The organism is Actinosynnema pretiosum, from assembly GCF_024171695.1.
Classification (GTDB): Bacteria; Actinomycetota; Actinomycetes; order Mycobacteriales; family Pseudonocardiaceae; genus Actinosynnema; species Actinosynnema pretiosum.
In genome coordinates this window covers 1-46,946 of sequence record NZ_JAMTCF010000011.1, presented here as the reverse complement: position 1 = coordinate 46,946, position 46,946 = coordinate 1, and the positions used below count along the sequence as shown (strand labels likewise).

Sequence of the window (46,946 nt, the reverse complement as noted above, 5' to 3'; positions counted from 1 at the left end):
ACGCATCTGGAACGCCACCACCGGAGAACAAACCGGCCTCACCTTCGCCCACATGCCCGACGGCGAATTCGCCGTCTACCGCTCCACCACCAACGAAATCATCAGCTGCACCGAAGAAGCCTGGCGCTGGCTCGCCTGGAGCGGCATGGTCGACGGGCGGATGGACTGCCTGCCCGCCGAGACCTTCGGTCGCCTCCCCGTCGTGCCGAAGACCCCCACCCGTCAGATGAAAACGCCCTCATGAACGGTTCACCTGCCGCTCAGCCACAGCTCGCAGGCTGTTCCCCGTGGACACCTTCACCTACACGACCCGCCCCGAGCAGGCGACCGTCCCACTCGCCCGCCCCGAACCGCCGCGCAAGCGCCCGCGCGCCCACCTCGCCCTCGCGCTCGCCGCCCTCGGGGTGCTCGCCGCCGCCCTCCCGGCGGACGGGTTGCACTGGCGCGGCGCGGTCGTGCTCGCGGTGTTCACCGGTGCGGTCGGGGCCTGGGTGTTCACCAAGGTCGACGACACCTGGATCGCGCTCGTCGCCGTCTCGCTCCTCGCCGCCTCCGGCGTCGTCGAGGCCGACGAGGTGTTCGCCACGCTCGGCGCCGACCTGGTCTGGCTGCTGATCGCCGCGTTCGTGCTCGCCGCCGGGCTCACCCGGTCGGGCCTGGTCGAGCGGTTCACCGCCGCGCTGCTCAACCGGGCCCGCACCCCGCGCCAGCTCGCGCACCTCACCACCCTGGCGCTCATCGGCTCCTCCCTCGCCGTCCCGTCCACCTCGGGCCGGGCCGCGCTCGCGCTGCCGGTGTTCACCTCGCTGGCGAAGGCCGTGCCCCCGCGCCTGGCCCACGCGCTCTCCCTGCTGTTCCCGACCGTCGTGCTGCTCTCCGCCGTGTCCACCCTGATCGGCGCGGGCGCGCACCTCATCGCCGACCAGCTCCTCGCCGACGCCACCGGCGGCGGCATCGGGTTCCTGCACTGGCTGCTGCTCGGGCTCCCCCTCGCGGTCCTCTCCTGCCACCTGGCCGCCGAGCTGACCCTGCTGCTGTTCACCCGCCGCCAGGACCGCAGGACCCGCCTGAGCCTCGACCTCCCCACCCCGCCGAAGGCCTGGACCGCCCCCGAGAAGCACGCCGCCGCCACCACGGCCGCCGTCCTGCTCCTCTGGTGCACCGAGCCCCTCCACGGCACCCCGCCCGCGCTCGTCGGCCTCCTCGGCGCCCTGGTCATCACCGTCCCCCCGCACGGCGAGCACCGCGTCTCCCCCGGCGCCGCCCTCAAGACCGTCCCCTGGTCGCTGCTGCTGTTCACCGCCGCGACCGCCGCGCTCGGCGACGCCCTGGTCACCACCGGCGCCGCCCAGTGGCTGGCCGACCACGCCCTCGCGCCGCTCAAGCACGCCTCCCCCGAGCACTTCCTGATCGCCGTCGTGCTGGTCAGCACCGCCGCGCACCTGGCCGTCCAGTCCCGCTCGGCCCGCTCGTCGGTGCTGGTCCCGGTGGTGATCCCGCTGGCGCTGGCCGCCGGGGTGAACCCCGCGCTGGCCGTGTTCGCCTCGACCGCCGCCGCCGGGTTCTGCCACACCCTGACCTCCTCGGCGAAGCCGGTCGCGCTGTTCGCCGACGTCGAGGGCGTCCCCACCTACTCGGCGCGCGACCTGCTGCGCCTGACCGCCGCGCTGGCCCCGCTGCACGTCGCCGTCGTCAGCGCGTTCGCGCTGCTCGTGTGGCCCGCGACCGGCCTCCCCCTCTCCCGCTAACCCCAAGGAGCACCAGAAATGCGGATCGTCGTAGCACCCAGCGGTTTCAAGGAGAGCCTCGGCGCGGAAGCCGCCGCCGACGCCATCGCCACCGGCGTGCGCCGGGTCGTGCCCGACGCGGACGTGGACCGGGTGCCCCTGGTCGACGGCGGCGAGGGCTCGGCCGCCGCGCTCGCGAGCGCCACCGGCGGGCACCTGGTCGACACCACCGTCACCGGCCCGGTCGGGCTGCCGGTGCACTCGCACTTCGCGGTGCTCGGCGACGGCCGCACCGCCGTCGTGGAGATGGCCGCCGCCGCGGGCCTGCGGCTGGTGCCCCCGCACCGCCGCGACCCCGGCCTGACCACCAGCCGGGGCGTCGGCGAGCTGATCTCGGCCGCGCTGGACTCGGGCTGCGACTCGGTGCTGGTGGGCTGCGGCGACTCCGGCACCTCGGACGGCGGCGCGGGCGCGCTCCAGGCGCTGGGCGTGCGCGTCCTGGACCGGCACGGCCGCGAGGTCGCGCCGGGCGCGGTGGCGCTGGCGCACGCGCGCTCGGTGGACGTCTCCGGGCTCGCCCCCCGGCTCGCCGCGACCACGACCCGGCTGGCGGTGAACCCGCACAACGTGCTGTGCGGACCGCGCGGCGTGGCCAGGGTGTTCGGGCCGCAGAAGGGCGCGTCGCCCGAGCAGGTGGAGGTGCTGGCGCACGCGCTCGACAACTGGGCCGACGTGCTGCGCCGCGACCTGGGCGCGGACGTGGCGCTGCTGCCCGGCTCCGGCGCGTCCGGCGGGCTCGGGGCCGGGCTGAACGCGGTGCTGGGCGCGCCGCTGCTGCCCCGGTTCGACGTGCTGCTGGACCACGTCGACCTGGACGCCCGGCTGGCCGCCGCCGACCTGGTGATCACGGCGGAGGGCGCGATCGACGCCCAGACCCCGCACGGCAAGGTGCCAGCCGAGGTGGCGCGCCGGGCCAAGGCGCACGGCAAGCCGGTGATCGCGCTGGCGGGCACGATCGGCCCGCGCGCGGACGCGGCCTACGCGGCGGGCATCGACGCGTTCCAGGCGATCCTGCCGCGCCCGGTGTCGCTGGACGAGGCGATCCTGCGCGGCGGCGAGTTCCTGGCCGACGCGGCCGAGCGGGTGCTGCGGCTGCTGCTGGTGGGCGCGCGGCTCGCGCCGACCGGGTGAGCGGCGCGGGAGCAGGAAGATGAAGATTTCTTCATCCCGCTCTCATGCGGGCTTCGCCCCGGCCGGAGAGGGTGGGCGGGTGCGAGCCTCCCGGATCGTCCTGCTGACCGCCGCGCTGGCGCTGCCCCTCGGGGCGGCGGTGGCGACCTGGGCGCTGCCCGGTGAACCCCCGCCGTCCGCTCCGACGCAGGTCAAGCTGCGGGACAACACCGGGCTGCTGCCCACGTCGAGCGCGGCGCCGCCGCCGAGCGCCGAACCGGGCGCCGGGCAGAGCGCCGACCCTGGCGCCGGGCAGGGCACCGGGCAGGGCACCGGGCAGGGCACCGGGCAGGGCACCGGGCAGGGCACCGACCCAGGCGCCGGGCAGAGCGCCGCGCCGACCGCCCCTCCCCCGGACTCCCCGGTGGTCATCCCCCCGCCGCCCCCGGTCCCGCCGGACGATGACGACGACGATGACGACGACCTCGACGACTGACCCCGCACCCCACCGGACTGGACGACCGACCTGAGATGGCCGACTCCGACACACCCACCCTCACCCTGGACACCACCCTCGCCACCCGACCGGCGCCCCGCCGCAAGCGGGCCGTCCCCGCGCGGGTGCGGATCATGGGCTGGTTGCTGCTCCTGGTCGCCGTGGTCTCCCTCTCGACCACCCTGGTGACCCGCAACCTGCTGCTGCGCGAGGTCGACCGGGACGTCCGCTCCGCGCTGGAGCAGGAGGCCGCCGAGCTGGACCAGGTGCTCGCCGAGGGCGTCGACCGGGCGACCGGGCAGCCGTTCGCCGACGTCCGGCACGCCCTGTCCGCGCACCTGCGCCGCCAGTACATGGACGACGACGAGGTCATCGTCGCCTGGACCCCGCAGTCCGGCCCGATGCTCCAGGACCGCGCCGAGCCGTTCCGCCTCGGCGCGCACCCCGAGGTCCTGGACCCGATCCTGGCCTCCCCCGACCACAGCGGCACGGCCGTCACCCCGGCCGGTGAGCTGCGCTGGATCAGGGTGGACGCCACGGGCACCGCAGGCGACCGGGGCGCGCTGGTCGTGGGCTACCTGGTGGACCGGGACCGGGCCGAGGTGGCGTCGACGGTGCGGGTGCTGCTCGGCGTCGGCCTGCTGGGGGTGGTGCTGGCGGGCGCGTCGGCGTGGTTCGTGGCGGGGCAGATCCTGAGCCCGGTGCGGCTGGTGCGCCGGGCCGCCGCCGAGATCACCGAGCACGACCTGACCCGGCGGATCACCGTGGAGGGGCGCGACGACGTCGCCGCGCTGGCCGAGCAGTTCAACGCGATGCTGGACCGGCTGGAGCGGGCGTTCGCCACCCAGCGGCGGTTCCTGGACGACGCGGGCCACGAGCTGCGCACGCCGATCACGATCGTGTCCGGCCACCTGGAGCTGCTGGGCGACGACCCGGTGGAGCGGGCCGAGGCGGTGCGGTTGTGCCTGGACGAGCTGGACCGGATGAACCGGATGGTGAACGACCTGCTGCTGCTGGCCAAGGCCGAGCAGCCGGACTTCATCGACGCGCGACCGGTGGAGGTGGCCGAGCTGACCGGTGACGTGTACGCGAAGGTGCGGGCCATCGGGGACCGGCGGTGGCGGCTGGAGTCGATCGGGGAGGGCGTGGCGCTGCTGGACGAGCAGCGGGTCACCCAGGCCGTGGTGCAGCTGGCGCAGAACGCGGTGCAGCACAGCCCGGAGGGCTCGGAGGTGCTGATCGGGTCGCTGGTGCGGCCCGCGCCCGGTGGCGGCTCGGTGTCGTTCTGGGTGGCCGACCGGGGTCCCGGCGTGCGGCCGGAGGACGCGGCGGCGATCTTCGAGCGGTTCAGCCGGGGGTCGACGGGCGGCGCGCCGGGGCACCGGGCGGGCGCCGGGCTGGGGCTGGCGATCGTGCGGGCCATCGCCGAGGCGCACGGCGGGTTCGTGCGGCTCACGTCCGCGCCGGGCGCGGGGGCGCGGTTCGCGGTGGAGGTGCCGCTGCGGGTTCCGGAGGGCGGGGGGACGACGGTGCGGCTGCCGGTCGGCGGGACTCGGGGAGGTGGGTCGTGGCGCGAATCCTGATCGCCGAGGACGAGGAGCGGATCGCCTCGTTCGTGCGCAAGGGGCTGACCGCGAACGGGTTCGCCACGACCGTGGTGGGCGACGGCGAGGCCGCGCTCGGGTACGCGCTCAGCGGCGGGTTCGACCTGGTGCTGCTGGACATCGGGCTGCCGGTGCTGGACGGGTTCGCGGTGCTGGCGCGGTTGCGGGAGCGCGGGTGCGCGACGCCGGTGATCATCCTGACCGCGCAGGACTCGGTGCGGGCGACCGTGGCCGGGCTGGAGGGCGGCGCGGACGACTACATGACCAAGCCGTTCCGGTTCGAGGAGCTGCTGGCGCGGGTGCGGCTGCGGTTGCGCTCGCCGGAGGCGGTGGTCGAGCGGACGGTGCTGCGGGCCGGTGGGCTGGCGCTGGACCTGCGGACGCGGCGGGTGGACGTGGACGGGGTGGCGGTGGACCTGACGGCGCGCGAGTTCGCGCTGCTGGAGCTGCTGCTGCGGCACCACCGGCGGGTGCTGTCGCGGGAGCAGATCCTGTCGCACGTGTGGGGCTACGACTTCGACCCCGGTTCGAACATCGTGGACGTGTACGTGCGGGCGCTGCGGCGCAAGATCGGGGCCGGGCGGATCAGGACGGCTCGGGGGATGGGCTACTCGTTCGACGCGTGACCTCACGCGCGCACGCGTGCGCGCGTATTCGTTCTTGGTGCGGCGCGCGGGGCGACCTGCGCGCCGCCCGGTGGCATCGGGGTGACGCCGTGCGCCAATCGAGACGGTCCGGGCGCGGTCCGGGCGACGCCCCGGCGGCGCTTCGGGAGTGCCTCGGGGGCGCCCCGCACCCGACCCGCAACCGTCCCCGCACCGCCCCCGCAACCCCGTCCACCCACGGTGGAATCACATCGGGGGTTCGGGGATCGGTTGGGGGATGCCCCGCCGATCCGGAGGACCCTCCGGACCGCGTTCACCCTGATCAGGACACTTCCCGCGATCGGATGAGGGGTAATCAACACACAGTTGCATCGGTTCCCACCAAACGTGACACAAGTCACCGATTTCGGAGGGAACCTTGCCCATTCGTAGTACTCCCGGTTACGTTTCCGGCCGCAGATCACGGTTCGGTCACGTGCGAAGCTCAACGCGGGAGGCAGTTCTTTGGCTCGGCACAGGAGACCCCAGGGGGAACCGACCACGCTGGTGTTCCCAGTGGTCGTCACCGCCCCCGGCGTCGTTCCCGGAGCGCACCGCGCCGAGTCCGACAAGGCCCCGCTGGCCCACCGGGTGTCCGCCGTCGCGATGGCGGTCGGCGTGGTCACCGGAGCGGGCGGCGCAGCCGCCTACGCGGTCACCGGCGGCACCTTCAGCCCCAGCGCGGGCGCCATGAACTTCGGCGGGTTCGGCGACCCGGACGCCCCGGCGGTCTCGCCGACGGCGCAGACCATCGCCGAGATCCAGACCGTCCACTCGGTCGACGTCGGCGGCGAGGCCTCGCGGCTGCTCCAGCAGGAGCAGATGACCGCGGCCATGGCCGTCAACCAGATCAGCGACGCGGCGGCGAACGACTACGCCGCGCGGGTCAAGGCCGAGCAGGAGCGCAAGGAGCGCGAGGCCGAGGCGCGCAAGCCCGCCAAGCAGCGCGAGGTCGAGGCCTGGATCAAGGAGGCCATCAAGGTCCTCCAGGCCAACGGCACCTCGATCGACAACAGCAGCGTGGGCGCCATCTGGACGGTGATCCAGAAGGAGTCCGGCGGCAACGTCAACGCCATCAACAACTGGGACTCGAACGCGGTGCGCGGCACCCCGTCGAAGGGCCTGATGCAGGTCATCGACCCGACGTTCCAGGCGTACAAGCTCGCGGGCTACGACGACATCTACCGCCCGGTGGACAACATCATCGCCGGTGTCCGGTACGTGTACGCCCGCTACGGCGGCTTCCACAACCACCCCGGCCTGATCGGCATCAACGCCGGAACCGGGTACCAGGGCTACTGATCCGCGACCCCGCCCCTCTTCCGACCCCGAGCGGGGGCGGTGGAGGGGCGGACGCGTGCGCGCGTCGCGGCGAGCGGGCGGCGCTGAGCGGGCCGTGAGCGCCCCGCAGGGCCCTCGCGGCACCCGCTTGTCCACAAACGTGCGTCGAGGCCGTGACGGGCGCCGTGGGCACCCGCAACGGCGACGTCCCGCAGCCGCTCCCGGCAGGGGTACCCCGGACCGGCCCGGTTTGAACCGCCCGCTCGCGGGCGACTCCCTCCCGTCCACCGAGACGGGAGGCAAGACCCCATGGGCGACTCGCACGCGCTGATCGTGCTCGTGTCCGTCGGCGCGGCCGTGGTCGCGCTGCACCTGCTCGCCCGCCGCCTGCGCCTGTCGCCGCCGATCGTGCTACTGGTCGGCGGGGCGCTGGCCGCGCTGATCCCCTGGCTGGACCCGATCAGGCTGCCGCCCGAGGTGGTGCTGCTGCTGTTCCTGCCCGCGCTGCTGCACTGGGAGGCGCTCAACACCTCGCTGCGCGAGATCAGGGCGAACCTGCGCAGCATCGCGCTCAGCTCGGTGGTGCTGGTGCTGGTGACCGCCGCGTCGGTCGCGGCGGTCGGGCACGCGCTGGGCCTGAGCTGGCCGGTGGCGTTCGTGCTCGGCGCGGTCGTCGCGCCCACCGACGCCACCGCCGTCGGCGCGGTCGCGGGCCGGATGCCGCACCGGCAGCTGACCCTGCTGCGCGCCGAGAGCCTGGTCAACGACGGCACCGCGCTGGTGCTGTTCGCGATCGCGGTCGCGGTGGCCACCGGTCGGGAGGAGTTCTCCTGGCCGTCCGCGCTGGGCGACTTCGGGCTGTCCTACGCGGGTGGCGTCGTGGTGGGACTGCTGGTCGGGCTGCTGGTGACCTGGCTGCGCAAGGTGGTGGTGGAACCGCTGCCGGAGGCCGGGATCAGCGTGCTCACCCCGTTCACCGCCTTCCTGCTGGCGGAGGAGATCCACGCGTCGGGCGTGCTGGCGACCGTGGTGTGCGGGCTGCTGGTGAGCCAGACCGGTCCGCGCTGGTTCTCGGCCAGGACCCGGTTGCAGTCGCGCGGTTTCTGGCAGCTGGGGGCGTTCCTGCTCAACGGGGCGCTGTTCGTGCTGGTGGGCCTGCAACTGCGGGACGCGGTCGCGGACGCGCACACCTGGCGGGCGCTGCTGGCGGTCGTGCTGGTGTCGGCGACCGTGATCGGGGTGCGGCTGCTGTTCTTCAACACCGTGCCGTACCTGGTGCGGCTGGTCGACCGGCGGGAGGCGCAGCGGGCGAGGCGGATGGGGTTCCGGGAGCGGCTCCCGGTGGCGTGGGCGGGTTTCCGGGGCGGGGTGTCGCTGGCGGCGGCGCTGGCCGTGCCGCTGACCGCGCAGGACGGCGGGGCGTTCCCGGAGCGGGAGCTGCTGGTGGTGGTGACGTTCGGGGTGATCGTGGCGACCACGCTCGGCCAGGGCCTCACCCTGCCGCTGGTGCTGCGGTGGGCGAGGCTGGGCGAGGACGAGGCGCGGCCCGCCGAGCTGCTGCTGGCGGAGCGCACCGCCTGCGAGGCCGGGCTCGCGGCGCTGGACGAGGCGGCGCGGGGGTTGGCCGCGCCGGGGGACGTGGTGGAGCGGGTGCGCGGGGAGATCCGGCGGCGGCTGGAGTCGTTGCGGGACATGGGGGTGGACGGGGCGCCGGTGGAGAACCCGCTGCTGGGCGACGACTACGCGGCGCTGCACCTGGCGCTGCTGGAGCACAAGCGGGCGGCGGTGGTGCGGTTGCGCGACGAGCGGTTGGTGGACGACCTGGTGCTGCTGCGGATGCAGACCCGGTTGGACGTGGAGGAGGTGCGGTTGTCGGCGGCGCTGGAGGAGGAGCTGGAGTGAGGTCCTTCAGCGGGTGACGGGTGTGGCGGGTTTTCTCACGCCGAGCCGGGACGCACCCGCCGCCGCGAGCGCGAACACCAGCGCTTCGTAGGCCATCGCCGCCGGGAAGCCCCCGGCGGTGTGGGCGGCCCCGGCGAGCGCGACGCCGACCGTGCCGCCGAGCTGCTGGGCGGTGGGCAGCAGCCCGGCGACGGAGGCCGCCGCCGGTTCCGGGGCGCGGGAGAGCACCAGCGCGAAGACGGTCGAGGTGAACAGCCCGAACGCGGCCCCGCCGAGCGCGAGCGGCACGGGGCCGAGCGGGAGCGCGGTGAGCGCGGCGGTGACCAGGGCCAGCGCGGCGGCGGCCGAGGGGGTGGCGCGGCGGTTCCCCGACAGGGCGGGCGCGAGGGCGCTGCCGAGCACGGCGGCGAGCGCGTACGGGGTGTTGACCAGCGCGGCCTGCAGCGGGGTGCGGCCCTGCTCCTGCAGGTGCAGCAGCACCAGGTAGGTCAGCGAGGGCACGCCCGCGTTGAACACCAGCACCACCAGCACGCCGGTCCGGGTGGCGCGGTGACGCAGGGCCTCGGGGTGCACCAGCGGGTCGGGGCGGAGGCGTTGGGAGAGCGCGAAAGCCGCGCCCAGCGCGACGGCCGCGCCGAGCGAGAGCAGCGCCCAGGGCGGCCACCCGGCGTCCGGGCCGAGCGCGAGCGGCAGCACGAGCGCGGCGCAACACGCGGCGACCAGCGCGGCGCCGAGCGCGTCGACCCGTTGCGGCGCGGCGGTTCCGCCGGTTCGCGGCAGCAGGGCCGAGCCCGCGAGGGCGGCGAGCGCGACCGGGAGCTGCGCCAGGAACAGGGCGCGCCAGCCGAGGCCGAGCGGGTCGGCGGCCAGCAGCGCGCCGCCCAGCACCGGGCCGATCGCCGACGCCGCGCCCATCACCGCGCCGAACGCGGCCAGCGCGCGGCCGTGCCGGTGGGCGGGCAGGGCGGTGCGGATGAGCGAGAACACCTGCGGCGCGGCGATTCCGCTGCCCGCGCCCTGCAGGAGCCGGGCCACCACCAGCGCGCCCGCCGACGGCGCGAGCGCGCAGGCCGCCGTGGCCAGCGCGAACAGGGCGGCGCCGAGGGCGAACAGCGCGCGGTGGCCGACCCGGTCGCCGAGCCTGGCCGAGGCGATGAGCGGGCAGGCGTGGCCGAGGGTGAACGCGGCCAGCACCAGGTGCGCGGCGCCCGGAACCGCGCCCAGGTCGGCGCGCAGGGCGGGCGCGGCGACCTGGACGAGGGTGACGTTGAGCAGCTGGGCGAACGTGGCCGACAGGACGATCGGCAGCAGCAGCGCCCGGCGCCACCGCTCCCGGTCCGCGCCGGGCGCGCGGTTCGAACCGGTTCCGCCGCTCAGGCCAGGTCCGCCGCTCGGACCGGTTCCGCCGCTCACGCCAGGTCCGCCGCTCACATCAGGTCCGCTGCTCACGCCAGGTCCACCAGGTGGCGGGCCAGCTCCTCGGGGCGGGTGGCGAACGGGCTGTGCCCGCCGGGCAGGGTGCGCACGGCGAACGGGTGCTCGGGGAACGCCTCGTCGGCCTCGCGGATCATCAGGTCCTGCGCGGCGGCGGTGAGGGCGCGGTCGTCGGCGCAGCGCAGGAACGCCCTGGGCACGCTCCCCCACCGCCGCGCGGTGACCGGCACGGGGGCGCCCAGGGAGGCGAGCTGCTCGTCCGGGGTCAGGGCGAGCCGCCAGGTGTCGAACTCGCGCTCGTCCAGCTCGCCGTAGAAGGCCTCGCGCAACGTGTCCACATAGGACTTGTTGGTGGACAGCGGGTTGATGCGGAACGCGCCGACCTCGTCGGGGTCGGCGACGCGCAGCGCCCCGGAGAGCGCGGCGGCGTTCTCCGGCGTCGAGGTGTAGTCGGTGAAGCGGGGGCGGGCGGGGACGAACGCGGTGAGGTAGACGACGCGGTCCACCAGCGCGGGGGCGCGCTCGACGGCGAGCGAGGCCGGTCCGCCGCCCGCGCTGTGCGCGACGAGCACGACCCGGCCGTGGCGGCGCGCGGCGGCCAGCGCGTCGAGCACCGCGTCGGCCGAGTCGGCGGCGGAGAACCCTGCGACACCCGAGGGTTCGGTGGTCAGACCGGGCTGCCCCGGCAGCAGGTACCCGGAGGGCAGCGGCGCGCCGAGGCCGTGGCCGGGCAGGTCGACGGCGGTGCTGTGCGCGCCGAGGCGGGCGAGCGCGCGGCGGGTCGGGCCCCAGTGGGCCGCGCCGTGCCAGGCGCCGTGGACGAGGACGAAGGTGGTCGGTTCGGTCACGGGCCCAGCCCACCAGCCGGGAATGCCCCGGTGCCGCGCCATGTCTGAACCGGTGTCCGGTGATACCCGAGGAGTATCGGGGGTTGTGCGTGGAGGCGAGGCACCTGAGGTACGCGCTGGCGCTGGCGGAGCACCAGCACTTCGGTCGCGCGGCGGAGGCGCTGGGCATCGCGCAACCGCCGCTGTCGCGCCAGATCGCCCGGCTGGAGGGGGAGGTCGGCGCGCGTTTGTTCGACCGCACGGCGCGCGGGGTGTTCCCGACGGCGGCGGGCGAGGCGTTCCTGGCGCGGGCCGGGCGGGCGCTGGCGGAGATGGGGGCCGCGGCGGTGGACGCGGGGCGGGCGGACCGGGGCGAGACGGGCCGGTTGCGCCTGGGGTTCGTGGCGTCGGCGCTGCTGGAGCCGCTGCCGGGGGTGCTGGGGCCGTTCGGGCGGCGGCACGCGGACGTGCGGCTGGAGCTGCGGGAGACGGCGAGCGCGCGGGGCGTGGCCGAGCTGGTCGACGGCGAGCTGGACGTGGTGTTCGGGCTGGGGCGGCCGAGGGGGCGCGGGGTCGAGGACCTGGTGTCGGTGGTGGTGGGGCGGGACGCGCTGGTGGCCGTGGTGGGGGCGGGGCACCCGTGGGCCGGTGAGGCGTCGGTCGGGCTGGAGCAGTTGCGGCGTCAGCGGTTGATCGTGTCGCCGGGGTCGGAGGAGCCCGCGGTGGGCGCGTGGTTGCGCGGGCTGCTCGGCGAGGAGGCGCTGGCCGGGGCGGTGCGGGCGCGGGACGTGCACACGATCATCGGCATGGCGGCGTGCGGCGTCGGGGTGGGGCTGGGCCCGGCGCGGATGCGGGTGGCGGAGCGGGCGGGGGTGTGGTTCTGCGCGGTGGAGCCGGTGGTGGAGCTGCCGGAGCTGGTGCTGTCGTTCCGCGCCGGGGACGACTCCCCCGTGCTGGCCGCGTTCCTGGCGGTGGTGCGCGAGCGCTGTCCCGGCGTGGCGGCGCGGTTGGCGGAGGTGGAGCGGCGCCGGTGAAATTCGGTGTACTCCGCGTGGTGGTCCCGACTACGTTTCGGCGCCATCGACACAGGAGGTGTGATGGTTCAGAAGACGAACAGGCCGCCGAGGCGCACGCCGCAGGAGAAGAAGCGGCTGAGCTACGCCAAGGACCGCCGGAACGCCTACGGCCAGAACGACAAGGCGTCGCGGCGCGGCGTCCAGCGCCGCAAGAGCGCCCTGCACCGGGCGGGCAGGCACAGCGCGGACCAGGTGCTGCGCGGCGCCCTCGGCCCCGTGGACGCCGACCGCGCCGACCGGGTCGGCCAGAACGTGCTGGCGCTGCACCGGAAGGCGTTCGCCAAGGCCCCGGACACCCCGCTGGGCGAGTTCGTGGAGTCCCGCCTGCGCCGCCGGGTGGCGCTGGGCGTCGACGACGAGGTGACGGCGCTGACCCGCATCGCCCGCGTCCGAGGCCGTCAGGGCCTGGCGGCCTGACGACACCGCAGGGGGCGCTCACGTGCCCCCTCGATCATCTTCCGGGCCCTTCCGCCCGGCGCTTGTTCCCCGAACCCCGCTGGTAGAGCTCCCGCTCCCGGTGGGGTTCTCCTTTTCCCCGGTCGAGCGCGCGGGCGCGCGGGGCGGGATGATCCGTGGCATGTCGTGGCAGAGGTTCGTCGACACCGCGCTGGACCGCTCGCTGCTGGGCTACACCCGCGTGGGGTGCGCGGTCCGGCGGGCGTGGTGGCCCGCGGACGCGCCCGCCGGGGCGCTGGCGGGCAAGGTCGTCGTGGTGACCGGCGCCAAGGCCGGGCTCGGCTTCGCCGCCGCGCTGGGGCTGGCGCGGTTGGGGGCGTCGCTGCGGCTGGTGGTGCGCGGTGACGGCGGGCGGGCGCGCGAGCTGGTCAGGCGGGCCGTGCCGGGGGCCGACGTGACCGTGGACCGGTGCGACGTGAGCCTGCTGGCCGAGGTGCGCGACCTCGCGGCGGGCCTGGGCCGGGTGGACGTGCTGGTGCACAACGCGGGCGTGATGCCGCCGGTCCGGACCGAGACGGCGGAGGGCAACGAGGTGATGCTGGCCACCCACGTGCTCGGCCCGCACCTGCTGACGTCCCTGCTGCGCGACCGGTTGCCGGTGGGCGCGCGGGTGATCTGGGTGGCGTCGGGCGGGATGTACGCGCAGCCGCTGGTGGTGGACGACCTGCAGTACGGGCGCGGGGAGTACCGGCCGACCACGGGGTACGCGCGCACCAAGCGGATGCAGGTGGTGCTGGCGCGGTTGTGGTCGCAGCGGTTGGACGGGGTGGCGGTGCACTCGACGCACCCCGGTTGGGCGAACACGGGCGGGGTGGCGACGTCGCTGCCGAGGTTCCACGCGGTGACCAGGCCGTTGTTGCGGTCGCCGGAGCGCGGGGCGGACACGATCGTGTGGCTGGCGGCGGCGAAGGAGCCGGGGTGGAGCACGGGGTTGCTGTGGCACGACCGGGAGGTCCGGCCGCTGCACTACCTGCGGTCGACGTACGAGCGGTCGCAGCGGCCGGGCTCGTTGTGGGACGAGGTGGAGCGGTTGACCCGATAACCGCAATAGTGCGCTGACCGTCGATCGCATTACCGCCATCCTGGTGAACACCCCTTGAGCGGGGTGTGGACCAACTGGGGAGAAGGCCGGGTGGCTGTGCGGCGTGCGCTGATCGTCGGCGTGACGGAGTTCGACGACCACGAGCGACTGGACTTCGCACCGGCCAGGGTGTGGGACCTGGAAAAAGCCCTTCACGCGCTGGGTTACACCGTGGAAGCCCAGTGCGCTGACCGGATGACCAGCGCCGAACTCGGTGCGGCGATCGCCGAGGCGGTGGCTCGGGCCGCCGCCGACGACCTGATGCTGGTGCACGTGCTGTCGCACGGCCACCAGGCTGATGGGAACGCCACGGTGTTCGCGCTGGGCAGCGATGGGAAACCGCACGCGAGCACGAGCGTGGCGCACTGGTTGACCATGCAGCAGAACGCGCCGGAACGGCCGCGGGTGCTGTTCCTGCTGGATCTGTGCTCGGCGGGAACAGCGACCAGGTTGCAGTGGCAGGGCGAACTTGAGAACGCGCCGAGGTCGTGGGTGATCGCGGCGTGCCCTGGCGGGCAGGCGGCGTACGACGGCCGGTTCACCGAGGCCGTGGTGGCGGTGCTGCGCGGGCTGCACGAGGGCGAGCTGGACGTGGACCGCAGCAGCCCGCACGTGCCCCTGCCGTCGGTGGCGCGGGCGATCCGCCAGGAGGTGAACCGGCTGGCGGACGCGGACGACGCACTCCCCCAGCAGGTCAAGGCGACGGTGGTGGACATCAGCGAGGGGGACTACCCGCCGTTCTTCCCCAACCGGGATCACGACCCGTCGCCTCGGCCTGCGCTGCGGGCGAGCGTGGACCCCGGAGTGCTGCCGTTCCTGGACGACCTGGACGAGGGCTTGGACGCACGGCACTTCCTGGAGCGGGCCACCGGAACCGGGCGGTTGACCAGCGTCGAGCACGACCTCGCAGGGTGCTTCACCGGGCGGGGCAAGGAGCTGCGGGAGCTGTCGCCGTGGGTGAACGGGGTCGGGGACGCGGTGCTGCGGGTGGTGACGGGGAGTCCGGGATCGGGCAAGTCGGCGCTGCTCGGGGTGCTGGTGTGCGCGGCGCACCCGCAGTTGCGGGAGCGGACCCAGGCGGTGTGGAACAACATCGTCCAAGCGCCGACGCCGGTCGCCGGGTTGGCAGCCGTGCACGCGCGGCAACGAGGGTTGGCGGCGGTGACGACGTCGCTGGCCAGGCAGCTGGGTCTGCCGGAAGCGATCACCGTCGGGAATCTGGTGGCTGAACTGCGTCAACGGCAGGCGGTGATCGTGGTGGACGCCTTGGACGAGGCGGACAACCCGGTGACGCTGATGACCGAGCTGCTGCTGCCGCTGGCGGCCGCAGGGGCTCGGGTGCGGCTTCTGGTGGGCGTGCGCGACTACCCGGAGTACCGGTCGCTGCTGGACCTAGCCGTGGTCGTGAACCTGGACGACGTGGACCGGGGCGTGCTGGAGGACGACCTCTACAACTACGTGTCGAACCTGATGCGCACGGTGGTCGAGTACCGCAGGCTGCCCAGCGTGACCGGGGAGTTCGCGCACGCGGTCGCCGAGACGCTGGCTTTTGCCGACAGCGCGTGGGGGCCGTTCCTGGTGGCGGGGCTGTACACGAGGCACTTCCTGAGCGCGTACGCCGAGGTGCCGCTCAAAGATCCTGAAGTGGCGAAGCGACTGGGCAGCAGGGCGCCCGCCGAGCTGCAGGGCGTGCTGGAACTGGACCTGGAGCTGGCGGGGAACGGCATCTGGCTGAACGCCATGCTCACGGCGCTCGCCCACGCCAAGGGGTCCGGGATGCCGGTGTCGGTGCTGGCCAGGGTGACGTCGGGACTCGTCCCGAAGCAGCAGAACCGCACTCCGGGCCAGATCCGCTCGATGCTCGAGGTGATCCGCTTCTACCTGCGGCAGAGCATGGATCCCGACCACAGCAACCTCTACCGGCTGTTCCACCAGGGATTGGCCGAAACACTCGCCGGACGAACGCCGAACGCCGAGCACCAGGTGTTGGACGCGCTGCTGCACCCCTTGGGACAGCAGGACAATCGGGACTGGAACGCGGCCGAGCCGTACCTGTTCCGACACGTCGCCTCGCACGCCGAAGCAGCGGATCGCCTGGAAGAGCTCAGCTCCGACCCTGGACTGCTGCTGCACCCAGGAGCGCTGGAAGCGCTGACGGAAGCGGCGGGGAACTCAGACGCGGCAGCGTCCATCACGAGCACGTTCAGCCGTTACACCGGCATCAAAACCCCCGAGGCGCTGGCGCTGGAAGCGACCCGAGCCGGGGACCACGTCCTGGCACGACGGGCGGCGAACATGGCAGGCAGGCAACCGCTGATCTGGCAGCCGCGCTGGGCCGCCGGAGGTTCCAAGCCGAAGAAGACCGTTCCTTGGCGCTTCTTCTCCATCGCGATGTCCGAGGACGGCACAAAAGCTGCGGCGCTGAGCGACACCAGCTTGATCACTTGGATACTCGGGGATGACTGGGTGGTCATGGACAAGGTCTTCACAGGGGTCGTGGGCGACTTGGTCCTGCTGTCGGAGAGGAACGAGGCCGTCGTGTTCAGCGCGGAAGGCGCATGGCGGGAGGACGGCGCACGCGTGGCTTCACCGGGCAAGCATGCCATCGCCGCCGCCGTCCAGTCCGAACCGAACACCTACTTCTGCGTCAGCGAAATCGGAGAGATCATCTCCTACCACTTCACGAGCAGAAGATCACGCATTCAAAAAAGACTCAAACACCGCAGCAGAACATGGACTATGGGGGTATCAAAAAGAAACCCAATCGCATTTTCGACGACTTCCGACGGCACACTCTTCACTTCAGGAAAAGAATTACCTGAACCACCCCATAAGCTCACCGGTCCAGTAGTCGTAAAAAAGCAGGGTTCTCACGTTGTCGCCGCGTTCGACGCAGGTTTCACCATGTTGGAACTGAACGAGCAGAACGCAGAGTGGCGCACCATCCACACCCGCACGGATCTACCGACGACTGCACTGGCCATCGCCAACGGTTCAAATAGGGTGCTTACCGGTCGCGCCGACGGCTCCGTGCGCACTCTGCCCTCAGGCTGGTTCCCACTGTCGAATAAACCGATCACCAGGTTGACGGGAAGCGCAAGGGCTGCTCAGGTCATCGGACTGGACAGTGCAGGCGGAATACACTGCTACGACCACATGCAAGACAGGATGCAGGCACTCCCCCTGCCTCCCCGAACACTCGCGTCTTCAGTTTCCGCTTTCACCCTATTCAACGAAAAGGTTATCCTGGCGAGAGCGGACCTGCAACTTGTCGAGGTATCCACCAAAAACTGGCAGGAGATAAAACTGGGACACCTCCCGGCCACAGCAACGAAGCTCTCGGTAGAAAAAGCCGGCGACACTGACCTACTGATAGCAAAAACGGGTTCCAGGACTTTTTCCATGCACCGCGACTCAGGGGAGCGGCTGAACAGCGCCGGCTGGTTCGCCGCTCGGTTCCGTCCAGAGGGGGTAGACCACGGCTTGGTGGACGGTTGGCTGGTCGAGTTGGCGATCGTCGCAGGACACCTGGTGATCCGGCACTCGAACGACTTCCAGAACGTGAAGATCGAGATCGGTGCGCACGAGAGCGCCCGCGCGGTGCGCTGCGCAACCCTGGAGGGCAGGTCCATAGCGTTCAGCGGATGCGACACGGGTCTGGTCCGCTGGTGGGACCTCGAAGCCCGCGCCCTGCTGGGCGAGTTCTCCGTGGGCGCCCCGATCTGGCAGATCGACACCATGCACGACGGCCGCACCCTGCTCATCGGCGCGGGCGGCGAACTGCTGGTCTTCGAGCACCACGGGAGCAAGTCATGACCAAGGTCCAAGGCGTCCACGGAATCGGCAACTACGGCCTCCTCCGCGCCGAGGGGTCCTCGGAAGCAGCCGCCAAGGCTCTCGCGCGAACCTGGTCCACCGCCTTGGCCCTCCCCGACATCGATCTGGCCATCGGCTACTACGCCCACCACCTGCACCGAGGCACTGCTCAAGGCCCCTTGGACGACCCAGCAGCCCTCACCCCGGAGGAGCAACTCCTCCTCGTCGACTGGGTCGACGCCCTCGCCCCCGTCTCAACCTCCCAAGGCCCCCGCACCATCCGCGCCCGCCAAGCAGCCGACTGGATCACCCGCCGCTTCGGCAAAGCCGCCCGCCTGTTCGCCATCGCCTTCTGCCGCGAGGTCCACACCTACCTGTCGTCCCCGGACTCCTCGCGCCGCGCGAAAACCCGCCAAGCCATCGCCGATTCCCTCGCAGCCCACCGCCCCGACGTGGTCATCGCCCACTCGCTCGGCTCCGTGGTCGCCTACGAGACCCTCTGGGCCCACCCCGACCACGACGTCGAACTCCTCATCACCCTCGGCAGCCCTCTGGCCATGCCCGGTGTCGTCGCCCCGCGCCTGCGCCCCGGCACCAACGCCAAACCCCCCAGGGTCAACCGCTGGATCAACGTCGCCGACGTCGGCGACCTGGTCGCCCTCCCCCGCACCGGCCTCACCCCGCACTTCACCGGCGTCGAGCAGGACATCCCGGTGACGGTGGGGAACTGGGACTTCCACACCGCCACCGGTTACCTCGCCACCCGCGAGGTCCGCGCCCTGCTCACCAGTTGAGCTCCGTGTCCTCCCCCACCGACCGCAGCGGCGTCACCGTGGCCCTACCGGCCACCAGCAGGGCCGCGTCGCTGCCCGCGGGCAGGTCCCCCGGCACGAGCACCGAGTTCACGTCGATCATCCCCTCGTCCGCCCGCTTCACCCGCGTCTGCACCGACCCGAACTCCGCCAGCGTCGCCCGCACCGGCTCGCCCGGCTCGGGCACGTTCGGCGCGTTCACGTTCAGCACCGCACCCTCCGGCAGCCCCGCCAGCACGTCGAACAGCCCCCGCGCCACCGTCACCGCCGAGTCCCACAGGTACTCGACCTCGCCTTCGAGCGGCACGTCCAGCGACACCGCCATGCCGCGCAGGTCGTTCACCGACGCCGTCAGCACCGCGCCGACCGTCCCGGAGTGCAGCACCGCCCGACCGGTGTTGGCGCCCCGGTTGACCCCGGACAGCACCACGTCCGGCACCTCGCCGAACGCGCCCCGCGACGCCACCAGCGCGATCAGGCCGGGGTGCCCCGCGACCGCGTAGGCCTCGAAGCCGTCGAGCTCGCGGCGCTCCACGTGGATGCTGCGGTGGTCACCCGCCGCCGTCAGGCCCGCGCTGGTGCCGCTGGCCTCGCGCTCCGGCGCGGCGACCACCACCTCCCACCCGTGGTCGCGCGCACCCCGCGCCAGCGCCAGCAACCCCGGCGAGTCGATGCCGTCGTCGTTGGTGACCAGTGCCCTCATTCGCCCTCCACGGCTCGCAGGTCCACCCGCGCGGCGAGCTCCTGCACCGCCTCGCCACCGCCGGTGCCCAGACCGTGCCTGGTGACGTTCAGCGAACCGGCCGCCGCGCCCAGCCTCAAAGCCTCCTCCAGGTCGATCCCGAGCGCCAACCCGGCGGCCAGGCCCGCGGTCATCGAGTCGCCGCCGCCCTTGGTGTCCACAGTGGACAGACCGGGGGCGGAGACCCGCCACAGCTTCGAGCCGATCAGCGCCAGCGTGGGCTCGGCCGCGCGCGACACGACCACGGCGCGCGCGCCGCACTCGGCGATGTCCCGCATCGCCGCCACCAGGTCCTCCTCCGCGTCCGACTTCGCCCGGCCGTCCTCGACGAGCTCGTCGTGGCTGACCTTGACCACGGTCGGCCCGCCCTCCAGCGCGGCGGCGAGCCTGCCGCCGGACAGGTCGACCACCACGTCCCGCCCCTGACCGCGCAGGTCGGCGGTGAGCCTGCGGTAGACCTCGTCCGGCACCACGTCGTCGTTCGGCCCGCTGAGCACCGCCACCTTGGCGCGCAGGCACTCCACCAGCGCCAGCTCGTACAGGTCGTCCAGCTCGTGCCGCGAGAGGTGGTCGGCGGGCATCTCGACCAGCGACTCCCGCTCGCCCTCCCGCCGGTCGTGCACGTACGCGCCGTTGCGCGCGGTCACGTCCAGCACCTTCAGCTCCACGCCCACCAGGTGCCGCAGCACCTCGCCGGTCTCCCCGCCGAGCGCCGCGACCAGCACGACCTCCGCGCCCAGCGAGGTGATCATCCTGGACTGCCACACGCCCTGCCCGCCCGCGTGCAGGTGGATGTCCGGGGCGCCGTCCAGGTCTTCCACGGTCACCGTCAACTGGGGAGAGGGCGCGAACACCGCCACGAGTTCCGTCACATCGGGCGGTTTACCCCGAAACGGACGTACTACACGCGCGATTTTCCCAAAGATCCGGTACGGCCGCGAGCGGGTGGGCCGGACCTTCAGCGAGCGCTCAGGGTTCCGGGGGGCCGGGGGGGTGAGGGCGCGCGGGATCGGGGGTCAGCCGAGCCGGAAGTCCGCGACCCGGATCGGCGACGGCGCCGAGCGCGCCGAGACCCGCTGGTACAGCACCGAGAGCACCCCCTCCGACCGCACCCGCCCGACGTCCGCGCACACCTCGCCGAACGCGCCGGGCAGCCCGTCGTGCACCTGCGCCCAGTCCGACCAGCCGCTCGCCGCCGACGCGGACGCGATCCGGCCGCGCGGCATCAGCAGGTACGCGTTGTCCGCCCGGTCCAGCACGAGCTTGGTGCGCTGGGTGTGCCCCGGCACGACCGGCACCTCCCGCTTGACCCACGCCCCGCCGCGCAGCGCCAGGTGGAACACCCGCCCGTGCTGGGCGCGCCGCCTCGGGTAGTCCTCGACGCACCCGGCGAACCGCTCCGGCACGTAGCTGATCACCACGTGCGGCGCGCCCGACGAGTCGACCGCCTGCGACTCCTGGTTCATCAGCCCCCGGTCCGGCCCGACCAGGTCGACCAGCGCGCCCGGCGAGCCGACGCCCACCGGCGCGCCGCCGGTCGTGCCGATGACCGCTCCCCCGGTGCTGCGCCACGTGCGGCCCCGGTCGTCGCTGTAGGCGTAACCGGTGTCGTGGTTGGCCAGGCCGCCGGGCGCGCCCGCGACGCCGATGACGCCCTCGCGCCAGGTGAACGCCACGTGCAGCCTGCCGCGCAGGTCGTAGGTCAGGCCGTGCGGGTACATGTTGCGACTGCCGGAGACCACGCCGTTCGGGGCGGTGTACTCGCCGGTCGCGGACGTCCACGCGCCCAGCGCCCGCCACCGGCCGTCGCGCAGCTCGGCCAGCTCCTGCACGCCGTCGCCGGAGCAGCCGGTGCGGTAGGAGAACTGGAGCGCGCCGTCCGGGGCGGTCAGGAACGCCGGGTAGGTCATCGGGCCCAGATCGAGGCCGCCGAGGGTGCGGCGGACCGGGCCGAACAGCCCCGCGGACCACTCGTAGTTGCCCGGTCTGGCGGTCAGGCCGGGCACGGACTCGGTGTGGTGCAGGCGGGTGTTGTGGCAGTCCATGGCCACGTGCAGCGCGCCGGTCGCGCGCGAGACGCCCAGCGAGATCACGTTGTGCGAGTCGTCGGCGGTGAGCCGGTGCGGCAGGACGGCGGCGCGCCACGGGCCGCCGAGCGCGCGGCGGGCGACGACGGCCTCGCGCGAGGCGGTGTACCAGGCCGCGTACTGGTGGCCGTGCGCGGTGAGGATCGCGTCCTGCTGGAACGAGTTGTTGTTGACCAGCCCGTCGTAGGTCACCGAGTACAGGGCGGTGGGGTCCAGCTCGGTGTCCGACAGCAGCGCGACGCCGGGGGCGGCGGGGACTGCCGGCGCGAGGGTCAGTGGAGCGTGAAAGCGTTTTCCCATCGGGACTTCCTTGTCCTAGGCCAACTTCACCATCCTGCCGCCACGCGGGCGGATCGGGTACGGGCCGTCCGGCCGCATCCGGGGTGCTCGGGGGGCAGTCGGGTGCGGCCATCCGGTGGAAGCGGGCGCGCGCCGCTAGAGTTGCCGATCACCGCCGCACACCGGTCGGCGGCGCCCCGCGCGGTGCCCTGAGCGGTGCCGGGCCGGGACACCGCGAGGCCGGGAGGAGCCCCGATGCCCACGCCCTTCGAGGCGGCCGAGGACGAGACCGGAGCGGCGCGCCGGAGCGAGCCGCCAGGCGGCGAGCGATCTGGCCGTGAGCTGCCCGGAGGGGAGCTGTCAGGGCGCGACCGGTCCGGCGGCGAGCTGTCCGGCGGCGAGCTGTCCGGCGGCGAGCTGTCCGGTGCTGACCTGCCCGTTGGCGAGCTGCCCGCGCACCCGCCGCTCCAGGCCGGGCCGGAGGGGTGGGCCGACGACCCGGCCGTGCCGCCGGGTGGACCGGTGGCCGTCCCGCCGCCACCACCGCCCCCTCCAGGGGAGCTCGCGCTGCCGGGGACCGGGGTCGGGTCGTCCGCGAACTGGGCCGGGTACGTGCTCAGGGGCGCGCCGGGCACGTTCCGGTCCGTCAGCGCGACCTGGACCGTGCCGCACCCGCACTCGCGGCCCGGCGTCGGCGACTACTACACGCAGTGCGCGGTGTGGGTGGGCCTGGACGGCGCGCACCCCGGCGCTGGGCACCTGGCGCAGGTCGGGGTGGACGTGAACGACCTGGGCGGCGACCGCGAGTACCAGCTGTGGTGGGAGCTGGAGACCGGCGGCGTCGGCGCGACCCCGATCCCGCACCCGGTGCGCGCGGGCGACGAGCTGCGGGCCGGGGTGGCGCACCTGTTCGGCGGGACGTTCGCGATCACCGTGGAGTGCCGGACCGCCGGGTGGCTCTACCAGCAGCGGCACAGCTACCCGCCGGGCACGCCGCCGCCTCCGCTGGGCAGCGCGGAGGTGATCGTGGAGGCGCCGATGTTCCGGGGCGTCACGGGGATGCTGACCGACTTCGGGTCGGTGGACTTCCTGGACGTGGTGGTGAACGACCTGCCGCTGTCCGGGTTCGCGGGCGCGGCGACGCGCTACGACATGGTGGACGGGGTCGAGCTGCTCGCCGAGACCGGGCCGATCGGGGACGGGTTCGAGGTGCGCTGGCGCGGGTACGGGCGGCCGAGGCGCGCGCTCAGCGGGCAGGTGTGGGAGGGGTGAGCGGGGCGGGTGAGCGGTCCGCCCACCCGCCCCCGAGCGCCCGCTAGCGCACCTTCGGCGCCCGAGCCGCCGCCTTGCGCAGCAGCGGCGAGCGCCCCCGGTTCGGGACCGACCACAGGTCGTGCCCCTGCACGCCCCAGTGCCCGAGCAGGGCGTTCGCGGCCAGGAAACCGCTGGTCGCGGCGCGCTCCATCAGCGCGACCGGCAGGTCCACCCGCACCAGGTCGCCCGCGACGACGACGGTCGGGTCGGTGGTGGTCACGGTCGGCCGGTCGCTGAACGTCCCCGGCGCGAACAGCGGGCAGTCCTCCCCCACCACGTGCTCCACGTGCTCGACCCGCGCCCCCGCCAGCTCGGGGAACACGCCCTCGGCCTCGGCGAGCAGCCGCGCCGCCACCTCCGCCCGACCGGCCTCGGTCGCCACCTCGGCCTCGTCGACGGCGTACGCGTGCAGCTCCACCACGGACCCGCCGGTCCGCTCCCGCCACGCCCGCGCGGGCTCCTCGAACAGGTCCAGCACGCTGATGTTGTCCAGCAGCCGGAACCCGCTGGTGCCCAGGAACGGCGGCCGGTCCACGCGGGCCGGGCGGTCGAGCCAGTAGCGGGACACCAGGAACGGCGGGGCCGTGCGCAGCGAGCCGACCTTCGTGCGCCAGGCCGCGTCGGCCAGCTCCGGAGACGCGCCGACCAGCGAGCGCAGGCCGGGCACGTCCGCCGCCAGCACCACGGCGTCGACCTCGTCCGCCGCCCCGCCCGCCACGACCCGGTGGCCCGACCCGGTCCGGTCCACCCGCTCCACCGCGCTGCCGGTGCGCACCTCGGCACCGAGCGCCTCCAGGTGGCGCCGCAGCGGCTCCCACAGGGTCTCCGGGTACGGCGCGTCCGGCACGTCGAACAGCAGGCCCTCGCTGGAGCCGAGGAAGTAGATGTGGAACATCGTCACCAGCTCGGCCGCCGACAGCCGCGACGGGTGCGCGAAGAAGCTGCGCGAGAACACCTCGAACGCCAGGTGCCTGGCCGCGTCCGGGAAGCCGATGCGGCGCAGGAAGGTGTCCGCGTCGACCCCGTCCAGGTCGGCGTACGTGCCGGGCACGCTCACGTCGAACAGCGCGGACGCGGCGGCGCCGTTCATCCTGACCAGGTCGCGCAGGCCGAACGCGGGGCTGCGCAGCACGAACCCGGCGACGTTCCACGGCGGGGTCAGCGGCAGGCCCTCGAAGCTCTCGCGGGTGCCGTTGGCGTGCACCAGCGGGTAGTCGGCGACCGGGCGCAGCCTGCCCAGGCCGGGGTCGACGCGGCGCAGCAGGGCGCGCAGGTTGTAGTACTGGCGGAAGAACGCGTGGAACCCCCTGGTCATCACCTCGCCGTTGCCGCTCTCCCAGCCGCGCAGCCTGCCGCCGAGGTCGTCGCGCGCCTCGTGCAGCACCACCCGCGCGCCCCGCTCGGCCAGGGCGACCGCCGCCGCGACGCCCGCGATGCCGCCGCCGACGACGGCGACCTTCGGCCCGTCGCCCTCGGCGCGCGGCCGACCGGGCCGGGCGGGCAGCCGGACCGCCTCCCGGTCGCGACCGGGCAGTGACGGGGCGTGCTCGGGTGACGGCGAGACGGAGGACCTCGGGGTGCTGACGACCATGCCGGTGATCGTGGCACCGCGATCACCGGTCCGCTTGCTGAGCAGGGCGGGGGTCTTGAGCAGCAAGGGTTTCGGGAGTGCGGCGCGGGGTGCTCCGGGTGGCTCGCGCCACGTGCGGCAGATACCGGACGCACTCGTCAAGCGCGATCGGGGTACCGCTTTTAGGGTCCCTTTTGTGCCATCTTCGCTGCTCTCCCGATCTTCCGCGCGCGTGCTCCCCCTGGCGGCCTGGCTGTGCGGTTCGGGCGTCGTGCTGGCCCAGATCCTCTACGCGGTCACCGACCCGGCCGACCGGTTGACGCTGACGATCACGTCGGTGGCGCTGTTCTGCGCGGCGTCGCTGCTGGACGCGGCGTCCCGGTTCGGCGCGCGCGCGGCGTGGCTGCTGGCGGTGGTCGCGGGCGGGGGCGGGCTGGTCGCGGAGGCGGTGGGGCTGCGCACGGGGGTGCCGTTCGGGGAGTACGGGTACACCGGGACGCTCGGGGTCGAGGTGCTGGACGTGCCGGTGGTGGTGCCGATGGCCTGGGTGATGATGGCGTGGCCGTCGGTGCTGGTCGGACGGGCGCTCGCGGAGCGGGTCCGGGAGCGGCGGGGTGGTGGGGCGGCGGGCTGGTCCGCCGCCGCCGGGTGGTCTGCGGCGCCGCTGGCCGCGTGGGCGCTGGCGTCGTGGGACGTGTTCCTCGACCCGCAGATGGTCGACGCCGGGCACTGGCGGTGGGCCGACCCGGAGCCCGCGCTGCCCGGCGTGGAGGGCATCCCGCTGACGAACTTCGCCGGGTGGCTGCTGGTGTCGCTGCTGATCACCGGGGCGCTGCACCGGCTGCTCGGACCGCGCGCGGAGCGCGAGACCGACCTGGTCCTCGGGCCCGCGCCGGTGCTGTACCTGTGGACGTACGGCTCGTCGGTGTGGGCGCACGCGGCGTTCTTCGGCAGGCCGTGGGTGTCGCTGGTGGGCGGGGTGCTGATGGGCCTGGTGGCCGTGCCGTTCGCCCGCGAGCTGTGGCGGGGGCGGCGGTGAGCCGGGTGCTGGGGAGCCGGGCTGCGGTGGGTCGGGTGCTGGGGAGCCGGGCTGCGGTGAGCCGGATGACGGGGGGCCGGGTGCTGCGGGCGGCGGTGGCGGCGGCGAGCGCGGTGTCGGCGCTGGGGGCGGTGCACGCGGCGGTGAACGCGCGCCTGCTGCGCACGCCCCGCGCGGACCCGCCGCCGTGCGCGGAGCCGGTGTCGGTGCTGGTGCCCGCGCGCGACGAGGCGCACCAGGTCGCGGCGACGATCCGGTCGCTGCTGGCCCAGCGCGGGGTGCCGGACCTGGAGGTCCTGGTGCTGGACGACGGTTCCACCGACGGCACCGCCGACGTGGTGCGCGAGGCTGCGGGTGGGGACGCGCGGCTGCGGGTGCTGACCGGGGCGCCGCCGGTGTTCGGGGTTCCGGGGAAGGCGAACGCGTGCGCGCAGCTGGCGGAGGTGGCGCGCGGGCGGGTGCTGGTGCTGGTGGACGCGGACGTGGTGCTGGCGCCGGACGCCGTGGCCGGGGCGGTGGACCTGCTGCGGTCGACCGGGCTGGACCTGGTGTCGCCGTTCCCCCGGCAGGTCGCGGACGACGTGGCGACGCGGTTGGTGCAGCCGCTGCTCCAGTGGTCGTGGCTGGTGTTCCTGCCGCTGCGGGTGGCGGAGCGGTCGGCGCGGGGGTCGTTGAGCGCGGCGTGCGGGCAGTTCCTGGTGGTGGACGCGGGGGCGTTGGCGCGGTGCGGCGGGTTCGCGGCGGTGGGCGGGGAGGTGCTGGACGACATCGCGCTGGTGCGGGCGGTGAAGCGGTCCGGTGGGCGCGGGGTGGTCGTGGACGGGAGCCGGGTCGCCGAGTGCCGGATGTACCGGGGGTGGGGCAAGGTGGCTGCCGGGTACGGGAAGTCGCTGTGGGCGATGGGCGGCTCCTCGGGCGGGTCGGTGGCGCTGGCGGGGGTGCTGGCGTGGTTGTTCCTGCTGCCGCCGGTGGCTGCGGTGCTGGGGTCGCGGGTGGGGGCGGTCGGGTACCTGGCGGGGGTTCTCGGGCGGGTGGTGGCGGCCAGGCGGACCGGCGGGCGGGTGTGGCCGGACGCGCTGGCGCACCCGGTGTCGGTGGGGGCGCTGGTGGTGCTGATCGGGCGGTCGGTGCGGGGGCGGGCGCGGGGGACGTTGACGTGGAAGGGGCGGGCGCTACTGGCTGAGGGCGCGGCGGAGGGCGATCGCGAGGTGCGCGGCGCCGATCGTTGAGATCGCGGCCCAGAGCCAGAGGCAGAGGGCGCCCCAGGACCAGCCGAACCAGGGGGCGCCTTCGGGCCAGATGCCTGCGCCGAGGCAGGCGACGGCGGCGAGGATGACGCGGGTGGGGCGTTCGGCGATGGTGATGGCGGCGGCGCCTTGGAGGCCTGCGCCTTGGGCTCGGGCTCGGGCGTACTCGTGGAGGAGGACGGTCGCGCCCACTGCGGTGGCCAGGGGGTGGGGGGCGCCCAGGAGGACCAGGACTGCCAGGAGGCAGAGGTCGGAGAGGCGGTCGGCCACGGCGTCGACGACTGCGCCGAGGGGGCGGACCTTGCCGGTGCGCAGGGCTACGGCGCCGTCGAGGCCGTCGAGGAGGCCGGCGGTGACGATGAGGAGGAGGGCGAGGAGGGGCCAGCGGTTGTTCGCTGCGGCTGCTGGGAGGGCGGCGGCTGCGGTGAGGACGCCTGCGGCGGAGAGGACGTCCGGGGGGATTCGGTCGAGGTGGGGGGCTAGGCGGTGGACGAGGGTGATCCAGGCTGTGGCCAGGCGGCTGTGGGAGACGTCTTGGGCGTGGACTTGGGACCAGGCTTGTACCGGGGATGGGGGGTTGGTGGGAGTGGGGAGGTCGCTGGGGGATGGGGAGTTGGTGGGGGCGGGGGGTGTTGCCGGGGATGGGGGCGTTGCCGGAGGCGGGGACGCGTTCACGGGGCAACGTTATTCGGCACACGGCGGGCAGGCAGAACGGCGGAGGACGGGGTGGTGAGCGGGGTGGTGAGTTGGATGGCGAGTGGGGACGAGGCGGGACGGCAGGCGGTTGAACGGACCGTTCAACCGGAGATGAACGGACCGTTCACTCGCCACCGGGCACAACGAACCACAAGCACGCGCGACGAATAGGACCGGTTCCGGTTGAACGGTCCGTTCAACCGGAACAGGCCACACGAACGGACCGTTCACCTGACATCGACACTGGGCACAGACCACTCGTCGGTATCGGCACACGCGACGAACAGACCTAATAGCCGGTTGAACGGACCGTTCAACCGGCAGCGAACGGGCCATTCACCTGGTACCGGGCACGCGAACGGACCGTTCACCCGGCACCGGGCACGCGAACGGACCGTTCACCCGGCACCGAGCACATGAACGGACCGTTCACCCGGCACCAGGCACGCGAACGGACCGTTCACCCGGCACCGAGCACATGAACGGACCGTTCACCCGGCCCTGGACACATGAACGGACCGTTCGCTTGGCGATAGGCGCAGCAGAGTTCAAGCAGGCCTGGCAAGTCGGAGCAGTGGACGGTTGAAGGGCCGTTCAACCGGTAGCAAACGGACTGTTCAACCGGGAGTGAACGGGCCGTTCAACCTGGTATTGGGCAGGACGAGGCGCAGGCAGGCATGGCGGGTAGAGCCGGTGGGAGTTGAACGGGCCGTTCAACCGGAGATGTGCGGACCGTTCGCCTGGCACTGGCCAAGACGAGTGCATGTAAGCCTGGCGGGTACGAGTGGCGGGCGGTTGAACGGACCGTTCAACCGCCCAGTGAACGGACCGTTCAACCGGGAATGAACGGACCGTTCGCTCCTCTCAGGGGAAAGGGAGTGACAGGGGCATCGCTTGTTGGTGGGTTGTGCGGGATCTGCGCGGCAGGTTTTGCCGTGTGGCAGTGGTCAGGACTGTGCGTGCGGCGGGCGGGCAGGCTCCAGCAGGTGGTCGGGTTTCGGCGGGTAGGCAGGCTCCGGGGACGGCCAGGCTCCGGGGGGTGGGCAGGGTTCGACGGGCGGGCAGGTTCCAGTGGGCGGGCAGGTTTCGGGCGGTAGAGCGTGACCAGTACTCGCTGTCTGGCGAGACCAACGGGTTGCAGGCGGTCAGCTAGTGGTGACGGCGGCTAGCAGCAATGGGAGCGAACGACACGCGGGCCGTTAGGTCGGCGAGTAGCCAGCCAGTAGCAGGTGGTGGGCGCGCAGCCAGCGGAACCAGCGCAGCCAGCCGATAACCGGCAGTCAACGTGACCGGCGTTCAGGAAGACAGGTGGCCCTGGTGGCTCTGGTGGCAAGGTTCTGGCGGTTCGGCGTGGCTGTCGTCCGGCACGCCCTTCGGGCTTTGCGCGGACGTGACCTCGCGCTTTGGGGAGCCGGGGTTGCGTTCTTCACCGCCCTGGGAATCGTTCCCGCCCTCCTGCTGGGGTTGCGCGGGGTTGCCGTGCTCTTCGGGGGTGAACTGGTCACCAGCGGGATCAGGCTGCTCGGGGAGGCGTTGCCCGAGGCACAGCCCGCCGCACCCGCGCTCCAAGCGCTGGCCGACGCCGCCCTGACCGCCTCCTGGCCCGCCCTGCTCTCCTCGCTCCTGGCCGCCTGCCTGTGCGGCGAAGGGCTCCGGCGGGGGTTCATCCAGGTCGCGGGACTGCCCTCCAGCGGGAAGACCGGGTGGTTGGGGCGGCTCGGGTTCCTGCCCGCGCTGGCCGTCTCCCCCCTCCTGCTGGCGCTCGGCCTGGCGCTCGCCCCGCAGATCGCGCCCGACTACGGGACCGGCGGGTGGAACGTCGTGCGCGGGGTGCTCGTCTCGTTCCACCTGGTCTGGGTGCTGCTGTCGGTCGTGCTGTTCCTGGTCTTCGTCTCCACCGGGCCGAACGCGCTCGACGCCCCCACCGCCGCCACCGGCGCGATCTCGACCGCCGCCGTGCTCTCCGGGTTCCTGCACGGGTTCGTGCTCTTCCTCGCCATCCCCGTCGACTGGGCGTTCCCGTTCGCCGGCCTGCGCGGACCCGCTGTCGCCAGCGCGCTGGGGCTCTGGCTCTACCTGCTGCACGTCGTCCTGCTGCTCTGCTACCGCGTCCTGCTCAGCGCCCGCTCCCTGCGCTCCCCCACCACCGGGTGACCCTCGTTCCGGCGACAGCCCGTCACGCTCCCCGCCTTCGGAACGACCGACCTGTGGACACACCCGCAGGACGGAGGCCGAACCGTGGAACAGGTCGTGGCGCACGAGCGGTGGACCGGTGGGCAGGCCCCGCCGACGCCCTCCGACGTGGCGGTGATCGCCGGGCTCGCCGATCCGGTGCTGCGCAACCTCATGATCACCCACTGCTACCACCGGCTCGCGGTGGCGCTCGCCGAGCTGACCGGGGGTTCGGCGAACTGGTGCGCGTTCGCCGTGTGAGCGTCCAAGCAGGTCGGGCAGACCATCCGCAAGGAGGACCCCGAGCGCGCGCTCGAACGGCTGCTGTCCGCACCTCAGGCCAGGATCGCGGTCGGCGCGGTCGCGACGGCGCTGCGGGCCGCGTTCCCCCGCAAGTCGCTGGACGACGCCGAACGGCTGGTGCGGGAGGTCGTCGTGGCCACCGCGCGGTTGGACGCGGCGAGCGCAGCCGCCGCGCGCGGCAACCTGAAGGTGTTCGCCGAGATCGGCCACGAGTTCGCCCGGTTCCTGGCGAGGTTCGGCACCCCCTCCGACCTGCCGGACGAGCAGCGGATCGCCGCCTTCCGCGCGGCGCTGCGGCCCGGTGAGCCGCCCGAGGGGCAGTACTACCTGCGGCAGGCCTTCACCCACTACCTGCGGGCGATGCGCGCCACCGACCCGAAGGCGCGCGCCGAGTCGCTGCTGCTGGCCAACGTCGAGGTGGGCCTGCACGAGCAGACCCGGTTGCAACCGGAGATCGCCGCCGCCCTGGAGGCCCCGTTCGGGGGCGCGGCCGAGCTGGAGCGCCGACTGCTGGAGGCGCTGCTGCCGGGGAACCGGCTGGTGCGGTGGGCGCGGGTGGCGCTCGCGGCGCTGCTCGGCAGGCGCGGACCGCTGCGCGCCGCGACGGCCCGCCTCGCCGACACCGCGCGCGCCGCGACCCGGCGGGTGGTCACCGCGCGGCTGATGCGCCTGGCGCTGCCCGACGGGACCGCGCTGGACCTGGGCGAGGACCTGCGCGGCGGGTTCCCGGCCGACCTGGAGCGGCTCACCGACCCGGAGCTGCTGGCGCTGCTGCGCGTGGTGGACCCGACCGAGGACAGCCTGGTGGGCACGGGCGCGCGCGACTGGGCGGACCTGGCCGACCGGTTGCACTGCATCACCGACCTGTTCCGCTGCCAGGCGCAGCGGCCGGACCTGCTGTCGCCGCCGTTCACCGACGCGCAGGTCGCCTCGGTCGAGAGCGGGGTGCTGCCCTAGGGCAGGCTCTGACCCATCACATTCAGCCAACACTGAAGGAATAGTTGGAATAACGCCCCGCAGGGCACCCGTGGAAACCCCTGGTCCCACGCCGCGCCGAGAAGGATCCGGTGCAGCCGCGCTGCCCCGAACGTGCCACGACGAACGTCGCTGGCGCCCACCGACGCGCAGCCACCACGCTGGGTCACGGCCATCCCCAACCCTGCGGAGGAGCCCGTGCCCTTCACCAAGACCGCGCTCGCGGCGACCACCCTGCTCGCCGTCGCGCTCGTGCCCGCCCAGGCGGTCGCGTCCCCCACGGCGTTAGCCGCGCCCGACATCTCGCTCGCGAACGTCCAGTCGCACCTGACCACCCTGCAGTCCATCGCCACCGCCAACGGCGGCAACCGCGCCCACGGCCGCGCGGGCTACAAGGCGTCGGTCGACCACCTGAAGTCCCGCCTCGACGCGGCCGGCTACACCACGGCCGTGCAGCAGTTCACCTCGAACGGCGCCGTCGGCTACAACCTCACCGCCGACTGGCCCGGCGGCGACGTCAACAACACCGTGATGCTCGGCGGCCACCTGGACAGCGTCACCGCCGGTCCCGGCATCAACGACAACGGCTCCGGCTCGGCCGGTCTGCTGGAGGTCGCGCTGACCGTGGCGCGCACGAACTTCGCGCCCACCAAGCACATCCGGTTCGCCTGGTGGGGCGCGGAGGAGCTCGGCCTGATCGGCTCCACCTACTACGTCAACAACCTGCCGTCCGCCGAGCGCTCGCGCATCAAGGCGTACCTGAACTTCGACATGATCGGGTCGCCGAACCCCGGCTACTTCGTGTACAGCGCGAGCGGCCAGCCCTCGGGTTCCCTTGCGCTGCAACAACTCCTGCAGTCGGCGTTCAGCGGCGTGGTGGCGACCGAGCTGACCTCGGTCGGCGGGCGCAGCGACCACGCGGCGTTCGCCCGCTCGGGCATCCCGGTGGGCGGGCTGTTCACCGGCGCCGAGGTCACCAAGACCGCCGCGCAGGCGCAGAAGTGGGGCGGCACGGCGGGTGTGGCGTTCGACCGCTGCTACCACCGCTCCTGCGACACCACCGCGAACATCAACGCCACCGCGCTGGACCGCAACGCGGACGCGATCGCGTTCGCGCTGTGGGGCCTGGCGGCCTGATCCTCACGGCGCACCCTGCCGCGCCACCCGCCCCCGGAACCTCCCCCGGTTCCGGGGGCGGGCCTCGTCCGGGGCCGCGAGCAGCACCACCGCCACGCCGCTGACCAGCAGGCCCAGCACGGTCGCCGGGCGGATCTCCTGGCCGAGCACCGCGAGCGCCCACAGCGCCGTGGTGGCCGGGGTGAGGTAGAGCAGGGCGCTGGCGCGGGCCGCGCCGTCGCGGGCGGTGACCAGGTAGTACAGGGCGTAGCTGCCGATGCCGGACGCCACCGACCAGGCCACCGCGACCCAGAACCCGGTGGACGCCGGGGGTGTCGGGTCGCCGGTCGCGGCGGTCCACGCGGTGGTGGCGATGGCGGCGAACAGGGCTTGCGCGGCGAGGGTGCGCGAGAGCGGCTGGGCGCCTGCCCAGCGCTGCTGGAGCAGGGTCCCGGCGGTCAGGGACAGCATCGCGAGCAGCGGCAGGGCGAGCGCGGCGAGCGCCACCCCGGCGCCGAGGTCGCCCAGCGCGGTCAGCGCGACGCCGGTGGTGCCCAGGGCCAGGCCGAGCAGGTGCGCGGGACGCGGGCGGCGGCCGTCGAGCAGGACGGCGGCGGTGAGCACCAGCGCGGGTTGCAGCGCGGCGATCAGGGCCGAGGTGCCCGCCGGGACGCCCTGCGCCGCAGCGAGGAAGACGCCGCCGAGGTAGAGGCACTGGCAGAGCAGGGCGAGCACGGCTTGGCGCGCCCACTCGCGGCGGTCGAAGGTCGCGAGCGCGCGCAGCGCCCACGGCGCGAGCAGCGCGGCGGTCAGCAGGAAGCGCCAGGTCAGGAGGGTGTCCGGGGACGCGTGGGCGGCGCCCAGCTCCGCTCCGACGAAACCGGAGCTCCACGCCACGACCAGCGCGATCGCGCGCGGCCAGGACCTGTTGTCGGTGCTCATCCCGCGAGGTAACCATACCGGTCGGTATACTCGCAGTGCACCGACCGGGGAGGCGCGCCGTGGCCAGGACGACCAGTGGACCGATGACGAGCGGCGGACGCGGGACGAGCAGCGGGCCAGAGGCGAGCGCCGGACCGGAGGTGACCGGTGGGCGCGGGACGAGCGCCGCGCCCGTGACGGCCACCGGGCCGGAGGCGAGCGGTGGAGCGAAGACGGCCACCGGTCCGGAGGCGAGCGCAGGATCGGAGGCGGCCACCGGGCCGGAGATCGGCGCCGGGCTGGAGGCGATCACCAGGCTGGGCGCGGGCACGCCCGACGCGCTGCGGCCCGTGCTGGCGCCGCTGCCCGAGCTGACCCCGGCGGGTGTGCGGCTGCTGGACGCGGCGAGCGGGCTGTTCCACGCGCGGGGCGTGCGGGCGGTCGGGGTGGACCTGATCGCGGAGACCGCCGGGACGACGAAGAAGACGCTGTACGACCGGTTCGGGTCCAAGGACGCGCTCGTCGCGCTGTACCTGCTGCACCGGGCGCACCGGTGGCGCGAGCACGTGCTGGCGGCGGTGGGCGAGGGGTCGGCGCAGGAGCGGGTGCTGCGGGTGTTCGACGCGCTGGGGACGTGGGTGGACGAGTGGTCGCGCGGGTGCGCGTTCGTGGGCGCGTACGCCGAGATCGGCGACGGCGACCACCCGGCGGTGCCCGTGGTGCGGGCGGAGAAGGCGTGGATGCGGGCGCTGTTCGTCGCGCTCACGGGTGACACCGGGCTGGGCGCCCACCTGCACCTGGTCTACGAGGGCGCGCTGGTCGCGCTGACGGCGGGCGGGGACCCCGAGGCGCTGGAGCTCGCGCGGTGCGCGGCGCGGTCCGCGCTGGCCGCCCGCCGTTCTGCGTAAAAGATCGCCGCACTTTTCGGATTGACGCTTTCCGCATTCACCAGAAGTAGCGGGAATACATTCCCCACTTGATGTTCGTTACCGAAAGCTACACATCACACTTTCGTGTGAGAACTGCCCCTTCACTCCAGGTGTAAAAGATTTTTGCGCACACACTTGGTAACGTCCCTCAGGGCCTGCTCCGATGTGCGGAAGTGACGGCCGAGAACGCCCTGCACCCTTTTCTCCCCGCGACGTTCCCCCTATTCCTGCGGCGGACGAGCGCGCCCGGAGAAGTTCAGCGACTGCTTCGGAGGAAAGCCCACCATGAGGTCAAGCCTGAGCCGCGTCGAGGACGCGGTTGAGCTTGAGATCGTTGTTCCCGCCTTCAACGAGGCGGACCGGTTAGCGGGCTCGTTGAAGCGCGCCGCGGCCTTCCTGGAGACCCAGCCGTGGACGTCCCGGCTGGTGGTCGTGGACAACGGCAGTTCCGACGACAGCGCGGCGGTGGCCGCGAGCGTGCCGACCGGGCGGGTCGGCATCGAGGTGATCGGCTGCGCCGAACCCGGCAAGGGCGCCGCGGTCCGGCGGGGCCTGTCCGCCTGCACCGCGCCCTACGCCGGGTTCTTCGACGCGGACCTGTCCACCCCCGTCGAGACCCTGACCAGGACGATGTCCGAGCTGCGCGCGGGCGCCGCCGCCGTCATCGCGTCCAGGCACGCGCCAGGCGCGCGGTTCGTGACCAGGCAACCGCTGGGCAGGCGGGTCGGCGGGCACGTGTTCCGCACCCTGACCAGACCGCTGGTGCCGTGCGTGCGCGACACCCAGTGCGGCTTCAAGTTCTTCCGCAGGACCGCGCTGGGCGCCGCGCTGGAGCGGTGCCGGGTGGACGGGTTCGCGTTCGACGTCGAGCTGCTGCGGCGGGTGCGCGAGGCGGGCGGGGCGATCGTCGAGGTGCCGGTGGACTGGACCGACGACCGGCGCTCCACGTTCCACCCGGTGCGCGACGGGATCGCGTCCCTCGCGTCCGTGGTGAGCCTCTACCGGACGGCGGTGGCGCGGTGAGCGCGGCGGACCTGTTCGGCAAGCACGTGCTCGTGCTGAATTGGCGGGACGTCCGGCACGGCCTGGCCGGTGGCGCCGAGCAGTACATGCACGAAATCGGCAGGCGGTGGGTCGCGGCGGGCGCGGAGGTGACCTGGTTCACGGCGCGCGAGAAAGGCGCGGCGAAGTCCGAGGTGATCGACGGGATGCGATTTCTGCGGGCGGGCGGGACGCTCGGCGTTTACGGGCGGGCGGCGCTGCGGATGACGCGGCACGGGCACCGGTTCGACGCCGTCGTGGACTGCCAGAACGGCATCCCGTTCTTCTCGCCGCTGTTCCTGCCGCGCACCACCCCGGTGGTGCAGCTGGTGCACCACGTGCACCAGGACCAGTTCGCGCTGCGCTTCCCCCAGCCGCTGGCGGCGGTGGGGCGGTGGCTGGAGGGCCCGGTGGCGCGGCGGGTGTACGGCGGGCGGGCGCACGTGGCGGTGTCGCCGTCGACCCGGCGGGAGATGCGGGGGCGGCTGAAGCTGCGCGCGCCGGTGTTCATCGTGCCCAACGGGACCGCGCGGGTGTTCCCGGAGGTCGGGCGGACCGCCGCGCCGACGATCGTGGTGGTGGGCAGGCTGGTGCCGCACAAGCGGGTCGACCTGCTGCTGGAGCGGTTGCCCGAGGTGCTGGCGCGGTTCCCGGACCTGGTGGTGCACTTCGTCGGCGACGGGCCGGAGCGGGAGCGGTTGCGGGAGCTGGCCGCGCCGCTGGGGCGGGCGGTGCTGTTCCACGGGCGGCAGCCCGACGCGGTGCGGGACGAGCTGCTCGGGCGGGCGTGGCTGACCGCGTCGGCCTCGTCGGCCGAGGGGTGGGGCTGCTCGGTCGTGGAGGCGGCGGCGGCCGGGGTGCCGTGCGTGGGCAGGCGGGTGCCGGGGATCAGGGACTCGGTGGTCGACGGGGTCACCGGGTGGCTGGTCGACGACGAGCGGGACCTGGGCAAGGCGGTCGTGCGGGCGCTGCGGGCGGTGACCTCGCCGGAGGACGCGGCGGTGGTCGCGGCGCGGTGCCGGGCGTGGGCGGCGCGGTTCGACTGGGACCGGAGCGCGGACCTGCTGGCGGGGGTGCTGCGGCAGGAGGGCGGTGCGGTGCGGTCCGGGGCTCGGCGGGCGCGGTCGGACATCGCGGCCGTGGTGGAGGTCCCCGGCCGGGTGCCGACCGCCGGGCTGGTGCGGTCGACGGACCAGGTGGTGGTGGCGGACGGGGTGACCCGGCTGCTGCTGGGCGGGTGCGACGAGGTCGGCGCGGCGAAGGTGGTGCGGCGGCTGGGGGTCGGGGAGGCGCGCATCCGGTTGGCCACCCGGTACGACCTGCTGGCCGGACCGGTGGAGGTCGGGGGCGCGGGGAGCGCGGCGGCGTGGGAGCGGGTCGCGGCGGGAAGCGGCTCGGGTGAGGTTGTCGGTGGGGAGGGGGCCGAGGTCGGGGCGTTCGAGGTCGGGGCGATCGGTGCCGGGACGGTCGGTGGCGGGACGGTCGGCGGCGGGACGGTCGGCGGCGAGGGGGTTGGCGCTGGGGCGGGCGGCACCGGAGCGAGCGGTGTCGGGACGGGGGACCTGGCCTGCGCCGCTGAGATCGACGCAGCTGAGATCAGTGCTGCGGAGATGGGCGCTCGGGCCGGGGAAGCGGTCCGGTGAGCGGGGCGGGGCGGGGTGAGCGGCCGGGTGCGCCCGAGCCGGGGGGCGAGTCGCGCGCGGTGTTCTCCGGGGACGTGGCGCCCGCGCTAGAGTGGCGGGTGCGGCCGAAGGGCGCGCCGGCGGCGGGGCGGGACGGCGACCGGGAAACGCTGCGCGGCAGCGGTTCCACCGACGGGCGGGCACGGGCCGACGACAGGGAGCGGCCCGACGACCGGGGACCGTCGCGCGGCAGCGGTTCCACCGACGGGCGGGCACGGGCCGACGACAGGGAGCGGCCCGACGACCGGGGACCGTCGCGCGGCGGCGGTTCCACCGGCAGGTGGACGCGCATCGGCGACCAGGAACAGCACGGCGACCGGAAACCGTTGCACGGCAACAGTTCCACCGGCGGGCGGACGCGGATCAGCGGCGAGGAGCAGCACGGTGGCCGGGAGCAGCCCGGTGGCCGGGAACCGTTGCACGGCAGCGGTTCCGCCAGCGCCCCTGGGCGCTCGCGGCGGGAGGGCCGGGCGCGGCGGGCAGGTCGCGCCCGGTTCCCCGGTGGGGCCACGGCGCTGCTCGCCGCGTCGTCCGCCGTGGTCGGCGGGTTGAGCTACGGGTGCGCGCTGCTGATGGCGCACCTGCTTCCCCCGGCCGAGTACACCGCGTTCGGGGCCGCCCAGTCGCTGCTCACCGCCGTGGGGGTCGGGATCGGCGCGCTGGTGCCGCTCCCGCTGGCCCGCGCGGTGCGGGAGAACCCGGCCGGGTCGGGGCGGCGGCGGGACGGGATCGCGTTCGCGGTGGGGGTGTCGGTGCTCGCCGGGGTGGTGGGGGCGGTGGTGGTGTCCGCGACCGCGACCTCGTTCGCCCCGCCGGGCACGGCGCTGCTGGTCGGCGCGGCGGCGTTCGCGGTCGCCTGCACCGCGCCCGGTTGGGGCTGGTTGCAGGGCGAGGGCCGGTTCCACGTGTACGCGGGCGCGTCGGTGGCCGAGGTGGCGCTGCGGCTCGGGTTCAGCCTGCTGCTGGTCGGGATCGGCGCGGGCGGCCCGCTGGTGGCGTACGCGCTGGGCGCGCTCGCGGCCGTGTGGTTCTCGACCCGCTACCTGCGCCCCGACCTGGGGCTGCGGCTCGGCGTGCTGCGGGAGGCCGGGCGGTGGCGGGAGACCGGCGGGGTGGCCGCCGTGCAGCTCGTCGTGGCCGGGCTGCTGTGCGCGGACTCGGTGCTGGTCGCCGCGCTGGACGCGGGCGCGGGCGGCTACCAGGCGGTGGCGGCGCTGGCCAAGGCGCCGGTGTTCGTGGCGACGGCGGCGGTGGTGGTGAGCTTCCCGTCGCTGCGCGGGGACAGCGCCGCGTCCGGGAACGCGCTGCGCTCGTTCGCGCGGCTGGCCGTGCCGTCCGCGCTGCTGCTGGCGGTGTTCCCGGCGGAGGTGCTGCTGCCGGGCGGGTACGCGGCGTCGGCCGGGTTGCTGCCGTGGCTCGCGCTGGCCTGCCTGGGCTACGGGGCGGTGTCGGTGCTGGCGGTGGTGCTGCTGGCCGCGCGGTGGCACGCGCGGGTCGCGATCGCGCTGTGCGGCGCGGCGGCGCTGGTCGGCGCGGGGTTGACCGCCGGGTGGCTGCTCGGCGGCACGCGCGGGGTCGCGGTCGGCGGCGCGGCCGGGTCGGTGGTGGCGGCGCTGGTGGCGCTGGTGCTCGCCGCTCCCCTGCTGCGCGGCGCGCCGGTCCCCCGGCCACGCCGGGACGGGGACGCCGCGCCGCCCCCGTCACACCGGGCGCAGGAGCCCGGCGTGACGCCGTCGTCCGAACCCAGCGGATCCTTGCGGGGCAACGGGATCAGGGTGCTGCACCTGGGGTTCGAGGACCCTGCGGCGCCCGGCGCGGGCGGCGGTTCGGTGCGCACGCACGAGGTGAACCGGCGGCTGGTGGCGCGCGGGCACGAGGTGACCGTGCTGACCACCCGCTTCCCCGGCTGCGCCGACCGGGTGCAGGACGGGGTCCGGTACGTCCACATCGGACCGTTCGCGGGTCGGACCCGGCTCGGCCGCTTCCTCGGGTACGCCGCCGCGCTGCCGCGCGCGGTGCGGCGCAGGGAGTGCGACCTGGTGGTGGAGGACTTCTGCGCGCCGGTGTCGAGCCTGGCCGCGCCGCGCTGGACCGGGCGGCCCACGATCGGCGTGGTGCAGTGGCTCAACGCGCGGGAGAAGGCGCGCGAGTACCGGGTCCCGGTGCACTGGGTGGAGCGGTACGGGGTGCGCTCGCACCACCGGCTCGTCGCGGTGTCCAGGGGCATCGCCGAGCGGCTGGTGGCGCTCAACCCCGGCGTGTCGGTCCAGGTGGTGGCCAACGGGGTCTCGGCCGAGGCGTTCGCGGTGACCGCGCCGCGCAGCGCGGACGTGGTGTTCGTCGGGCGGTTGGAGATCGCGCAGAAGGGCCTGGACCTGCTGCTGCGCTCGTGGGCGCTGGCGCGCCACCGGGTGCCCGGTTCGCTGGTGCTCGCCGGGAGCGGTCCCGACGAGGAGCGGGTGCGGGAGCTGGTCGCTGAGCTCGGCCTCGCCGACCGGGTGCGGTTCGCGGGCTGGGTGTCCGGGGCCGACAAGTTCCGGTTGATGGCGGGCGCGCGGGTGGTGGCCGTGCCCTCGCGGTACGAGACGTTCGGGATCGTCGCGCTGGAGGCGCTGGCGACCGGGACGCCCGTGGCCGCGTTCAACATCCCGTGCCTGCGCGAGATCGTGCCCGAGCACGCGGGCGAGCTGGTGCGCTCGTTCGACGTGGCCGGGTACGCGGACGCGCTCGCGCGGGTGGACGGCAGGAGCGACGGCGGCGACGAGGCGCGCAAGCGCTTCGCGGGCCGGTACCGGTGGGACGGCTTGGCCGCCCAGCAGGAGCGCGTCTACCTGGACGCGGTGGCGAACGGGAGGACCGGATGACGACGACCACGCGCACGACGCCCACGAGCGGCGGGCCCCCGGCGGGGAGGCGGGCGGCCGGGTGGCAACCCGCGCTGCTCGGGCTGTTCGCGGTGGCGCTGGTGCTGCGGCTGTACAACGCGGCCTCCGCGCACGAGCTGTTCATCGACGAGAGCGAGTACACCGACATCGCCCGCTCGATCGGCGAGGGCCGGGGGGTGCGGTTGTTCGGCGAGCCGTTCCACCTGCACCCGCCGCTGTTCTTCTGGGTGCTGTCGCTGTTCGCCGACCCGGCGGCGCCGCTGCTCCAGGCGGTGCTGGACCTGCGGTGGGTGAACGCGGTGCTCGGCGCGGCCAGCGCGGTGGTCGTCGCGGTGCTCGCGGACCGGGCGCGCGGGCGGGCCGCCGGGGTGCTGGCCGGGGCGCTGTTCGCGCTCAACCCGTACCTGGTGAAGTTCGACAGCCGGGTCACGCTGGAAACCCTGATGGGACTGGGGGTCCTGCTCGGCGTGCTGCTGCTGGCGGTGGCCGGGTCGCGCGGGGCGTGGGCGCTCGCGGCGGGCGCGGCGTTCGGGCTCGCGCTCGTGAGCAAGGAGACCTCGGCGCTGGTGACCACCGTGCCGCTGCTGCTGTTCCTGGTGCTGCGCAGGCCCGTTCCCCGGCGGGTGGCGGCGCTGGCGCTGGCCGGGCAGGCGGCGGTGTACGCGGTGTACGTGGCCGGGATCGCCGTCACCGGGCACCTCCCCGGTTGGTGGCGGGAGAAGTCGTCCGGGGTGCTGCGGGCGGTGGGGGTCGTGCAGTCGACCGGGTACAACGCGCCGGGCCGGTCCTCGTTGGGCGAGCGGCTGATCGCGAACTCCGCGCTGTTCGCCCCGGCGTACCTGGTGATCGGGTTCGGCGTGGTGGCGGCCTGCGCGCTGCTGGCGCGGCGGTGGCGGGCGCTGTCCGCCGGACCGCTGGCGGTGGTGCTGCACTGGCAGGCAGCGGTGTGCCTGCCGATGGCGTACACGGTGCTGTTCGGGACGTTGGAGGAGCAGACGTTCTACCTGCTGGCGGTGCCCGCGACGGCGGCGACGGCGGTGGTGCTGGCCGGGTGGCTGGCCGACACCGGACGGGTGCGGCTGGTCGCGGCCGGGGTGTCGGCGGTGCTGCTGGTGTGGTCGGCGGCGTCCTGGTCGGTGGTGCACACCAGCCGGGACGACGGGTACGCGCGGTTCCAGGAGTGGGCCGATCGCGAGCTGCCCGCGAACTCGCGGCTGGCGGTGGGCGAGCACACCGGGAAGTTCGTGCTGACCGGGTTCCGGATCAAGGAGGTGCGCACGGCCCGTGCCGCGTTCGAGTGGGGCGGGTACGCGCTGGTGTCGACGGCGCTGGCCGAGCGCGGGCTGGGCTCGATGCCGCAGTCCGAAGTGGACGAACTGGCGCGGGGCGCGCGGCTGGTGCACGTGGAGCGCGGGCGGACCCTGGGCGAGCTGCGGCTGTACGAGCTGGGCGGCGGGCGGCCGTGACGGCGGACGGGGTCGGTGCGGGCGCGGGGCGGGGGCGGACCGGCTTGGCGGCGGGGTCCGGCGCGGCGCGCGGCGGCGTCGGCCCCGACGCGGTTCGGCTGTCCGGCAAGGGGATCAGGTCGCTGATCGGGTTCCGGGTGCTGCCCGCGGCGGGGGTGCTGGCGGGTCACCTGGCGCCGTTCGCGGCGGTGATGGTCCCGGCGACGGCGGGCGCGTGGCAGGCGGTCGACCGGGTCAACTACCTCGCGGTGGACGTGTTCTTCGTGCTCAGCGGGTTCGGGATCGCGCTGGGGCGGGCGGAGGCGGGACGCGGGCACGGGCGGTTCCTGTGGACGCGGCTGGCCAGGTTGTGGCCGCTGCACGCGGTGGTGCTGGCCGGGTTGGCGGTGGGCGCGGTGCTGTCGGACGTGCTCGGGCTGGGGTTCGAGCGGGGCGGGACGTGGGCGGACTTCGTGGCGCAGGCGCTCCTGCTGCACGGGTGGGGGTTCGCGGACTCGCTGTCGTGGAACGGGCCGACCTGGTCGCTCAGCGCGGAACTGGCCTGCTACCTGGCCTTCCCGGTGATCTGGGCGCTGGTGCGGCGGGTGTCCGGGGCGGCTGCGGCGTGGTGCTGGCACGTGGTGGCGCTGCTGGTGGTGTTCGGCGCGTACGGGGTGCTCGGGGTGGACGACGCGCACCTGACGTACCTCGCGCCGCTGTGGCGGGCGTTCGGGGACTTCACGGCGGGGGCGCTGCTGAGCCGGGTGCACCTGGCCGGTGGGCGCGTGCCGGAGTTGTTGGGGCGCTGGGCCTTGCCGCTGGTGGCGGGGGTGTTCGCGCTGGTCCCGGTGTTGGCGCTGGTGGGCGCGCCGCCACTGTGGGCGCTGGCGCTGGTCGGCCCGGCCGTGCTCGGGGTCGCGCAGGAGGGCGCGCTGGTGCGGCGGGTGTTCCGGGGGCCGGTGGCGCTGCGGCTCGGGCGGTACAGCTTCGCGGTGTTCGTGGTGCAGGTTCCGTGCCTGCTGGCGCTGTCGCCGTTCGTGGGCGGGGCGCTCGGGGTGGTGGCCGTGGTCGCGGCGGTGCTGGTGGTGGCGGTGGTGTGCCACCACGCGGTGGAAGCGCCGTGCCAGCGGGCGCTGCGCGGGCTCTGGGGGTGACCGGCTCTGGGGGGGTGACCGGGCACGGCGTCGGGCCCGGTCCCCGTCAGTGCCGCACGCCCGCGATCTGGGTGGCGTGGGCGACCAGGCGGCCCCGGCTGTCGAAGGCGTGCGCGGTCTCGTCCATGCGCTGGCCGCCGACGTCGCCCGCCACCATGCGGACCCGGATCGGCCCCGGCGCGGGCAGGCGGCGGATGTGCGCGGACATCTGGATCGTCGGGGCCCAGCCGGTGAGGCCGAGGTCGTAGGAGATCGGCGGCACCGGGTCGAGCGGGACCAGCAGGGACAGCGGGTCCCAGTCGGCGCCGTCGGCCAGCCGGTGCCAGGTGGTGATCTCGCCCCGGCGGGCGGGCTCCCCCCGGACGAACCCGGCGGCGGCCGGTTCGAGGCGCTGCTCGACGACCTTGAGCAGGTCGATGGGGAAGCCGCCGGGGCCTTCGGCGGGCATCAGGAGGCAGTCCTGCTCGGCGGGGCCGTCGGAGTCGACGGAGGTCCACCAGGGTTCGGCGTCCTCCAGGCGCCCGAGGGTGACCAGGGCGTCGGCGCAACTGGTCCCGTCCTGGCTGAGGCGGGTGCGGAACTGGCTGAGCGACCGGCCCGCGCGGATCTCCTCCACCTCGACCTGGACCGGCGCGGGCTTCGGCGACTTCGAGAAGGAGGCGCTGATCGCGAGCAGGTGGGGGTGGGTCGGGGAGGACGCGGCGCGGGCGAGCAGCGCGAGCAGGTACCCGCCGTGCGGGCGGCCACCGACCGTCCACAGCGGATCGAGGTCGGCGGTGACGGCGCCGTCCTCGGCGGTGGTGAGCGCGGTGGCCCGGTCGAATTCGCTTCTCACGCTGGACTTCCTCCGGTCGGTGCGGTCAGGTGGGCGAGCGCGGTGGTCAGGAGCTCGTCGGAGAGCGGGTCGTCGCCGCAGGCGCGGGCCAGGGTGAGGGCGCCGACGGCGGTGCAGATGTCGACCAGGGCGCGCTCGCGGTCCGCCCCGTCGAGGGCGCCGATCAGGTCGGCGGTGCGGCGCAGGCCGTCCGCGAACGCCTCGGGCAGCGGCGAGCCGGGGGCCGAGCGGGCGCTGTCGGAGGCGAGCGCGGTGACGGGGCAGCCCCGGTCGGGGGCGTCGCGGTGGCGCGGGGAGAGGTAGGCGGACAGGAAGGCCACGCGCGGGGGGTCGCCCGCCTCCTCGGCCTGGTCGACGAGCCTGCGGACGGCCTGGACGCGCTCCTCGAAGGCGGAGGCGAAGGCCTGGGCGACGAGGTCGTCCTTGGAGCCGAAGTGCCGGTAGAAGCCGCCGTGGGTGAGGCCGACGTCGGCCATGACCTGCTGGACGCGCAGGCGCTCGACGCCGTGCGCGCGGATGGCGCGGCTGGCGGCGTCGAGCACCTGCGCCCGGTGCTCGGCGGCTCGGGCTTGACTGGCCCTGGGCACACCCACCTCCCCTACTGGCCGGTAACCGGATAGATGACGTGCATCATCTATTACCGGCGCACGGCTGGCAAGGGGGTCTGAACAGCGAGAAGCGGGCCCCGCCGGAGCAGGACCCGCTTCCCGTCAGACCGTCGAGCCGCGCGTCAGCCGCTCAGCTCGGCGCACGTCCTCGCGTCCGGATCGGCGCCTGCCTGCGGAACCCAGCGCACGTTCGCGAACGACGCCTCGAACGGGCCGTCCGTGTACACCAGGAACGGCGTGTTCACGCCCTCCAGGTCGAGCCCCGTGGCCTCGAAGCAGGTCACCGGCACCTTCACCGTGGCCTTCTCCCCCACGGTCAGCGAGTTGAACACCCCGGTCGCGTTCACCTCGCCCAGGCACGGGTACGTGCAGTGCGCGCTGAGCACCGTCCGCGCCGCGGGCTTCTGGTGCACGATCACGTCGAACACGAGCGCGCCGTTGGTGTTCCGGTAGCCGCGCAGGTCGCTCACCCCGCCCTGCTGCTGGAGGTACACCTGCGCGGGACCGACGCCGGTCCACCTGGTGCGCAGCGCGTCCGCCTGCACGTTCACGTCGGCCGGGACCACCGAGATCTCGGCGTGCGACGCGGTGGCGTCCGGGCCGATCTCCGTGCCGCCCCAGTTCTCCGCCGACCCGATGAAGCTCTTGTACGGCGCGATGTCCTGGCGGATGAAGACCTCCAGGTCCTCGGTCGCGTTGCCACCGCCGCCGTTGCCGGAGCAGCCGGTCTCCGGCGAGGTCTCGTCCAGGCGCCCGATCTTGCTGCGCTGCCAGGTCTTCAGCCCGTAGCCCGGCTTGAACAGCGGGTCGTAGCCCTCCTGGCCGGGGTTCAGCGGGGTCTGGCACGCGCCCTTGGGCCAGGAGTACGACAGCGTCCCGGTGAAGCCGGGGAACGTGTGCCAGCCGCGCACGAGCTGGTCGGCCACGCCCGCGCCCTCGGTGCCGGGCAGCCAGGCCGCGACGAACGCGTCCGACCGGTTCAGCTCCTTGTTCACGTGCAGCGGTCGACCGGACACGTACACCGTGACGACCGGCGCGCCCTTGCCGCTGACCTTGTCCAGCACGGCCAGGTCGTTCGGGTACAGCTTCGCCGCCTCCAGCGAGCGGCGGCCAAGGTCGCCGTTGCCCTCGGCGTACGGGGTCTCGCCGATCACCGCGATCACCGCGTCGAAGCCCTTGGGGTCGACGTCGCCGGTCTCGCTGAACACCACGTTCTTCTCGCCGAGCGCCTGCTTGAGGCCGCCGAGGATGGTGGTGCCGTTGGGGAAGTCGGCGTTGGTGTTGCTGGTGCCCTGCCAGGTGAGCGTCCACCCGCCGGTCTGGTTCTGCATCGAGTCGGCGCTCTTGCCGACCACCAGGACCTTGGCGCGCGGGCTCAGCGGCAGCACGTTGCCGTTGTTCTTCAGCAGCACCTGGGACTTGCGCACCGCCTCGCGGGCCAGCGCCTTGTGCTGCAACGCCTCGTCACCGGCGTGCTCGCGCTGGGACGGCTTCGGCGCGTCGAACAGGCCCGAGCGCAGCTTGACGCGCAGGATGCGGGTCACCGCGTCGTCGATGCGCGCCACCGGGATCTCACCGGACTCGACCTGCGCGGTGGTGTTGGTGATGAACGCCTTCCAGTCGCTCGGCACCATCACCACGTCGACGCCCGCGTTGATCGCCTGCGGGCAGCTGGAGTTGGTGCAGCCGGGGACCTGCCCGATGCCGTTCCAGTCCGTGACGACCAGGCCGTCGAAGCCCATCTTGTTTTTGAGGATGTCGTCCAGGACGCGCTTGCTGCCGTGCAGCTTGCCCTCGTCGATCCCCTGGTCCTCGTTCGTCCAGCTGTTGAACGACACCATGACGGACTGGGCGCCCGCGGCGAGCGCGCCGTAGTAGCCCTGGCCGTGCACGTTGATCATCTCGGCCTCGGACGACGGGTTGACGCCCTGGTCCTTGCCGCCGGTGGTGCCGCCGTCGCCGATGTAGTGCTTGGCGGTGGCGATCACGCCGTCCGGGCTGATCCGGCGCTTCGCGTCGTCCTGCAGGCCCTTGGTGGCCTCGTAGCCGTACGCGCGGACGATCCTCGGGTCCTCGGAGAAGCCCTCGTAGGTGCGGCCCCAGCGGTCGTCCTTCGGCACGGCCAGGGTCGGCGCGAACGCCCAGTCCTGGCCGGTGGCGCGGATCTGCTCGGCGGTCGCGGCGCTGATGTCGCGCACCAGGCACGGGTCCTGCGCGGCGCCCAGGCCGATGTTGTGCGGGAAGACGGTGGCGCCGTAGACGTTGTTGTTGCCGTGCACGGCGTCGATGCCCCACAGCACCGGCACCTTCAGCCTGGTGCTGACGGAGGCCTGCCAGAACGAGTCGGCCAGCGCGAGCCAGTCGCCGGTGGAGGCGTGCTTGTCCCGGTTGGGCCAGGTGCCGCCGCCGTTGAGCACCGAGCCGATGTTGTGCTGGCGCACCTCGTCGGGCGTGATCGCGATGATCTCGGGCTGCGTCATCTGGCCGATCTTCTCGGCCAGCGTCATCTTGGAGACGAGCTCGCGCACCTTGCGCTCGTCGGCGGGGTTGGACTTGACCTGGCTGGTGACCTTGGGCCAGGTGGCCAGGGTGGGCAGCGACTTCTCGATCCGGGCGCACCCGTGCTCGGTGCGCGGTTCGCCGATGACCGGCTGCTTGGGGCCTCCCCCGTGCGCGGACGCCGGTGCTGCGGCGGCCGTGAACAGGCCCGCTGTGAGTAGTGCGACCAGTGCCGTGCTCAGGTGTCTGCGGGACATCGCGTTGGTCCGTCTCCTCGGCTGGGCGGCGGCGTTGCCTGCGACGCATCCTGAAGTGGCCTGGACCACCCGTCAAGGGGAGATGGGAGCGCTCTCATGGCGGTTGCGCGGACTTGTCACCCGGTTGGCGCAACGCGTCGACGTCCTCGCGGTGGTGCGCCATTCCCGCTGGGAAGCGGACATTTCGGCACGGGCGGCCCCGTCCCCCGCCGTCGGGGGCGGGACCGCCGCCAGGCCGGTCAGACGCCGATGTTCGACTGCGGACCCGCGTAGGTCCGGACGAGGTTCGGGACGTCGGCGGCCGGGTCGAGGGTGTAGCTGTAGAACGTCTTCGGGTCGAAGGCCGCCCCGCCGCTCTGCTGCTTGCCGCTGGAGCTGACGACCACGTTGCCGCTCTGCTTGAGCTGCGCGGTGTCGTCCTTGTAGTAGGGGTCCTTGACCTTGTCGAAGTAGGAGTTCTCCAAAACCATCTTCGTGGCGCCGCGCGAGTAGTTGCCGTACGACTTCACGTTCTGCAGGTAGTTGTTGTACAGGTGCGCGTAGGCGACGTTGTCAGTGCTGGGGTTGCGCTGGTTGGTGTCCTTGATCCAGTTGTGGTGGATCGTGATGCGGGCGGTGACGTTGTCGGTCCAGCCGATGCCGAACGACTTGTTGTTGTCCGCCAGCACGTTCCAGGACACGGTCAGGTTGGTGGTGTCCTTGCGGCTGTCGATCAGGCCGTCGTTCATGCGGGTGATCGTGTTGTGGTCGATCCAGACCTTGTTCGAGCTGTCGATCTGGATGCCGTCGTAGTCGAAGTCCTTGTCGTCCGGGTCGTCGGAGGC

At 73.9% G+C, this 46,946-nt stretch carries 38 protein-coding genes; 26 read left to right on the top strand and 12 right to left on the bottom strand.

Going from position 1 to position 46,946, the window contains the following annotated elements; translation table 11 throughout:
- From LV78_RS22475 to LV78_RS22440, 8 genes are all read left to right on the top strand, one after another.
- The coding region (locus LV78_RS22475; RefSeq protein WP_253847579.1) for a hypothetical protein at positions 1-244 on the top strand (244 nt) is incomplete at its 5' end.
- A gap of 43 nt (positions 245-287) precedes the next feature.
- Positions 288-1,748, top strand: coding sequence for an SLC13 family permease (locus LV78_RS22470; protein ID WP_253847578.1), 1,461 nt, complete (start codon positions 288-290; stop codon positions 1,746-1,748).
- A gap of 18 nt (positions 1,749-1,766) precedes the next feature.
- On the top strand, positions 1,767-2,918 hold the full coding sequence (locus tag LV78_RS22465) for a glycerate kinase family protein (protein ID WP_253847577.1): 1,152 nt from the start codon (positions 1,767-1,769) through the stop codon (positions 2,916-2,918).
- A 79-nt stretch (positions 2,919-2,997) separates the two neighbouring features.
- Complete coding sequence (locus LV78_RS22460; RefSeq protein ID WP_253847576.1) at positions 2,998-3,393, top strand: hypothetical protein; 396 nt, start codon at positions 2,998-3,000, stop codon at positions 3,391-3,393.
- A 35-nt stretch (positions 3,394-3,428) separates the two neighbouring features.
- On the top strand, positions 3,429-4,976 hold the full coding sequence (locus LV78_RS22455) for a sensor histidine kinase (protein ID WP_253847575.1): 1,548 nt from the start codon (positions 3,429-3,431) through the stop codon (positions 4,974-4,976).
- Complete coding sequence (locus tag LV78_RS22450; protein WP_253847574.1) at positions 4,961-5,623, top strand: response regulator transcription factor; 663 nt, start codon at positions 4,961-4,963, stop codon at positions 5,621-5,623. Before LV78_RS22455 ends, LV78_RS22450 begins: the two co-directional genes overlap by 16 nt.
- A 525-nt stretch (positions 5,624-6,148) precedes the next feature.
- Positions 6,149-6,943, top strand: coding sequence for a transglycosylase SLT domain-containing protein (locus LV78_RS41710; RefSeq protein ID WP_308208742.1), 795 nt, complete (start codon positions 6,149-6,151; stop codon positions 6,941-6,943).
- 288 nt (positions 6,944-7,231) lie between these two features.
- Complete coding sequence (locus tag LV78_RS22440) at positions 7,232-8,824, top strand: Na+/H+ antiporter (protein ID WP_253847573.1); 1,593 nt, start codon at positions 7,232-7,234, stop codon at positions 8,822-8,824.
- Positions 8,825-8,830: 6 nt separating this feature from the next.
- Here the strand turns inward: LV78_RS22440 and LV78_RS22435 are convergent, their stop codons facing one another.
- Both LV78_RS22435 and LV78_RS22430 read right to left on the bottom strand, forming a co-directional pair.
- A complete protein-coding gene (locus tag LV78_RS22435; protein WP_253847572.1) occupies positions 8,831-10,237 on the bottom strand; it encodes an MFS transporter in 1,407 nt (468 codons plus the stop codon).
- 32 nt (positions 10,238-10,269) lie between these two features.
- Complete coding sequence (locus LV78_RS22430; RefSeq protein WP_253847571.1) at positions 10,270-11,106, bottom strand: alpha/beta fold hydrolase; 837 nt, start codon at positions 11,104-11,106, stop codon at positions 10,270-10,272.
- A gap of 89 nt (positions 11,107-11,195) precedes the next feature.
- On the opposite strand from LV78_RS22430, the gene LV78_RS22425 reads away from it, so the two are divergent.
- The 5 genes from LV78_RS22425 to LV78_RS22405 all read left to right on the top strand — a co-directional run bounded on the left by LV78_RS22425 (position 11,196) and on the right by LV78_RS22405 (position 18,308).
- Positions 11,196-12,119: a LysR family transcriptional regulator gene (locus tag LV78_RS22425; RefSeq protein ID WP_253847570.1), complete on the top strand. Its 924-nt coding sequence runs from the start codon at positions 11,196-11,198 to the stop codon at positions 12,117-12,119.
- Positions 12,120-12,182: 63 nt separating this feature from the next.
- Entirely contained in the window at positions 12,183-12,578 is a 396-nt protein-coding gene (locus tag LV78_RS22420) for a hypothetical protein (protein ID WP_253847569.1), read from the top strand.
- Between the two features lie 160 nt (positions 12,579-12,738).
- Complete coding sequence (locus LV78_RS22415) at positions 12,739-13,659, top strand: SDR family NAD(P)-dependent oxidoreductase (protein ID WP_253847568.1); 921 nt, start codon at positions 12,739-12,741, stop codon at positions 13,657-13,659.
- Positions 13,660-13,749: 90 nt separating this feature from the next.
- Complete coding sequence (locus tag LV78_RS22410; protein WP_253847567.1) at positions 13,750-17,514, top strand: caspase family protein; 3,765 nt, start codon at positions 13,750-13,752, stop codon at positions 17,512-17,514.
- Positions 17,511-18,308, top strand: a complete 798-nt coding sequence (locus LV78_RS22405; RefSeq protein ID WP_253847566.1) for a GPI inositol-deacylase — start codon at positions 17,511-17,513, stop codon at positions 18,306-18,308. Before LV78_RS22410 ends, LV78_RS22405 begins: the two co-directional genes overlap by 4 nt.
- On the opposite strand, the gene surE is transcribed toward LV78_RS22405, so the two are convergent.
- From surE to LV78_RS22390, 3 genes are all read right to left on the bottom strand, one after another.
- The gene (gene surE, locus LV78_RS22400; RefSeq protein ID WP_253847565.1) at positions 18,298-19,029 is read right to left on the bottom strand and encodes a 5'/3'-nucleotidase SurE; all 732 of its coding nucleotides are present in this window, start codon (positions 19,027-19,029) and stop codon (positions 18,298-18,300) included. The two genes, LV78_RS22405 and surE, sit on opposite strands and share 11 nt — an antisense overlap.
- Entirely contained in the window at positions 19,026-19,940 is a 915-nt protein-coding gene (locus tag LV78_RS22395; RefSeq protein WP_253847564.1) for a PfkB family carbohydrate kinase, read from the bottom strand. The genes surE and LV78_RS22395 overlap by 4 nt, the downstream gene beginning before the upstream one ends.
- Before the next feature lie 144 nt (positions 19,941-20,084).
- Entirely contained in the window at positions 20,085-21,455 is a 1,371-nt protein-coding gene (locus LV78_RS22390; RefSeq protein WP_253847563.1) for a BNR repeat-containing protein, read from the bottom strand.
- Between the two features lie 234 nt (positions 21,456-21,689).
- On the opposite strand from LV78_RS22390, the gene LV78_RS22385 reads away from it, so the two are divergent.
- Positions 21,690-22,706 (top strand): G1 family glutamic endopeptidase, encoded by a 1,017-nt coding sequence (locus LV78_RS22385; protein ID WP_253847562.1) that lies wholly within the window; start codon positions 21,690-21,692, stop codon positions 22,704-22,706.
- Between the two features lie 43 nt (positions 22,707-22,749).
- On the opposite strand, the gene LV78_RS22380 is transcribed toward LV78_RS22385, so the two are convergent.
- Positions 22,750-24,339: an FAD-dependent oxidoreductase gene (locus tag LV78_RS22380; protein ID WP_372494987.1), complete on the bottom strand. Its 1,590-nt coding sequence runs from the start codon at positions 24,337-24,339 to the stop codon at positions 22,750-22,752.
- Between the two features lie 175 nt (positions 24,340-24,514).
- Between LV78_RS22380 and LV78_RS22375 the strand changes: the two genes are divergently transcribed.
- Both LV78_RS22375 and LV78_RS22370 read left to right on the top strand, forming a co-directional pair.
- The gene (locus tag LV78_RS22375) at positions 24,515-25,357 is read left to right on the top strand and encodes a carotenoid biosynthesis protein (RefSeq protein ID WP_253847560.1); all 843 of its coding nucleotides are present in this window, start codon (positions 24,515-24,517) and stop codon (positions 25,355-25,357) included.
- Between the two features lie 65 nt (positions 25,358-25,422).
- Entirely contained in the window at positions 25,423-26,586 is a 1,164-nt protein-coding gene (locus LV78_RS22370) for a glycosyltransferase family 2 protein (RefSeq protein ID WP_253847824.1), read from the top strand.
- Here the strand turns inward: LV78_RS22370 and LV78_RS22365 are convergent.
- Positions 26,530-27,279, bottom strand: coding sequence for a CDP-alcohol phosphatidyltransferase family protein (locus LV78_RS22365; protein ID WP_253847559.1), 750 nt, complete (start codon positions 27,277-27,279; stop codon positions 26,530-26,532). The genes LV78_RS22370 and LV78_RS22365 overlap by 57 nt on opposite strands.
- Before the next feature lie 1,500 nt (positions 27,280-28,779).
- Here LV78_RS22365 and LV78_RS22360 point away from each other — a divergent pair.
- From LV78_RS22360 to LV78_RS22345, 4 genes are all read left to right on the top strand, one after another.
- Positions 28,780-29,454 carry a hypothetical protein gene (locus LV78_RS22360; protein WP_504923063.1) on the top strand — a complete coding sequence of 225 codons (675 nt, stop codon included), beginning with the start codon at positions 28,780-28,782 and terminating at the stop codon, positions 29,452-29,454.
- An 84-nt stretch (positions 29,455-29,538) separates the two neighbouring features.
- On the top strand, positions 29,539-29,733 hold the full coding sequence (locus LV78_RS22355; RefSeq protein WP_253847558.1) for a hypothetical protein: 195 nt from the start codon (positions 29,539-29,541) through the stop codon (positions 29,731-29,733).
- A gap of 159 nt (positions 29,734-29,892) precedes the next feature.
- Entirely contained in the window at positions 29,893-30,732 is an 840-nt protein-coding gene (locus LV78_RS22350) for a hypothetical protein (protein WP_253847557.1), read from the top strand.
- 216 nt (positions 30,733-30,948) lie between these two features.
- Positions 30,949-31,887: a M28 family metallopeptidase gene (locus LV78_RS22345; RefSeq protein ID WP_253847556.1), complete on the top strand. Its 939-nt coding sequence runs from the start codon at positions 30,949-30,951 to the stop codon at positions 31,885-31,887.
- A gap of 3 nt (positions 31,888-31,890) precedes the next feature.
- Here the strand turns inward: LV78_RS22345 and LV78_RS22340 are convergent, their stop codons facing one another.
- On the bottom strand, positions 31,891-32,808 hold the full coding sequence (locus LV78_RS22340; protein WP_253847555.1) for a DMT family transporter: 918 nt from the start codon (positions 32,806-32,808) through the stop codon (positions 31,891-31,893).
- A 59-nt stretch (positions 32,809-32,867) separates the two neighbouring features.
- On the opposite strand from LV78_RS22340, the gene LV78_RS22335 reads away from it, so the two are divergent.
- The 6 genes from LV78_RS22335 to LV78_RS22305 all read left to right on the top strand — a co-directional run bounded on the left by LV78_RS22335 (position 32,868) and on the right by LV78_RS22305 (position 41,923).
- Positions 32,868-33,695, top strand: a complete 828-nt coding sequence (locus tag LV78_RS22335) for a TetR/AcrR family transcriptional regulator (RefSeq protein WP_253847554.1) — start codon at positions 32,868-32,870, stop codon at positions 33,693-33,695.
- A gap of 306 nt (positions 33,696-34,001) precedes the next feature.
- Entirely contained in the window at positions 34,002-34,739 is a 738-nt protein-coding gene (locus LV78_RS22330) for a glycosyltransferase (RefSeq protein ID WP_253847553.1), read from the top strand.
- A complete protein-coding gene (locus LV78_RS40935) occupies positions 34,736-36,400 on the top strand; it encodes a glycosyltransferase family 4 protein (protein WP_308208740.1) in 1,665 nt (554 codons plus the stop codon). Before LV78_RS22330 ends, LV78_RS40935 begins: the two co-directional genes overlap by 4 nt.
- Positions 36,397-39,303 (top strand): glycosyltransferase, encoded by a 2,907-nt coding sequence (locus LV78_RS22315; protein ID WP_253847552.1) that lies wholly within the window; start codon positions 36,397-36,399, stop codon positions 39,301-39,303. The genes LV78_RS40935 and LV78_RS22315 overlap by 4 nt, the downstream gene beginning before the upstream one ends.
- A complete protein-coding gene (locus LV78_RS22310; protein WP_253847551.1) occupies positions 39,300-40,790 on the top strand; it encodes a glycosyltransferase family 39 protein in 1,491 nt (496 codons plus the stop codon). Before LV78_RS22315 ends, LV78_RS22310 begins: the two co-directional genes overlap by 4 nt.
- Positions 40,787-41,923, top strand: a complete 1,137-nt coding sequence (locus LV78_RS22305) for an acyltransferase family protein (RefSeq protein ID WP_253847550.1) — start codon at positions 40,787-40,789, stop codon at positions 41,921-41,923. The genes LV78_RS22310 and LV78_RS22305 overlap by 4 nt, the downstream gene beginning before the upstream one ends.
- A gap of 46 nt (positions 41,924-41,969) precedes the next feature.
- Here the strand turns inward: LV78_RS22305 and LV78_RS22300 are convergent, their stop codons facing one another.
- From LV78_RS22300 to LV78_RS22285, 4 genes are all read right to left on the bottom strand, one after another.
- Positions 41,970-42,758 carry a thioesterase family protein gene (locus tag LV78_RS22300; protein WP_253847549.1) on the bottom strand — a complete coding sequence of 263 codons (789 nt, stop codon included), beginning with the start codon at positions 42,756-42,758 and terminating at the stop codon, positions 41,970-41,972.
- Positions 42,755-43,345, bottom strand: a complete 591-nt coding sequence (locus tag LV78_RS22295; RefSeq protein ID WP_253847548.1) for a TetR/AcrR family transcriptional regulator — start codon at positions 43,343-43,345, stop codon at positions 42,755-42,757. Before LV78_RS22295 ends, LV78_RS22300 begins: the two co-directional genes overlap by 4 nt.
- Before the next feature lie 143 nt (positions 43,346-43,488).
- The gene (locus tag LV78_RS22290; RefSeq protein ID WP_253847547.1) at positions 43,489-46,122 is read right to left on the bottom strand and encodes a glycoside hydrolase family 3 protein; all 2,634 of its coding nucleotides are present in this window, start codon (positions 46,120-46,122) and stop codon (positions 43,489-43,491) included.
- 239 nt (positions 46,123-46,361) lie between these two features.
- A partial coding sequence (locus tag LV78_RS22285) for a pectate lyase family protein (protein ID WP_372494983.1) occupies positions 46,362-46,946 on the bottom strand: 585 nt, incomplete at its 5' end.

What these genes read in the sequence shown, in the direction of transcription:
- LV78_RS22465 (WP_253847577.1), top strand. Translation starts at nt 1,767, where the DNA reads ATGCGGATCGTCGTAGCACCCAGCGGTTTCAAGGAGAGCCTCGGCGCG.
- LV78_RS22455 (WP_253847575.1), top strand. Translation starts at nt 3,429, where the DNA reads ATGGCCGACTCCGACACACCCACCCTCACCCTGGACACCACCCTCGCC.
- LV78_RS22440 (WP_253847573.1), top strand. Translation starts at nt 7,232, where the DNA reads ATGGGCGACTCGCACGCGCTGATCGTGCTCGTGTCCGTCGGCGCGGCC.
- LV78_RS22420 (WP_253847569.1), top strand. Translation starts at nt 12,183, where the DNA reads ATGGTTCAGAAGACGAACAGGCCGCCGAGGCGCACGCCGCAGGAGAAG.
- LV78_RS22415 (WP_253847568.1), top strand. Translation starts at nt 12,739, where the DNA reads ATGTCGTGGCAGAGGTTCGTCGACACCGCGCTGGACCGCTCGCTGCTG.
- LV78_RS22405 (WP_253847566.1), top strand. Translation starts at nt 17,511, where the DNA reads ATGACCAAGGTCCAAGGCGTCCACGGAATCGGCAACTACGGCCTCCTC.
- surE (WP_253847565.1), bottom strand. Translation starts at nt 19,029, where the DNA reads ATGAGGGCACTGGTCACCAACGACGACGGCATCGACTCGCCGGGGTTG.
- LV78_RS22390 (WP_253847563.1), bottom strand. Translation starts at nt 21,455, where the DNA reads ATGGGAAAACGCTTTCACGCTCCACTGACCCTCGCGCCGGCAGTCCCC.
- LV78_RS22385 (WP_253847562.1), top strand. Translation starts at nt 21,690, where the DNA reads ATGCCCACGCCCTTCGAGGCGGCCGAGGACGAGACCGGAGCGGCGCGC.
- LV78_RS22380 (WP_372494987.1), bottom strand. Translation starts at nt 24,339, where the DNA reads ATGGTCGTCAGCACCCCGAGGTCCTCCGTCTCGCCGTCACCCGAGCAC.
- LV78_RS22370 (WP_253847824.1), top strand. Translation starts at nt 25,423, where the DNA reads ATGACGGGGGGCCGGGTGCTGCGGGCGGCGGTGGCGGCGGCGAGCGCG.
- LV78_RS22340 (WP_253847555.1), bottom strand. Translation starts at nt 32,808, where the DNA reads ATGAGCACCGACAACAGGTCCTGGCCGCGCGCGATCGCGCTGGTCGTG.
- LV78_RS22330 (WP_253847553.1), top strand. Translation starts at nt 34,002, where the DNA reads ATGAGGTCAAGCCTGAGCCGCGTCGAGGACGCGGTTGAGCTTGAGATC.
- LV78_RS22310 (WP_253847551.1), top strand. Translation starts at nt 39,300, where the DNA reads ATGACGACGACCACGCGCACGACGCCCACGAGCGGCGGGCCCCCGGCG.
- LV78_RS22290 (WP_253847547.1), bottom strand. Translation starts at nt 46,122, where the DNA reads ATGTCCCGCAGACACCTGAGCACGGCACTGGTCGCACTACTCACAGCG.